Origin of the sequence: Lentzea terrae, from assembly GCF_003265345.1 — a bacterium.
Lineage (GTDB): Bacteria > Actinomycetota > Actinomycetes > Mycobacteriales > Pseudonocardiaceae > Lentzea > Lentzea terrae.
The window spans coordinates 584,427-640,240 of the sequence record NZ_QFWW01000001.1; the positions used below are offsets into that span (position 1 = coordinate 584,427).

At 69.2% G+C, this 55,814-nt stretch carries 59 protein-coding genes and 1 pseudogene; 32 read left to right on the forward strand and 28 right to left on the reverse strand.

The window, feature by feature from the left end; genetic code table 11:
• Positions 1-418 (forward strand): annotated as a pseudogene (locus tag DI276_RS51810) (cytochrome ubiquinol oxidase subunit I); the annotation flags it as partial.
• On the opposite strand, the gene DI276_RS02600 reads toward DI276_RS51810, so the two are convergent.
• Positions 415-1,227, reverse strand: a complete 813-nt coding sequence (locus DI276_RS02600) for an SCO6745 family protein (protein WP_112261595.1) — start codon at positions 1,225-1,227, stop codon at positions 415-417. The pseudogene DI276_RS51810 and the gene DI276_RS02600 overlap by 4 nt on opposite strands.
• 76 nt (positions 1,228-1,303) lie before the next feature.
• On the opposite strand from DI276_RS02600, the gene DI276_RS02605 reads away from it, so the two are divergent.
• The gene (locus DI276_RS02605; RefSeq protein ID WP_232836397.1) at positions 1,304-1,840 is read left to right on the forward strand and encodes a DUF4240 domain-containing protein; all 537 of its coding nucleotides are present in this window, start codon (positions 1,304-1,306) and stop codon (positions 1,838-1,840) included.
• A 5-nt stretch (positions 1,841-1,845) separates the two neighbouring features.
• Positions 1,846-2,400 carry a DUF4240 domain-containing protein gene (locus tag DI276_RS02610; RefSeq protein WP_232836398.1) on the forward strand — a complete coding sequence of 185 codons (555 nt, stop codon included), beginning with the start codon at positions 1,846-1,848 and terminating at the stop codon, positions 2,398-2,400.
• Between the two features lie 248 nt (positions 2,401-2,648).
• Here DI276_RS02610 and DI276_RS02615 read toward each other — a convergent pair whose 3' ends face one another.
• The 4 genes from DI276_RS02615 to DI276_RS02630 are packed head-to-tail and all read right to left on the reverse strand — an operon-like array spanning position 2,649 to position 8,580.
• Positions 2,649-3,053 (reverse strand): hypothetical protein, encoded by a 405-nt coding sequence (locus tag DI276_RS02615; RefSeq protein WP_232836399.1) that lies wholly within the window; start codon positions 3,051-3,053, stop codon positions 2,649-2,651.
• A 46-nt stretch (positions 3,054-3,099) separates the two neighbouring features.
• The gene (locus DI276_RS02620) at positions 3,100-5,025 is read right to left on the reverse strand and encodes a vWA domain-containing protein (protein ID WP_112261597.1); all 1,926 of its coding nucleotides are present in this window, start codon (positions 5,023-5,025) and stop codon (positions 3,100-3,102) included.
• Complete coding sequence (locus tag DI276_RS02625; protein ID WP_232836400.1) at positions 5,022-6,413, reverse strand: sigma 54-interacting transcriptional regulator; 1,392 nt, start codon at positions 6,411-6,413, stop codon at positions 5,022-5,024. Before DI276_RS02625 ends, DI276_RS02620 begins: the two co-directional genes overlap by 4 nt.
• 55 nt (positions 6,414-6,468) lie before the next feature.
• The gene (locus DI276_RS02630) at positions 6,469-8,580 is read right to left on the reverse strand and encodes a N,N-dimethylformamidase beta subunit family domain-containing protein (protein WP_269814217.1); all 2,112 of its coding nucleotides are present in this window, start codon (positions 8,578-8,580) and stop codon (positions 6,469-6,471) included.
• Between DI276_RS02630 and DI276_RS02635 the strand changes: the two genes are divergently transcribed.
• Together DI276_RS02635 and DI276_RS02640 are read left to right on the forward strand one after the other, a co-directional pair.
• The gene (locus DI276_RS02635) at positions 8,558-9,046 is read left to right on the forward strand and encodes a YcxB family protein (RefSeq protein WP_157984475.1); all 489 of its coding nucleotides are present in this window, start codon (positions 8,558-8,560) and stop codon (positions 9,044-9,046) included. The genes DI276_RS02630 and DI276_RS02635 overlap by 23 nt on opposite strands.
• A gap of 60 nt (positions 9,047-9,106) precedes the next feature.
• Entirely contained in the window at positions 9,107-9,904 is a 798-nt protein-coding gene (locus tag DI276_RS02640; protein WP_112261601.1) for a hypothetical protein, read from the forward strand.
• A gap of 1 nt (position 9,905) precedes the next feature.
• Here the strand turns inward: DI276_RS02640 and DI276_RS02645 are convergent, their stop codons facing one another.
• The 5 genes from DI276_RS02645 to fabG are packed head-to-tail and all read right to left on the reverse strand — an operon-like array spanning position 9,906 to position 13,946.
• Entirely contained in the window at positions 9,906-10,640 is a 735-nt protein-coding gene (locus DI276_RS02645; RefSeq protein ID WP_112261602.1) for an ABC transporter permease, read from the reverse strand.
• Entirely contained in the window at positions 10,637-11,359 is a 723-nt protein-coding gene (locus DI276_RS02650; protein WP_112261603.1) for an ABC transporter ATP-binding protein, read from the reverse strand. The genes DI276_RS02645 and DI276_RS02650 overlap by 4 nt, the downstream gene beginning before the upstream one ends.
• 35 nt (positions 11,360-11,394) lie before the next feature.
• Positions 11,395-12,420 carry a ferrochelatase gene (locus DI276_RS02655; RefSeq protein ID WP_112261604.1) on the reverse strand — a complete coding sequence of 342 codons (1,026 nt, stop codon included), beginning with the start codon at positions 12,418-12,420 and terminating at the stop codon, positions 11,395-11,397.
• A gap of 19 nt (positions 12,421-12,439) precedes the next feature.
• Entirely contained in the window at positions 12,440-13,207 is a 768-nt protein-coding gene (gene fabI / locus DI276_RS02660; RefSeq protein WP_030471460.1) for an enoyl-ACP reductase FabI, read from the reverse strand.
• 34 nt (positions 13,208-13,241) lie between these two features.
• Positions 13,242-13,946 (reverse strand): 3-oxoacyl-ACP reductase FabG, encoded by a 705-nt coding sequence (gene fabG / locus DI276_RS02665; protein WP_112261605.1) that lies wholly within the window; start codon positions 13,944-13,946, stop codon positions 13,242-13,244.
• Between the two features lie 108 nt (positions 13,947-14,054).
• On the opposite strand from fabG, the gene DI276_RS02670 reads away from it, so the two are divergent.
• From DI276_RS02670 to DI276_RS02680, 3 genes are all read left to right on the forward strand, one after another.
• Entirely contained in the window at positions 14,055-16,637 is a 2,583-nt protein-coding gene (locus DI276_RS02670; protein WP_112261606.1) for an FAD-binding and (Fe-S)-binding domain-containing protein, read from the forward strand.
• 133 nt (positions 16,638-16,770) lie between these two features.
• Positions 16,771-17,145: a hypothetical protein gene (locus tag DI276_RS02675; RefSeq protein ID WP_112261607.1), complete on the forward strand. Its 375-nt coding sequence runs from the start codon at positions 16,771-16,773 to the stop codon at positions 17,143-17,145.
• A 1-nt stretch (position 17,146) separates the two neighbouring features.
• Positions 17,147-17,548: a hypothetical protein gene (locus DI276_RS02680; protein WP_112261608.1), complete on the forward strand. Its 402-nt coding sequence runs from the start codon at positions 17,147-17,149 to the stop codon at positions 17,546-17,548.
• A 66-nt stretch (positions 17,549-17,614) separates the two neighbouring features.
• On the opposite strand, the gene DI276_RS02685 is transcribed toward DI276_RS02680, so the two are convergent.
• Positions 17,615-18,904: an MFS transporter gene (locus DI276_RS02685; protein ID WP_112261609.1), complete on the reverse strand. Its 1,290-nt coding sequence runs from the start codon at positions 18,902-18,904 to the stop codon at positions 17,615-17,617.
• Positions 18,905-19,020: 116 nt separating this feature from the next.
• On the opposite strand from DI276_RS02685, the gene DI276_RS02690 reads away from it, so the two are divergent.
• Genes DI276_RS02690 through DI276_RS02705 form a run of 4 tightly spaced genes read left to right on the forward strand, consistent with a single transcriptional unit; the run spans position 19,021 to position 22,375 of the window.
• Entirely contained in the window at positions 19,021-19,680 is a 660-nt protein-coding gene (locus DI276_RS02690; protein WP_112261610.1) for a response regulator transcription factor, read from the forward strand.
• Entirely contained in the window at positions 19,681-20,985 is a 1,305-nt protein-coding gene (locus DI276_RS02695) for a sensor histidine kinase (protein ID WP_112261611.1), read from the forward strand. It begins immediately after the preceding gene.
• Positions 20,982-21,845 carry a TAXI family TRAP transporter solute-binding subunit gene (locus tag DI276_RS02700; RefSeq protein ID WP_112261612.1) on the forward strand — a complete coding sequence of 288 codons (864 nt, stop codon included), beginning with the start codon at positions 20,982-20,984 and terminating at the stop codon, positions 21,843-21,845. The genes DI276_RS02695 and DI276_RS02700 overlap by 4 nt, the downstream gene beginning before the upstream one ends.
• The gene (locus tag DI276_RS02705) at positions 21,842-22,375 is read left to right on the forward strand and encodes a dihydrofolate reductase family protein (RefSeq protein WP_112261613.1); all 534 of its coding nucleotides are present in this window, start codon (positions 21,842-21,844) and stop codon (positions 22,373-22,375) included. The genes DI276_RS02700 and DI276_RS02705 overlap by 4 nt, the downstream gene beginning before the upstream one ends.
• Here the strand turns inward: DI276_RS02705 and DI276_RS02710 are convergent.
• From DI276_RS02710 to DI276_RS02730, 5 genes are all read right to left on the reverse strand, one after another.
• Positions 22,360-23,325, reverse strand: coding sequence for a VWA domain-containing protein (locus DI276_RS02710; RefSeq protein WP_112261614.1), 966 nt, complete (start codon positions 23,323-23,325; stop codon positions 22,360-22,362). The two genes, DI276_RS02705 and DI276_RS02710, sit on opposite strands and share 16 nt — an antisense overlap.
• Positions 23,322-24,203, reverse strand: a complete 882-nt coding sequence (locus tag DI276_RS02715; RefSeq protein ID WP_112261758.1) for a DUF58 domain-containing protein — start codon at positions 24,201-24,203, stop codon at positions 23,322-23,324. The genes DI276_RS02710 and DI276_RS02715 overlap by 4 nt, the downstream gene beginning before the upstream one ends.
• Positions 24,204-24,265: 62 nt before the next feature.
• Positions 24,266-25,315, reverse strand: coding sequence for an AAA family ATPase (locus tag DI276_RS02720; RefSeq protein ID WP_030471450.1), 1,050 nt, complete (start codon positions 25,313-25,315; stop codon positions 24,266-24,268).
• Between the two features lie 61 nt (positions 25,316-25,376).
• Positions 25,377-25,907 (reverse strand): molybdenum cofactor guanylyltransferase, encoded by a 531-nt coding sequence (mobA, locus tag DI276_RS02725; RefSeq protein WP_112261615.1) that lies wholly within the window; start codon positions 25,905-25,907, stop codon positions 25,377-25,379.
• Positions 25,904-26,587 (reverse strand): TetR/AcrR family transcriptional regulator, encoded by a 684-nt coding sequence (locus tag DI276_RS02730; protein ID WP_112261616.1) that lies wholly within the window; start codon positions 26,585-26,587, stop codon positions 25,904-25,906. The genes mobA and DI276_RS02730 overlap by 4 nt, the downstream gene beginning before the upstream one ends.
• Before the next feature lie 77 nt (positions 26,588-26,664).
• Here DI276_RS02730 and DI276_RS02735 point away from each other — a divergent pair, with 77 nt between their 5' ends.
• Positions 26,665-27,564 carry an ATP-binding cassette domain-containing protein gene (locus DI276_RS02735; protein WP_112261617.1) on the forward strand — a complete coding sequence of 300 codons (900 nt, stop codon included), beginning with the start codon at positions 26,665-26,667 and terminating at the stop codon, positions 27,562-27,564.
• Positions 27,561-28,304 carry an ABC transporter permease gene (locus DI276_RS02740; RefSeq protein WP_112261618.1) on the forward strand — a complete coding sequence of 248 codons (744 nt, stop codon included), beginning with the start codon at positions 27,561-27,563 and terminating at the stop codon, positions 28,302-28,304. The genes DI276_RS02735 and DI276_RS02740 overlap by 4 nt, the downstream gene beginning before the upstream one ends.
• On the opposite strand, the gene DI276_RS02745 is transcribed toward DI276_RS02740, so the two are convergent.
• Positions 28,291-29,163: an oxidoreductase gene (locus DI276_RS02745; RefSeq protein ID WP_112261619.1), complete on the reverse strand. Its 873-nt coding sequence runs from the start codon at positions 29,161-29,163 to the stop codon at positions 28,291-28,293. The two genes, DI276_RS02740 and DI276_RS02745, sit on opposite strands and share 14 nt — an antisense overlap.
• A 26-nt stretch (positions 29,164-29,189) precedes the next feature.
• Between DI276_RS02745 and DI276_RS02750 the strand changes: the two genes are divergently transcribed.
• Positions 29,190-29,525 carry a DUF2203 domain-containing protein gene (locus DI276_RS02750; RefSeq protein WP_232836402.1) on the forward strand — a complete coding sequence of 112 codons (336 nt, stop codon included), beginning with the start codon at positions 29,190-29,192 and terminating at the stop codon, positions 29,523-29,525.
• Here DI276_RS02750 and DI276_RS02755 read toward each other — a convergent pair.
• On the reverse strand, positions 29,522-30,196 hold the full coding sequence (locus DI276_RS02755) for a hypothetical protein (RefSeq protein ID WP_157984476.1): 675 nt from the start codon (positions 30,194-30,196) through the stop codon (positions 29,522-29,524). The genes DI276_RS02750 and DI276_RS02755 overlap by 4 nt on opposite strands.
• 8 nt (positions 30,197-30,204) lie before the next feature.
• On the opposite strand from DI276_RS02755, the gene DI276_RS02760 reads away from it, so the two are divergent.
• From DI276_RS02760 to DI276_RS02775, 4 genes are all read left to right on the forward strand, one after another.
• A complete protein-coding gene (locus DI276_RS02760) occupies positions 30,205-30,420 on the forward strand; it encodes a hypothetical protein (RefSeq protein WP_157984477.1) in 216 nt (71 codons plus the stop codon).
• Positions 30,421-30,516: 96 nt separating this feature from the next.
• A complete protein-coding gene (locus tag DI276_RS02765; RefSeq protein ID WP_112261759.1) occupies positions 30,517-31,065 on the forward strand; it encodes a cysteine hydrolase family protein in 549 nt (182 codons plus the stop codon).
• Positions 31,062-31,964, forward strand: a complete 903-nt coding sequence (locus DI276_RS02770) for a GlxA family transcriptional regulator (protein WP_112261623.1) — start codon at positions 31,062-31,064, stop codon at positions 31,962-31,964. The genes DI276_RS02765 and DI276_RS02770 overlap by 4 nt, the downstream gene beginning before the upstream one ends.
• A gap of 33 nt (positions 31,965-31,997) precedes the next feature.
• On the forward strand, positions 31,998-32,555 hold the full coding sequence (locus DI276_RS02775; RefSeq protein WP_112261624.1) for an isochorismatase family protein: 558 nt from the start codon (positions 31,998-32,000) through the stop codon (positions 32,553-32,555).
• Here DI276_RS02775 and DI276_RS02780 read toward each other — a convergent pair.
• Both DI276_RS02780 and DI276_RS02785 read right to left on the reverse strand, forming a co-directional pair.
• A complete protein-coding gene (locus tag DI276_RS02780) occupies positions 32,542-32,931 on the reverse strand; it encodes a hypothetical protein (RefSeq protein WP_112261625.1) in 390 nt (129 codons plus the stop codon). The genes DI276_RS02775 and DI276_RS02780 overlap by 14 nt on opposite strands.
• Entirely contained in the window at positions 32,928-33,569 is a 642-nt protein-coding gene (locus tag DI276_RS02785; protein ID WP_112261626.1) for a Rossmann-fold NAD(P)-binding domain-containing protein, read from the reverse strand. Before DI276_RS02785 ends, DI276_RS02780 begins: the two co-directional genes overlap by 4 nt.
• A gap of 33 nt (positions 33,570-33,602) precedes the next feature.
• Here DI276_RS02785 and DI276_RS02790 point away from each other — a divergent pair, with 33 nt between their 5' ends.
• Positions 33,603-34,046 (forward strand): GNAT family N-acetyltransferase, encoded by a 444-nt coding sequence (locus DI276_RS02790; RefSeq protein WP_112261627.1) that lies wholly within the window; start codon positions 33,603-33,605, stop codon positions 34,044-34,046.
• On the opposite strand, the gene DI276_RS02795 is transcribed toward DI276_RS02790, so the two are convergent.
• Complete coding sequence (locus DI276_RS02795; RefSeq protein WP_112261760.1) at positions 34,027-34,545, reverse strand: TetR/AcrR family transcriptional regulator; 519 nt, start codon at positions 34,543-34,545, stop codon at positions 34,027-34,029. The two genes, DI276_RS02790 and DI276_RS02795, sit on opposite strands and share 20 nt — an antisense overlap.
• 49 nt (positions 34,546-34,594) lie before the next feature.
• Between DI276_RS02795 and DI276_RS02800 the strand changes: the two genes are divergently transcribed.
• The 3 genes from DI276_RS02800 to DI276_RS02810 all read left to right on the forward strand — a co-directional run bounded on the left by DI276_RS02800 (position 34,595) and on the right by DI276_RS02810 (position 36,219).
• The gene (locus DI276_RS02800) at positions 34,595-35,068 is read left to right on the forward strand and encodes a GNAT family N-acetyltransferase (protein WP_198680415.1); all 474 of its coding nucleotides are present in this window, start codon (positions 34,595-34,597) and stop codon (positions 35,066-35,068) included.
• A gap of 197 nt (positions 35,069-35,265) precedes the next feature.
• Positions 35,266-35,703, forward strand: a complete 438-nt coding sequence (locus DI276_RS02805; RefSeq protein WP_112261629.1) for a PLAT/LH2 domain-containing protein — start codon at positions 35,266-35,268, stop codon at positions 35,701-35,703.
• A 90-nt stretch (positions 35,704-35,793) separates the two neighbouring features.
• The gene (locus DI276_RS02810; RefSeq protein WP_112261630.1) at positions 35,794-36,219 is read left to right on the forward strand and encodes a PLAT/LH2 domain-containing protein; all 426 of its coding nucleotides are present in this window, start codon (positions 35,794-35,796) and stop codon (positions 36,217-36,219) included.
• Between the two features lie 43 nt (positions 36,220-36,262).
• Here DI276_RS02810 and DI276_RS02815 read toward each other — a convergent pair whose 3' ends face one another.
• The 3 genes from DI276_RS02815 to DI276_RS02825 all read right to left on the reverse strand — a co-directional run bounded on the left by DI276_RS02815 (position 36,263) and on the right by DI276_RS02825 (position 40,324).
• Positions 36,263-37,561 (reverse strand): NlpC/P60 family protein, encoded by a 1,299-nt coding sequence (locus tag DI276_RS02815; RefSeq protein ID WP_232836403.1) that lies wholly within the window; start codon positions 37,559-37,561, stop codon positions 36,263-36,265.
• Between the two features lie 428 nt (positions 37,562-37,989).
• Positions 37,990-39,504 carry a class I adenylate-forming enzyme family protein gene (locus tag DI276_RS02820; RefSeq protein WP_112261631.1) on the reverse strand — a complete coding sequence of 505 codons (1,515 nt, stop codon included), beginning with the start codon at positions 39,502-39,504 and terminating at the stop codon, positions 37,990-37,992.
• A gap of 10 nt (positions 39,505-39,514) precedes the next feature.
• On the reverse strand, positions 39,515-40,324 hold the full coding sequence (locus tag DI276_RS02825; protein ID WP_112261632.1) for an SIR2 family NAD-dependent protein deacylase: 810 nt from the start codon (positions 40,322-40,324) through the stop codon (positions 39,515-39,517).
• Positions 40,325-40,341: 17 nt separating this feature from the next.
• Here DI276_RS02825 and DI276_RS02830 point away from each other — a divergent pair, with 17 nt between their 5' ends.
• The 3 genes from DI276_RS02830 (at position 40,342) to DI276_RS02840 (ending at position 43,667) form a co-directional block, all read left to right on the forward strand.
• Positions 40,342-40,794, forward strand: coding sequence for a hypothetical protein (locus tag DI276_RS02830; RefSeq protein WP_157984478.1), 453 nt, complete (start codon positions 40,342-40,344; stop codon positions 40,792-40,794).
• Entirely contained in the window at positions 40,791-42,281 is a 1,491-nt protein-coding gene (locus tag DI276_RS50735; RefSeq protein ID WP_198680416.1) for a flagellar basal body-associated FliL family protein, read from the forward strand. The genes DI276_RS02830 and DI276_RS50735 overlap by 4 nt, the downstream gene beginning before the upstream one ends.
• 84 nt (positions 42,282-42,365) lie before the next feature.
• The gene (locus DI276_RS02840) at positions 42,366-43,667 is read left to right on the forward strand and encodes an FAD-dependent monooxygenase (RefSeq protein ID WP_112261634.1); all 1,302 of its coding nucleotides are present in this window, start codon (positions 42,366-42,368) and stop codon (positions 43,665-43,667) included.
• Here the strand turns inward: DI276_RS02840 and DI276_RS02845 are convergent.
• The 3 genes from DI276_RS02845 to DI276_RS02855 are packed head-to-tail and all read right to left on the reverse strand — an operon-like array spanning position 43,587 to position 47,709.
• Complete coding sequence (locus tag DI276_RS02845; RefSeq protein WP_157984479.1) at positions 43,587-46,370, reverse strand: BTAD domain-containing putative transcriptional regulator; 2,784 nt, start codon at positions 46,368-46,370, stop codon at positions 43,587-43,589. The genes DI276_RS02840 and DI276_RS02845 overlap by 81 nt on opposite strands.
• Positions 46,370-47,002: a hypothetical protein gene (locus DI276_RS02850; protein ID WP_112261636.1), complete on the reverse strand. Its 633-nt coding sequence runs from the start codon at positions 47,000-47,002 to the stop codon at positions 46,370-46,372. The genes DI276_RS02845 and DI276_RS02850 overlap by 1 nt, the downstream gene beginning before the upstream one ends.
• Complete coding sequence (locus DI276_RS02855) at positions 46,999-47,709, reverse strand: ATP-binding cassette domain-containing protein (RefSeq protein WP_232836404.1); 711 nt, start codon at positions 47,707-47,709, stop codon at positions 46,999-47,001. Before DI276_RS02855 ends, DI276_RS02850 begins: the two co-directional genes overlap by 4 nt.
• A gap of 151 nt (positions 47,710-47,860) precedes the next feature.
• Between DI276_RS02855 and DI276_RS02860 the strand changes: the two genes are divergently transcribed.
• On the forward strand, positions 47,861-48,574 hold the full coding sequence (locus DI276_RS02860) for a hypothetical protein (RefSeq protein ID WP_157984480.1): 714 nt from the start codon (positions 47,861-47,863) through the stop codon (positions 48,572-48,574).
• A 29-nt stretch (positions 48,575-48,603) separates the two neighbouring features.
• Positions 48,604-49,038: a hypothetical protein gene (locus DI276_RS02865; protein WP_112261639.1), complete on the forward strand. Its 435-nt coding sequence runs from the start codon at positions 48,604-48,606 to the stop codon at positions 49,036-49,038.
• A gap of 52 nt (positions 49,039-49,090) precedes the next feature.
• Here the strand turns inward: DI276_RS02865 and DI276_RS02870 are convergent, their stop codons facing one another.
• On the reverse strand, positions 49,091-49,741 hold the full coding sequence (locus DI276_RS02870; RefSeq protein WP_112261640.1) for an alpha/beta fold hydrolase: 651 nt from the start codon (positions 49,739-49,741) through the stop codon (positions 49,091-49,093).
• A 99-nt stretch (positions 49,742-49,840) separates the two neighbouring features.
• On the opposite strand from DI276_RS02870, the gene DI276_RS02875 reads away from it, so the two are divergent.
• The 4 genes from DI276_RS02875 to DI276_RS02890 all read left to right on the forward strand — a co-directional run bounded on the left by DI276_RS02875 (position 49,841) and on the right by DI276_RS02890 (position 55,776).
• Complete coding sequence (locus DI276_RS02875) at positions 49,841-50,692, forward strand: AraC family transcriptional regulator (protein WP_112261641.1); 852 nt, start codon at positions 49,841-49,843, stop codon at positions 50,690-50,692.
• A gap of 131 nt (positions 50,693-50,823) precedes the next feature.
• On the forward strand, positions 50,824-53,640 hold the full coding sequence (locus tag DI276_RS02880) for an aconitate hydratase (RefSeq protein ID WP_112261762.1): 2,817 nt from the start codon (positions 50,824-50,826) through the stop codon (positions 53,638-53,640).
• Positions 53,641-53,811: 171 nt separating this feature from the next.
• Complete coding sequence (locus tag DI276_RS02885) at positions 53,812-55,266, forward strand: S8 family serine peptidase (protein WP_157984481.1); 1,455 nt, start codon at positions 53,812-53,814, stop codon at positions 55,264-55,266.
• Positions 55,267-55,350: 84 nt separating this feature from the next.
• On the forward strand, positions 55,351-55,776 hold the full coding sequence (locus tag DI276_RS02890; protein WP_112261643.1) for a DUF1761 domain-containing protein: 426 nt from the start codon (positions 55,351-55,353) through the stop codon (positions 55,774-55,776).
• Positions 55,777-55,814 lie beyond the last annotated feature (38 nt).

Below are 55,814 nucleotides of genomic sequence, written 5' to 3' on the forward strand. Positions count from 1 at the left end.
GGGCAACGAGGGCATGCCGCGCCGCTACGCCGACTATCTGGAGTCGGACGGCTTCACGACGCTGAACACGATCTCCACGATCGGCTCGTTCCTGCTCGGCGCCTCCGTGCTGCCGTTCGTGTGGAACGTGTTCCGCTCCTACCGGTACGGCGACCCGGCCCCGCAGGACGACCCGTGGGGCTACGGCAACTCGCTGGAGTGGGCCACGACCTCTCCCCCGCCGCGGCACAACTTCAAGGAACTGCCCCGGATCCGGTCCGAGCGTCCCGCGTTCGAGCTGCACTACCCGCACATGGTGGAGCGGATGCGGGCCGAGTCGCACTTCTCGATCCTGCACCCCGGAAAGCACCGGGTGGGGCAGGACGAGACGACCGAGAAGGCGCTGGCGTCCACCGAGCGTGAGATGGACACCGACTAGCGTCGTCCGGGGATGAGACCGGCCTCGACGACGGCCTGGCTGAGCGGCGCCGCCAGTTCGACGTAGCGCAGCTTCTCCTGCTCCGACAACACGTCGTAGGCCGGCGCGTTCATGTGGTCGGTCTCGTCCTCGATGCTCTGTCGCAGCTCGCGCCCCTGCTCCGTGAGCAGGTGCTCGTCGTTGACCAGACCGCGTTTCTTCAGGTCCTCCGTCGTCTCCGCCCACTTCTCCTCCGGCCACCCACGCGTCAAGCGGAGCGCCTCAGCCGGGAGGTCGCCCGTCGCGGCGTGCAACACCAACGCCTCGATGCCCGTGATGTTGTGCCGCAAGAGAGCCGCGAGGTGCCCGTCGCCGCGGAACTCACGCAACAACGTCTGCGCGTGCCACAACTGCAGCCGCGTCTCGTCCGGCCACGGCAAACTCGCGTGCGCGGCGAACAACGTCCGTCCGTGCAGCATCTCCGAAGCCCTCAGCGCAGCCTTCTTGGCGAGCTCGGTGATCTCCTTGAGGTCGTCCGGCAGCACGTTCTTGAGCGTCTCGTCCGCCGCCTCCAGCCTCATCGCGAGCATCTGCTGCGGCGTGACCTTCTCCCACGCCTGCGGAATGCGCGCGCGGACCAGCACGGGGTTGAAGTTGTAGAAGGTGGAGACCACGACCTCGGCGGTCGCTTCGCCCAATGCCGCCGCGCGCGAGGCGAAGTAGCCGCCGGCCCGGTCCAGCCCCGCGGCCGTGTACCTGCGGTCCGCCTCGGGGGCGAAGTAGATCATCGCGTGCACGGCTTCGAGCGAACGCCACAGAGTCCTGATCATGCTCTCCAACCTATGTGGTTCTTGGTCGTTCGTCAGGCCCCGAAAATTGTCAGACCCCTCTGTCAAGCTCACTGACGTGGACTCGAACACCTTCTGGACCCTGATAGCCGACGCCCGTGCGAGCGTCCCCGACCCGTCCGACAGCGAGGCGGTGGCCGCGGCCGCCTCGTCGTTGCTCGCCGCTTTCTCTCCTGCCGACATCGTCGCGGCGCAGCAGGTCCTGTGGGATTTGTTGGCGCACTCCTACCGAAACCCGTTGTGGGCCGCCGCCTACCTGATCAACGGCGGCTGCTCGGACGACGGCTTCGACTACTTCCGCGGCTGGCTGCTGACGCAGGGCCGGTCAGTCTTCGAGTCCGCCGTGGCCGACCCCGACTCGCTGGCGTCGTCACCGGCGGTGGTCGCCGCCGCCGAGTCCGGCCTGGACCTCGACTGCGAGGCCGCGCTGAGCATCGCCTGGACCGCCCACCAGAGGGCCACCGGCATGAAACTCCCGGAGGACGCCTTCACGATCCGCTACCCCGACCTCGACCCCGACTGGGACTTCGACTTCGACGACGGCGCCGAACTGGCCGCCCGCCTGCCCCGCCTGGCCGCCCTGTACGAGGTCTGACCACAGTGGACGACTTCTGGGCGCTGCTCGACTCCGCCCGTGCCGACGCCAGGAACTGCTGCGCCGTCGTCTCGAACGCCACCACGCTGCTGGCGCAACGCCCGGTCCCCGAGATCATCGCCGCCCACCAGGCCGTGCAGCGCCTGATGGACGCCTCCTACCTGCGCGACCTGTGGGCCGCCGCGTACCTGATCCTGCACGGCCGCTCCGACGACAGCTTCGACTACTTCCGCGCCTACCTCCTGACCCAGGGCAGGCACGTCTTCGAGTCGGCCGTGTCCGACCCGGACTCCCTGGCCCACCTTCGACCTGCTCCCCATGCCGTACGGGGGATCGGCTGTTGCGAGGACGCAGAACGACACCAGGCAAGTCGCCGCCGCCGCGCAACCGTGCTGATCCAAGCGATGATCGTGATCGGCGTGTTCACCTTCCTCGCAGCAGCGATCGGCAGCACGAGCGAAGGCATGGACGCCGCGTGGGGCGTGCTCCTCCTGCTCGGCCTCCTCGCGATCCGCCCCGGCACAACGGACTCCCCGGACGCGCCCGACCACCCGCGCTGAGCACACCAACCACCACTCGCTCTACGTGCTCAGCCTCCTCGCTGCGCGCACCAACCCACCAACCCCGCCGCAACATCGCCGGCCACCAGCCACGAGCACCAACTGACGCCCCTCGCAGCACACCCAACTCGCCGGCCACCCACAGCATCGCTGACAGCAGTCACGACCACACCGCCTCACGATCCTCGCCGTGCGCTCCAGCCCACCGGCTGCCACGGCAGGGCCGGCACCACAGCCAGCACACCGACTCACGACCCTCGCCGTGCGTCCCCACCCACCGGCCTCCCACGACGCGGCCGACCACCAGCCACGAGCACACCGAACGCCACGTGGTCCAGCCACTGCGGCACCCTCGGCAACGCCTGGATCTGGGCGTTGTGCCGCCCGATGACCTCCAGGTCGAGCGCCGCGATCAGCAGCCCGGCCACCGCCCCGCCGACCACGCCGCGCACCCCGAGCCGTGTGAGCACGAACGTCCACCACGCCGACACGGCCAGATGCACCACCACGCCCGCGCCGGCGCCGCCGCCCACCAACGAGCCGGCCGCCCTGGTGGCGCGCAACGGGTCGTCACGGGTCGCCAGCGCGTGCGCGGTTGACGGCACGCCGCTCAGCAGCGCGGCGACCAGGAACCGACGGAAGCTCGGCAGCACACCTCGATCGTCCTCACCGGCCGCGCCGCCAGCAAGGCGATCGCGGTCAGCGCCGGCGGCGAGACCTCAGGTAGTCGCTGACCACCGCGGCACCCAGCCCGTCCTCGTCCGGCGACACCACGCGCCCACCGCCCCGCCGAGCCACCAGGTCGACGAACGCGGCCAGCCGGGGATCATCACCGAGCTTGAACACCGAGATCGTCGCCCCGAGGCGCGCCAGCGAGTCGACCTCGTTCAGAGTCTTGGCCAACGTCCTGGGCAACGGCGGGTAGTTGAACTCGGCATCGCCCTCAGGCTCCAGGTGCGCGGTGGGCTCGCCGTCGGTCACCACCAACACCACGGGCTGCGCATCGGGATGACGACGCACGTGCCGCCCCGCCAACAACAGCGCGTGGTGCAGGTTCGTGCCCTGCTCCCACACCCCCTCAAGAGCCGTCAGCTCGCCGATGTCCACAGCTTCGGCGTAGCGTCCGAACGTCACAAGCTGTAGGGCGTCGGTGCGGAAACGAGTGCGCACGAGGTGATGCAGGGCCAAGGCCGTACGCTTCATCGGCACCCAACGGCCGTCCTGCACCATCGACCAGGACGTGTCCACGCACAGAGCGACGGCCGCGCGCGTGCGGTGTTCGGTTTCCGAGACCTCCAGGTCTACTACGTCCATCGACATCGAGCCCGAACGCAGCACGGCGTTGCGCAGCGTGCGAGGCACGTCCCACGGCTCGGTGTCGCCGAACTGCCACGGCCGCGTTGAGCCCATCAGCTCACCGGCGGCGCCTGCCGACATGGTGTCGCGGGAGCCCTGCGAGGAACGCAACTGGTCCACGACGCCGCGCAGAGCCGTCTCGCCCAGGCGACGCAACGCTTTCGGCGTCAGCCGCAGCGAACCGTCGGGTGCGCGCTCGAGAATTCGCTGATCGCGAAGAGCCTTCTCCAGCTCCGCCAGCCGGCGCGCGTCCACGGCAGCCGACCCGCCGAGCTGGCGTTCCAGCGCCTCCAGGTCGATGTCCTCCAGGCGCGCACCCGGATACGACTGGCCGAGCTGCTCGGCCAGGGCGTCGAGCTCGGCGAGATCGGCCATCGCCTGCGCACCCTCGCCCAGGCCCAGCGGGTCCTGGCCGCGGAAGCGCGCGGAGGAGGTCCAGTCCTCACCGGGACGCAGCCGTTGCAGCAGCGAGTCCAGAGTGGACAGTTGCGAGCCGATTCCGCCGAACGCCTGCTGCGACAAAGCGGAAAGCTCGGCGCGCTGGGCGTCGGTCATCGAGTTCATCATGCGTTGCGCGGCCGCCGAACGGGCCGCCAGAGCGTCGATGAGCTCGTCCACGTTGCGCGGCTTCTCCGGGAAGAACTCACCGTGCTTGCGCATGAAGTCGTCGAACAACCGCGGCGTGTCAGGAGAACCGGCCGCGTGCGCCTCCAACAAGGAGTTCAGGTCGCGCAGCATGCGCTGGATCCGGCGGACGTCGTCGGAGTCCACATTGGACAGCGCTTCCTTCATGCCCTGGAAGCGCTGGTCCAGCAGCTCGCGGCCGAGCAGGTCGCGGATCTGCGCGAAGGCCTCGCGCGCCTCGGAGGAACGCCAGTCGTAGGAAGACAGTTCCTGCACGGCCGCGGCGGTCCCGGGCGGCAGGGCGTCGAGCTGCGCCTCGCGGAACCGCGCGTCGTCGGACGGGTCCGGGAACAACGCCCGCCGTTCCGCCGCCAAAGCCTCCTCCAGCAACCGCTGGACCTCGGACAGCGTGCCGTCCAAGCGGTGCCGGCGCTGGATCGACGCACGGCGTTGCCACAGCCGCGAAGTCAGGTCGTCCAGGCCGCGCGTGCCGTCGACACCGCGGCGCAACAACTCCCGCAGCGCAGCGGAAGGCGACGCGCCCTCCATGATCTCGCGACCCAGCTCGTCGACGGCGGCGCGCAGATCCACCGGCGGCGCCAACGGGTCGGCGCCGCCGCTCCAGCGGCCGTAGCGGTACCTCATCCGTACACCGCTCGGTCGTCGTCGGAGGAGGTGTCCTTCGACAGATGGCGCGTCAGGTACAGCGATTCCAACGCCAGTTCGACGGCGGAGGCGATGCGGCCGACCGGGTCCTTCGGGCCGGCGCCCATCCGCGTCGCCACCTCGTGCAGGATCGGCAGCTCCGGCAAAGCGGCCAGAATGTCTCCAGCGTGCACCCGATCGCCGGTCGCGACCGGGTGGCCGTCGGAGACGACCTCGGCCAGCGCGCGCAGGTTCAGCCCCGCCAGGCGAGCACGCGCGGTGTCGGCGATCGAGCGGCGCAGCAGGTGCACGAGCACCTCGTCCTCGCGCCCCTCCTCGCCCGCCTCGAACTCCAGCTTGCCGCGCAGCACGTCCGGAACGGACTCCAGGTCGATCGGGCGCGCGATGGCCGGGGTCTCGCCGATCAGCGCGGACCGCCGAAGTGCCGACGCCGCAACGGTTTCCGCAGCCGCCACGGCGAACCGCGCGGACACACCGGAGCGCTGGTCGATCGACGACGACTCGCGCAGGTGGCGGACGAAGCGGGCGATGATCTCCAGCAGGTGGTCGCCCACCTCGGCGACGAGGTCGGCCTCCTGGCGCACCAGGTCCACCTCGGCGTCGACCTCCAGCGGGTAGTGCGTGCGCACCTCGGCGCCGAAGCGGTCCTTCAGCGGCGTGATGATGCGGCCGCGGTTCGTGTAGTCCTCGGGGTTCGCGGTGGCCACCAGCAGCACGTCCAGCGGCAGCCGCAGCGTGTAGCCGCGGACCTGGATGTCGCGCTCCTCCATCACGTTCAACAGCGCCACCTGGATGCGTTCGGCCAGGTCAGGCAGCTCGTTGATGGCGATGATGCCGCGGTGGGCCCGCGGGAGCAGGCCGTAGTGGATCGTCTCCGGGTCGCCGAGCGACAGGCCGGAGGCCACCTTCACCGGGTCGACGTCGCCGACCAGGTCGCCGACGGACGTGTCGGGCGTCGCGAGCTTCTCGGCGTAGCGCTCGTCGCGGTGCCGCCACACCACCGGCAGGTCGTCGCCCAGCTCGCGAGCGCGGCGGCGCGACTCGGGCGTGATCGGGTCGAGCGGGTGTTCGCCCAGCTCAGAGCCCTCGATGACGGGCGTCCACTCGTCGAGCAGGGTCACCAGGGTGCGCAACAGCCGGGTCTTGCCCTGCCCGCGCTCGCCGAGCAGGACGACGTCGTGGCCTGCCAGCAGCGCGCGTTCCAGCTGCGGGAGCACCGTGCGGTCGAAGCCGACGATGCCCGGCCACGGGTTGCGCCCCTCGCGCAGTGCCGCGAGGAGGTTCTCCCTGATCTCGATCTTGACGCCGCGCGGCAGGTGTCCGGCGGCGCGCAGTTCGCCCGCCGTGCGGGCCAGGTTCTGGGTCACGCAGACGACGCTACGCAACCGAACCTGACCCGTCGACGTGGAGCGACTCCAGCAGCTACGACACCGCCGCATTCACCACGTTCAGCAACATCCGCGACATCCGTGCGTCATGCGCGAGAGCACCGTTGAAACACAAGGAACTCGCGCTGAACACCCAGCCTCCGTTCGGCTTGGGCAGCACGCACATCTCCGCGCCGTACAGGTCCGGTTCGCCGTCCTTCCGTTCGCCATGAGCGAAGCGGACCACGCCCGGTGCCGAGGGCCCCGCGCCGGCGCGGCTGTCGACCTCCCAGCCACTGGCCGCGAAGTTGTACCCGGTCTCGCCGAACCTGTCGCCGACCTCGAGTCCCGTGCTCTCCAGGAACGGGTGGTCCGCGGCCACGACGTACGGACGGAACTCCATGTAGGAGCTGCCGTCGTACGCGACGCCGAGCACCTGCGACTCGGGCCGGCCCTGGTCGCGCCACAGCCATCGCTCACCGCGGTCGTTGCGGTGCAACACGAAACCACAGGTGACGTTGTAGTCGACGCGCTCGTACATGCCGTTGCCGCCCGTGTAGACCACACGGCCACCGTTGGCCAGATAGGTCTCCACGGCCGTGCGCATCTCGGGCGTCCAGTACTCGGGGTGCGTGGCCAGCACGAGCACCTTGTACTGCGCGAGCCACGACGGGTTGTGCAGATCGAGGTCCTGGTAGCAGTCGTACGCGACGTTGTTGTCCGAGAACCACTTCAACAGCAACAGATCGCCGTGGAACCGGACGTCGACGAACCCCGGTGCCTCGACGTAGGCGTTCGCGAACGGCCTGCGCGTGGTGATCTGACGACGCCCGGCGCGCTCGTCCCAGGTGTACTGGAAGTGGCCGCCCCAGTGGTTGTACGCGTTGTGCGTCAGATACGGCAGCAACAATGCGACCTTGTGCGTCGGCTGGTGCGGCTTCACCACGAACGGGACGTACTGGCGCATTCCGTACGCGCCTTCGAGCTTCACGACGTGGAAACCGGACTCCCAGTCCGCGCCTACGGGCACCGTGAAGTCCGTCTGCCAGTTGACGCCGTTGGCCCGGTAGCCCTGCTGCAGCAGCTGCCTGCGACCGGTGAACGTGCGGGGCGCCCACACCTCGCGCGCACCGCCCTGCTCGACCGGCCCGGTCAGCCGCAGCACGCTCGCCCGGTAGCTGTCGAACGTCGTCGACGCCTTGACCGGAAGCTGCTCACCGGCCGCGACCGACCAGTTCGCATACCCCTGCAGGTTCGCCGCCCTGGTGACGGTGAAGCCGGTGCCGACCAGCTTTACGGTGCCCTCGGACCACACGACGCCGCTCCGGTCGATCGTGGTGTGGTTGTTGAGCTTGTACCAGCGCAGCTCGTGGTCGGGCTGCGTGTGGTCCTTGTTGACCCACACGCAGTAGACAACGCCGTTCTCCGCGAACCGCTCGACGCACGACCCCCAGTCGAAGCCGGTGCCGATGTGGATCGCCTTGCCGTTGTTCGCCCACGCGCCGGGACCGTTCGAGCCGTCGCCCGCGAGGTAGCGGAACCAGTGCAACACCGCGCCGTGCCGCAGGCCGTAGATCACGCCCTGCTGGTCGGCGAAGTAGCCGTCGTAGTCGCGCTGCTCGCTCGCGATCTTCTGCCCGACGCCGCCGCCGTTCGCCCACGCGCCCGGCCCGTTGGTGCCGTCACCGGCGAGGTAGCGGAACCAGTACATGTCGCCGCGCGCGTCCACGGCGTAGAAGATGCCGTCCCAGCCGCCGAACACGTAGGAGTACTGCCCGAAACCGCGGTGGATGATGTTGTTCGTGCCGGGCGCCCAGTAGCCGGCACCCGTGGCGGCGTCGGTGAGGACCCACTTGTGCCACCAGATGGTGCCGTCACCGCAGAAGCCGAAGATCTGGCCGTCCTGGGACGCGAGCACGGTCGGGTGGATCTGCCAGCCGGAGCCGATCTCCCTGCGTTGCCGCCTGGCACGAGCTGCAGCAACCGCTGTTCCGGATCTTCCATGGCGGCCTGCGCGGTCCCCTGGTTCGCCGCGACCAGCGCCGGCGCCGCGGCCGTGCCTTTCAGCACCGTTCTGCGCGCGAACGTCCTGTTTTCCGAATCCCCCAGATTCATGCCGACATCGTGCAGGAGAATGCCTGTCGATGAGCAACAGTGTTGATTTCAAGTGGGCGCCGTCACCGGCGGACTGGCGCGCCAGCCTGCGGACGATGGTGCCGATGTTCAGGTGGGCGCCGTGGTTCGCAGTTGCACTCGGCGTGATCTCGCTGGTCCTGCTGTTCGGCTTCGACGACGAGATGTTCCCCGTCGCGCTGTTCGGCCTGGCGTGTGCCCTGGTCATCGGGTTCATGGAGCCGGTCGCCGTGTGGTGGCGCTTCTCGTCCGACGAGATGATCAGCCGGACCGTGGTGGGCAGCGCCGACGACCAGTCGTTCCGGATGGCCGTGGGCAACGCGGTGCGCGAGGAGATCGTCTGGGAGGAACTGCCCGGCTGGACCGAGACGCGGCAGGGCTTCGTGCTGGAGACGCTCGACGCGGCCTCGCTGTCGGTGCCGCACCGCGCCTTCGCGTCCGATGAGGACCGCACCTCGTTCCGCACGCTGCTGGAAAACCACATCGGTCCAGCGAACTAGCTGTCTCAGATCAGGCACACCGGGTGGGGCTCGCAGGGCCTGGCCACGTAATCTCGTCGCGTGTCCTGTGCGAGTGCCACGCTGGTCGTGTGGACGTCGGGATGGCTGCACGGTCTGGCCGCCTCCGACGACGTCCTCGACGCCCTGCAAACGTGGGCCGAGCAGCACGAGGTGGTGGCCGACGACGACGGCACCGCCACGGCGCTCGACCTCCCCGGTCCCGACGAGGCCCCGGTGGGCCCCGCCCTGCTGCTGGCCGCCCTGCGCCGCGCGGGCGCGACCTCGGCGCGACTGGCGTTGCCCATACCCGGCGACGTGCGCGGCCTGGGCGGCAAGGGCCCGCTCTCGACCTGCGCGCTGCGGTCCGGCGAGGCGCTGGTGATCCCGTCCGTGCACATCGGGCTCGTGCCGAAGATCGTGGCCGACGGCGTGATGCGCTGGACGGTGTTCGACCTGCCGTCGTCCAACGGCCTGGAGCACATCCCGATCGGCGAGGCCGAGCACGGCCTGGGTGCCGCCCTGCGCGAGGCGACGGCCGCCCTGGCGTCCCTCGACGTGGCCAAGCACCGCCCGAACGTGCGCAAGGAGATCGCCGACCTGGCCGCCGCGAACTCCGCCCTGCCCTGGCCGGACGCGATGCCCCCGCGCGCACTGCGCGTGCTGCAACGCGCGGCCGAGGTGGACGCGATCCTGTCGGTGGCCCGCTCGGACTCGCCAGGTGGCGCGATGTCGGCCTCAGCGATGTCCGCACGCACCGATGCGCTGCGTCCGGTGTCGGAGGCGGTGCGCCGGGCGCGTTGTGCGGCGGTCGACGAGGCCGTGCGCGTGCTCGCGGACACGGGCGCGGGCCGCCACTGAGTTACGGCGTGCGCCTCCTCAGCGTCACGGCACCCAGCACCAACGCGAGGAGTCCGCACGCCGCCACGATCGCGAGGTCGCGCACCAACTCGCCCGTGATGTCGCTCGACATCGTCACCGCAGTCAGCGCGTCGACCGCGTACGACAGCGGCATGACGTTCGACAGCCACTCCAACACGGACGTCATCTCGGAGCGCGGCGCGAAGAGACCGCACAACAACACCTGCGGCATGACGAACAACGGCATGAACTGCACGGCCTGGAACTCGGTGCGGGCGAAAGCGCTCGCGAACAGGCCGAGAGCCGTGCCGAGCAACGCGTCCAGGCCCGCGATGACCACGAGCAGCCACACCGAGCCGTCGATGGACAACCCGAGCCACGTCAGCGAGATGCCGACCGCGACGAGGACCTGGACGAGAGCCACCAGGCCGAACGCCAGCGCGTAGCCGAACAGCAGGTCCAGCTTGGCGATCGGCATCGTCATCAGCCGTTCGAGCGTCGCCGTCGTGCGCTCGCGCAGGGTCGTGATCGACGTGACGATGAACATGATCGCGAACGGGAAGACCGCCAGCAGGGCCGGTGCGGCGCGGCTGAAGGCGGCTTCGGTGTTGAAGACGAAGCGCAGCAGGATCAGCAGCAGCGACGGCATGAGGATCATCAGCGCCACGGTGCGGCGGTCGTGGCGGAACTGGTTCAGGATGCGCGCGGTCGTCGCGAGCAGGATCGAGGGGTTCACGCCGCCTCCTTCGCCCGGACCAGCGAGAGGAACGCCTGCTCCAGATCACGTGCGGAGGTGTCGGCCAGCAGCGCGTCGGGTGTGCCCTCAGCGAGTAGTTCGCCGTCGCGCATGAGCAGCAGCCGCTCGCAGCGTGCGGCCTCGTCCATGACGTGGCTGGACACCAGCAACGTGACGCCGCGCGATGCCAACGAGCGGAACAGCGTCCACAGCTCGTCACGCAGCAACGGGTCGAGCCCGACCGTCGGCTCGTCGAGCACCAACAGTTCAGGCTTGCCGAGCAACGCCACGGCCAGACTGGTCCGCGAGAGCTCGCCGCCGGACAACGACGACACGAGCTGCGACTCGTGCCCGCGCAGGCCGACCTCGTCGATCACGCGAGCGACGTCGGAGCGGGGCGCGCGCAGCACGGCGCAGAAGTAGCGGAGGTTCTCGGCGACGGTGAGGTCGGCGTAGACGGACGGGCTCTGGGTGGCGTACCCGATCCGGTTGCGCAGCTCGGGACTCCCGGCCGGCGAGCCGAGCACCGTGACCGCGCCGGACTCGACGATCTGCACGCCCACGACCGAGCGCATCAGGGTCGTCTTGCCGCAGCCGGACGGGCCGAGCAGCCCGGTGACACTGCCCTGCGGGATCGCGCAGCTCACGTCCCGCAGGACCAGACGCTTGCCCCGGCGGACCCGGAGCCCGGTGACCTCAACGGCCGCGGAACTGGTCATGAAGACCAATTCTTCGCCCGTTGAAAAGGGAAAATCTAGGCCCGGGCCGACCTCTTGACCGGTTCGCAACACAACGGCGCACACGGCGCGCCGTTCACCGTGCAGCCAGCGACGACGAAGTCCGAGAGCTTCCGCGCCGGGACGCCGTCAACATGCTCGGCGACCAGCTCGACGACGAGCTCGGCGAAGCGCGGGTCGGCGTTCGGGGTGGCGGCGCGGGCGAACTCCATGCCGAGCTCAGCGGCGCGGTCACGGGCCTCGGTGTCGAGGTCCCACACGACCTCGAGGTGGTCGGACACGAACCCGATCGGGCACACCACGACGCCGGTGACACCCTTGGCGTGCAGGGCGTCGATGTGGTCGACGATGTCCGGTTCGAGCCACGGGATCTGCGGCGGGCCGGACCGCGACTGCCACACCACGTCGTACTCGGTGATCCCCAGCTCCGCGGCGACCAGCCGGGACGCCTCGACGACCTGGCGCGAGTAGCGGTAGCCGCCCTCGGACGGCGGGCCGGCGGCCTTGTCGGCGGACACCGGCACCGAGTGCGCGGTGAAGACGAGCCGGTACGCGCCGGACAAAGCGGCAGCCGCGGCACGCACGCCGTCCGCGAAAGCCGCGATGAACAGCGGGTGGTCGAAGAACTGACGGAGCTTCACCAGTTCGGGGCCGCCGGGAACGGCCTGCAGCGCCCGCACGATGTCCTCGTCGTACTGCCGGCACGCGGAGTAGCCGCCGTACGCGCTCGTCGGGAACACCAGTGCGCGACGAACACCGTCCGCCTTCATCTGCGCGACGGTGTCCTCGACCATCGGGTGCCAGTTGCGGTTGCCGAAGTAGATCGGCAGCTCGAAGCCACGAGCGCGCACCGCGTCCATGGCTTCGAGGTTCAGGCGGTTGATCGGCGACACGCCGCCGAAGTGCTGGTAGTGGGCCTCGACCTCGTCCAGCCGCTCCGGCGGCACGCCACGTCCGCGAACCACGTTCTCCAGGAAGGGGCGGACGTCCTCAGGACCTTCTGGGCCGCCAAAAGACAGCCACAGCAGCGCGTCGAAACTCACCGCCCCATCAAATCACGACCTAGAGACCGAGGAAGTGCACGCCTCCGTCAACGAACACCATCGAGCCCGTGGTAGCCGGGAACCAGTCGGACAACAGGCCGCAAACCGACTTCGCGACCGGCGTCGGGTCGTCGACGTCCCACGACAGCGGAGCCTTCTCGCCCCACATCTTCTCGAGCTCCGAGAAGCCAGGAATCGACTTCGCGGCCATCGTGCGGACCGGGCCGGCCGAGATGAGGTTCACGCGGATGCCGTCCGGGCCGAGGTCGCGCGCCATGTAGCGGTTGATCGACTCGAACGCCGCCTTCGCCGCGCCCATCCAGTTGTAGGCGGGCCACGCCTGGCGGGCGTCGAAGTCGAGGCCGACGACCGACGAGCCGTGCGACAGCAACGGGCGCACAGCCTGAACCAAAGCCTTGTACGAGTACGCCGAGACGTGCATCGCGACCGAGACGTCCTCCCACGGCGCGTCCATGAACGGCGCGCCGAGGCAGCTCTGCGGGGCGAAGCCAATGGCGTGCACGACACCGTCGAGTCCGTCGACGTGCTCACGGACGCGGTCGGCCAGCGTGTCCAGGTGCTCCTGGTTCTGCACGTCGAGCTCGACCACGGGCGCGGGCTTGGGCAGGCGCTGGGCGATGCGCTGCACGAGGCTCATCCGGCCGAACCCGGTCAGCACGACCTCGGCGCCCTGCTCCTGGGCGACGCGTGCGACGTGGAAGGCGATCGACGCGTCGGTGATCACACCGGTGATCAGCAGTCGCTTGCCTTCGAGCAGTCCGGTCACTTGATCCAACCCTTTCGCAGTAGCAAGAGAAACTTCAGTGGCCCATGCCGAGGCCGCCGTCGACCGGCAGCACGGCACCGTTGATGTAGCCCGCCTCGTCGGCCGCGAGGAACGTGACGGCGCGCGCGATCTCGTCGGCCGCACCGTAACGACCGGCCGGGATCTGCTTCAGCGCGGCCTCGCGGACGGCCTCTGGCAGCTCAGCCGTCATGTCGGTGGTGATGAAGCCGGGCGCGACGACGTTCGCGGTGATGTTGCGCGAACCCAGCTCCAGCGCGATCGAGCGCGCCATGCCGACCATGCCCGCCTTGGAGGCGGCGTAGTTGACCTGGCCGGCGCCGCCGGTGAGGCCGACGACGGACGAGATGAAGACGATGCGGCCGAACTTCTTGCGCAGCATGCCGCGGGAGGCGCGCTGGGCGAACCGGAACGCGCCGGTCAGGTTCGCGTCGACGACCTGGGTGAACTGCTCCTCGCTCATGCGCAGCAGCAGCGTGTCCTGGGTGATGCCCGCGTTGCAGACCAGCACCTCGACGGGGCCGTGCGCGGCCTCGACCTCGGTGAAGGCGGCGTCGATCTCCTCCGAGTTCGTCACGTCGCACTTCACGCCCAGCAGGCCTTCGGGCACCCCGGACCCGCGGTGCGTCACCGCGACCTTGTCGCCCTGCGCTGCGAACGCCTGCGCGATGGCGAGGCCGATGCCGCGGTTGCCTCCGGTGACCAGAACGGACCGACTCACTAGTTCTCCTGAGAATCGCTGCTGGTTGACCGGGTGAGGCTATCGGCTACCGGCAGGTAGACCTGTATCGGCGGAGCCATGTCACATCCAGCCAGGCATGATCGGGTGATGCGGGCGTTTCTCGATCAACTCCGCCGCCACGTGGACGGCGACGTCCTCGGCGACGCGGCGAGCAGGGCGCTGTACTCGGCGGACGCGTCGAACTACCGGCACGTGCCACGAGTGATCATCCGCCCGAGGACCCCCGACGCGGTAGTGGCCGCTGTGGCACTGGCCGCCGAGCACCGCGTGCCGATCACCAGCCGCGGCGCGGGGACGTCCATCGCGGGCAACGCCTGCGGCACCGGTTTGGTGATCGACTTCAGCCGGTACCTCGACGCGATCGAGATCTCCGGAGACCGCGCGCTCGTCCAGCCGGGCGCGGTGCTCGACAAGATCAACACCCGAGCGGGTGACCACCTCTTCGGGCCGGACCCGTCCACGCACTCCCGTTGCACCATCGGCGGGATGATCGGCAACAACGCGTGCGGCGCGCACTCGGTGAAGTGGGGCAAGACCAGCGAGAACGTCACGAACCTGCGCGTGCTGACCGTCGACGGCCGCACGTTCGACACGACGAACCCGCCCACGTTCGACCTGCCGCAGTTCGACCCGGCGTGGTTTCCGCAGCTCAGCCGCCGGGTCAGCGGGTACGCGCTGGACGCCCCGACGCTGACCCAGCAGCTCGTCGGCACCGAGGGCACGTGCGTGGTCGTGCTCGGCGCCGAGCTGAAGCTGGTCAGGCGCCCGGAACGCCGGATCCTCGTCGTGCTCGGCTTCGCCGACACCTACGACGCCGCCGACCAGGTCACCCAGATCGAGGACGCGCTGGCCGTCGAGGGCATCGACGAGGCGCTGGTCCGCAGCGTCCACACCCGCCCTGACCTGCCGGAAGGCCGCAGCTGGCTGTTCGTGGAGGTCGAGGACCACCCCGAGCGCATCGCGAAGATCACCAAGAACTCGATGGTCATCCACGACCCGGCGCACCAGCGGGCGCTGTGGCGGATCCGCGAGGACGGCGCCGGGCTCGCCACGCGGATGCCCGACGGCGGCGAGGCGTGGTCGGGCTGGGAGGACGCGGCCGTGCCACCCGAACGCCTCGGCACCTACCTGCGCGAGTTCGACGCACTGCTCGCCAAGCACGGACGGCGTGGCATCACCTACGGCCACTACGGCGAGGGCTGCCTGCACGTCCGCATCGACTTCAACCTCGCCCAGGGCTACCGCGAGTTCCTGGAGGACGCCGCCGACCTGGTCGTGAGCCACGGCGGCAGCCTGTCCGGCGAGCACGGGGACGGCCAGGCGCGGTCCGAGCTGCTCCGCCGGATGTACCCGCCCGCGGCGATCAAGGCGTTCGAGGAGTTCAAACACGCCTTCGACCCCGGCAACCTGCTCAACCCCGGCCGGATCGTGCAGCCGCGCAAGCTCGACGACGACCTGCGGATTCTCGTTGCGCCACCGCGAATTCCAACGCGGGCGGAGTTCGCGAGCGACACCCGGCGGTGCGTCGGCGTCGGTAAATGCCTGAACACCAAGGGCGGCGTGATGTGCCCGAGCTACCGCGTGACCAAAGAAGAAAAGCACTCCACGCGCGGCCGCGCCCACCTGCTGTTCGAGATGCTCGCCGGTGACGTGATCAAGGACGGCTGGCGCTCTGCCGAAGTCGCCGAGGCGTTGGACCTCTGCCTGGGTTGCAAGGGGTGCAAGCGCGACTGCCCGGTCGACGTCGACATGGCGAGCTACAAGGCGGAGTTCCTGCACGAGCACTACAAAGGGCGCGTGCGGCCGCGTTCGCACTACGCGATGGGCTGGCTGCCGACGTGGCTCAAGTACGGGCTCGTCAACAGGTTCACGGCGAAGCTCGGCCGGTTCGCGGGAATCACGCCGGAACGTTCGTTGCCCGTCCCGACCACTCCTCTGGTCCGCCAGCTGCACCCGCTCGGCAAGGGCGACCCGGTGCTGCTGTTCCCCGACACGTTCACGAACTTCTTCGAGCCGGGCATCGGCATCGACGCGGCCAACGTGCTGGCGCACCTGGGAAACCGCGTCGAGATCCCGTCCGCGAACGTCTGCTGTGGACTGACGTGGCACTCGACCGGCCAGCTCACCAAGGCCCGCCGGGTCGTCGAACGGACCGCGCGGGCGCTGCTGCCGTGGACCGGCAAAGGTGTGCCGGTGATCGGGCTGGAACCGAGCTGCACGGCGTTCCTGAAGACCGAAGCGCCCAAGCTCTCGCCGGAACCCGCCGTGAGGGCGCTGGCCGACGCCACCCGGACGTTCGCCGAGCACGTCGCGCCGAAGCTGCCCGCGGTCGAGGGCGCGCGCGAAGCCGTCGTGCAGACCCATTGCCACCAGTACGCGGAGCTGGGCTTCGACCCCGACCGTGCGGCGATGGCCAAGGCGGGCATCACGCCGAAGGTCGTCGAGGGCTGCTGCGGGCTGGCCGGCAACTTCGGCTTCGAGCAGGGGCATTACGACGTGTCGATCGCGTGCGCCGAGCAGGACCTGCTGCCCGCCCTACGGGCCAACGAGAACGCGCTGGTCATCGCGGACGGCTTCAGCTGCCGCACGCAGATCCGCCACACCTCCGAGCGGCAGCCGGTCCACCTGGCCACCGCGCTCGCGGCCCGGCTCGGTGTGATTTACCGCTGACTAACCGGTCCCGTCCAGTCTCGTAGACATGCAGAAGATTGGTGCCGTCGTGTCGAGTCGACACGCTTCTCGTCGACTCGACACGACCCCTCAGGTATGGATCGCTACAGCACTGGCGGCAGCGGCGATCGCGGTGACATTCACGGGGACGGCGCAGGCGGAGTCGAACCCGCACTGCTCCAGCGTCACGCAGATCGGCGCCACGAAGCACATCAAGGCCGGCAGCGCCACCGTCGCCTCGGTCAAGCAGTTCAAGGGCTGCGGCAAGAACTGGGCCTACACCTACGTGTGGGACTCGTGGGTGGCGAGCCACGGCAAGAAGTTCCGCGCCGCCGCCGGCATCACGACGCGCAACAGCGAGCAGCCGCTGGGCTACAGCGGGCCCGGCGAGGGTGGTCAGGAAGCGTGGTCGAACGGCTCCAGCACCCTGAGCCTCTGCACCAGGGCGTACGGCTCCGTGATCTCGGCGTCCTACTCCTACTCCGGCCAGACCGAGGAGCGCTGCTGACATGAAGAAGCTGAGCGCCGTCGTACTCGCGGCCGCCGCGATCGGGATGACCTTCACCGGTGCGGCTCAGGCTGAGACGAACCCGAAGTGCCCGAGCGGTGTCACCCAGATCGGCTCCACCAAGGTCCTCAAGAGCGGCAGCGCGAACGTCGCCTCGATCAAGCAGTTCAAGGGCTGCGGCAAGAACTGGGGCTACATCTACGTCTGGGACTCGTGGAAGTCCGGTCACCCCGACTTCACCGCGTCCGTCGCGATCACCACGGGCGACGGCGACATCGACATCAACAACGGTCGGCGCGGTCAGCAGGAGGTGTGGTCGGACGGCGCGAACACGCTGCGGTTCTGCACCATGGCGCACGGCATCGTCGACCGGATGCAGGGCTTCACCAACGAGGTGTGCTGACGTGAGGGAGGCGGAGGGCGACCGCCGCATGGCCGCCCTCCGCATGGCCCCTTTTTGGGTGGCCTTCTAGTCCTTGTCCAGCACCGAGTCCTTCGAGGTCTCGCGCATGAACCCGTACACCAGCAACGAGATCAGCACGCACCCGGCGACGTAGTAGAAGAACACCGACTCCATCCCGGCCTGCTTGAACCACAGCGCCACGTACTCGGCCGTACCGCCGAAGATCGCGACGGTCAGCGCGTACGGCAGCCCCACGCCGAGCGCCCGGATGTTCGTCGGGAACAGCTCCGCCTTCACGATCGCGTTGATCGACGTGTAGCCGGTGACGATCACCAGGCCGCCCAGCATGAGCAGGAAAGCCGGGAACGCCTCGGACGTGCGAGCCAGCGTCGACAGCAGCGGCACCGTCGCGAGCGTGCCCAGCACACCGAACCCGAGCAGCAGCGGACGGCGGCCGATCCGGTCGGACAGCGCGCCGGCGATCGGCTGCAGCACCACGAACACCAGCAGCGCGGCGAAGTTGATCCAGCTGACGGTGGCGGCGTCGATCTTGCTGGTGTTCACCATGAACTTCTGCAGGTAGGTCGTGTACGTGTAGAACGCGACCGTGCCACCCAACGTCAGACCGACGACGAGCAGGCATTCCTTGGGGTGCTTCAACAACGCCTTGAAGGTGCCCTTTTCGGGGTTTTCCTTCTGCTTCTCGAAGTTCTCCGACTCGTCCATGCCGCGGCGCAGCCACATCACGACGATCGCACCGGTCGCGCCGATGACGAACGCGATCCGCCAGCCCCACTCCATCATCTCGGACTTGGCGAGGAACTGCTGCAGCACGATCTGCACGCCCAGCGCCACCAGCTGACCGGCGGTCAGCGTCACGTACTGGAAGCTGGAGTAGAACCCGCGGCGCGCGGGTGAGGCCACTTCGGACAGATAGGTCGCCGAGGTCGCGTACTCACCGCCGACCGACAGCCCCTGCAGCAACCGCGCCAGCACCAGCAGAACCGGCGCGGCCACCCCGATCGTCGCGTACGACGGGGTCAGCGCGATGATCAGCGAACCCAGCGCCATCAACGTGACGGAGAGCGTGAGTGCGGCGCGGCGTCCGTGCCGGTCGGCGTACCGGCCGAGCAGCCAGCCACCCAGCGGGCGCATGAGGAAGCCGACCGCGAACACCGCAGCGGTGTTGAGCAGCTGCGCGGTCTGGTCGCCCTTGGGGAAGAACGCGGCCGCGAAGTAGATGCTGAACGCGGTGTAGGCGTACCAGTCGTACCACTCGATCAGGTTGCCGACTGACCCGCGCAGCACGTTCGCCACCACTCGGCGTTCGGTGCTCTTGCCCTGAACCACTGTCATGGCCGACACGATCTCGATGCCGCCACACCCCTCACAACCTGGGCAGACTCTTCTTTACACTCGCTTAGGCGCGTCGACACGCACCGGAAACGACCATCTGGGGCGATACTTCTCCAATGCGGGTGCTGTTGGTCGAGGACGACGACGGTGTCGCCGACGCGCTGGTCGAGGCGCTGCGGGCGAACGGACACCGGCCTGCCCGCGTGCGCAGAGGCGCCGACGCGTTGATCGCGCACCGCGACGCCGACGTGGTCCTGCTCGACCTCGGCCTGCCCGACCAGGACGGCCTGGAGGTGCTGCGCAAGCTCCGCAAGATCGACCCGGTGCCGGTGCTCGTGCTGACCGCGCGCGGCGACGAACGGACGGTGGTGCGCGGGTTGCGCCTGGGCGCGGACGACTACCTGGTGAAGCCGGTGCGGCTGGCCGAGCTGCTGGCCCGCATCGACGCGGTGGCGCGGCGCAGCGCGGCCCGGTCGCGGGAGCCGGGCGACATCGTGCGGGTGTCCGATGTGGAGATCGACCTGCAGAGCCGTCAGGTGCTGGTCGGCGGGCGCGAGATCTCGTTGACCACCAAGGAGTTCGACGTGCTGGCGGTGCTGGCGCGCCGGCCGGGCACGGCGGTGAGCCGGCAGCAGCTGATGGACGAGGTGTGGGGCAACGCCTTCGTGGCGGTGTCGCGGACCCTGGACGTGCATCTGACCCAGCTGCGCGCCAAGCTCGACCGGCCGGGGCTGCTGCACACGATCCGCGGTTTCGGCTACCGGCTCGGTGAATAGATGCGGCAACGGCTTCTGTTGGTGCTGCTGCTCTTCTCGTTGTCGGCAGTCACCGCGTTCGCCGTGCCGTTGCTGATGAGCACCGCGTCCGAACGCACCCAGCAGTTCGTGATCAGCCGCACCGCCGACCTCGACCGCTTCGCCACCCTGCCCGCCGACGTCGTGGTGTCGGAGGCGTTGCGGTACCACGAGATCTACGGCGAGGAGGTCGTGGTCGTCAACGCGGCCGGCGAGCCCGTCGTCGAGGCCGGCATGTCCGTGGAGGACGTCTCCGCCCAGATCGACGCCGCGTTGCGCAACCAGCCCGCCGCGCCCGTGCCGACCGTCATGCCGTGGACCGGCGGCGACGTCCTGTTCGCCCGCCCCGTCGGCACCGGCACGAAGGTTGCGGGCGCGGTCGTGCTCCGGGCGTCCACGTCGGTGGCCGCGCTGGACGTGGCTCGGCGGTGGGCGATCGTGCTGGCAGGAGCGTTGCTGGCGGCCTGCGCGTGCGTGCTGCTGGCTCTCGTGGTCGCCCGCTGGCTGCTGCGGCCGTTGAAAGAACTCGATCGAGGCGTCCGCGCCGTCGCGGAGGGCCAGCGGCGCACGCACGTGGCCGACACCGCCGGGCCGGCCGAGCTGCGGGCGTTGTCCGAGTCGTTCAACCGCATGTCCGACGCCGTCGCCGAGGCCGCCGACCAGCAACGACGACTGATCGCCGACGCCTCGCACCAGCTGCGCAACCCGATGGCGGCGTTGCGGCTGCGCGTGGACATGCTGCCTTCCAACGGCTCGTTGCTCACCGAGGTCGAACGTCTGGAGTCGTTGCTGGACGGACTGCTCGCGCTGGCGTCGGCGGAGAGCACCGCCACCGAACGCGCGGCGGGCGGCGTCGAGCCCGAACTGGCCGATCTGCAGGTCGTGGCGCACGACCGCGTGGACGCGTGGCGGGCGGCGGCCCAGTCGGCGGGCGCGACGATCACCGTTGAGGATCGCGCGCCCGGTTTGGTGCGGTGCGCGGTGTCGGATCTGGCACAGGTGCTGGACGTGTTGCTGGACAACGCCATCAAGTACGGCGGCTCCGAGATCGCGGTCGTGTGCGACCGGGCGACGCTGGTCGTGCGGGACAACGGCCCTGGCTTGTCCAAAAAGGACATCAAGCACGCGACGGAACGGTTCTGGCGCGGCGACGACTCGCAGCGCGGCACCGGGCTGGGGCTGGCCATCGCGGAACGGATCGTGACGGCGCACAACGGAAAGCTGACGCTGCACACGAACGGCGGGCTGGTGGTCACGGTGGAACTGCCGAAGGAGCCGCTGCTGTGAAGCGTCGAACCTTCTTGCTGACCGTGCTCGCGCTGACCGCGTGCGGCACCAGCGAACCCAGCGGCACCATCACCATCGCGGGCGGCGAGCCAGGCGGCTTCTACAACGACTTCGCGGCCCTTCTCTCCCGCCTCTCCCCCAGCCCGCTGACCATCTCGCCCCTCCAGACCGGCGGCAGCGCGGACAACCTCAAACACCTCCGCGAACGCACCGCCGACCTCGGCCTCACGCTGAGCGACAGCGCCCACCTGGAACAGGGCATCGTCGCCCTGGGCCGCGTCTACGAGAACTACCTGCAACTGGTGGTCCTGGCCGACTCCCCGTACCGAACCCCGGCCGACCTGATCGGCAAGCCGGTGTCGCTCGGCGCCGCCGGCTCCGGCGCCGCACTGCAAGGCGAACGGCTCGCGTTGGGCGTGAAAGAAGAGCACTACCCGCTCCGCAACGCCATCGACGCCCTGAAAGCGGGCGAGATCGCCGCGCTGCTGTGGTCCGGCGGCGTCCCGACCCCGGAGCTCAACAAGGCGAGCGGCATCCGGTTGCTGCCGCTCGACAGCTTCCTGCCGAGGCTGCGGCAGGACTACGGCAAGGTCTACGAACGCGTGGACGTCCGCATGGGCGTGTACGGCTCGCAAGCCGACATCCCCACGATCGGCACGCCGAACCTGCTGGTGTGCCGGCCGGATCTCAGCGCCGAGTACGCGAGCGCCGTCGTGCGGCTGCTGGTCGCCAAGGCCGCGCAGCTCGTGCCGGACCAGGCGCTCGGCACCCAGTACCTCGACGTGCGCAGCCTCATCGACACGGGCAAAGTGCCATTGCATCCTGGCGCGGCGACGGAGTACCGGAGGTTGCACGGATGATCATCACGATGGCGTCGATCTCGCTGGACGGCTTCATGGAGGGGCCGGACCACGACATCAGCTGGCACCAGGTCGACGACGCGATGCTCGAGTACTTCAACGTCGAGCTCGCCAGGATGAGCCGGTTCATCGACGGCCGCCGCAACCACGAGACGATGCTCGAAGCGTGGCCGCACACCGACGAGCACCCCGAGTGGCCGCAGCCGATGCACGACTTCGGCCGGATCTGGCGGGAGATGCCCAAGATCGTCTACTCGCGGACGCTCCAGACCGCCGAGTGGAACACCGCGGTCAAGCGCGAGATCGACCCGGACGAGATCAGGGCCTTGCCAGGCGACAGCATGGTCGGCGGCTCGCAGCTGGTCGGGTCGTTCTTCGAGCACGACCTGATCGACGAGGTCCGCCTCTACGTCAACCCGGTCGCGCTCGGCAGCGGCACACCGTTCTTCAAGAAGCCGAACGCCCTGACGCTCAAGAGCACCAGGGCGTTCAAAACCGGCGTGGTGGAACTGATCTACGGAAGTCTCTGACCCAGCAGCAGAGCCGCCGCGGCCGCGAACATCGCCGTCATCGTGCCGAGCAACAGCCACGGCTTCGACGCGTCCGCCTGCTTCTTCTCGTAGCCGATCTGCTCGCCGAGCGTGTCGTACACCCGGCGCAGCTCCTCGGCGGAGGCAGCCTTGAAGAACTCGCCGCCGGAGATCTTCGCGATCTCCTTCATCGAGTCGTCGTCGACCGGCACGGACTGCTGCCTGCCCTCGATGTCCACCACGCCGTCCTCCGTGCCGAACGAGATCGTGGAGATCGGGATCCCGGCCTTCTTGGCGTCCTCGGCGGCGTCGAAGGCCTTGCGCGTACCCACGGTCTCCTTGCCGTCCGTCATCAGCACGATGCGGGCGGGCGGCGGGCCCTCGGCGCCACCGACGACCTTGCCGAACGAGTCGATCGACGCCATCGCGGCCACCAGCGCGTCACCGGTCGCGGTCGACTGCGCGAGCTTCAGCCCGTCGATCGACTGCGTGACGGCCGCACGGTCCGTCGTAGGCGCCACCAGCACGGTGGCCGAGCCGGCGAACGAGATCAGGCCGAGGTTGATGCCCGGCGTCAAACCCTCCGCGAACGACTTGGCGGCTACCTGAGCGGCCTCCAGACGCGACGGCTTGACGTCGGTGGCCTTCATCGACAGCGACACGTCGACCACGAGCATCACGGTCGCCCGGTTGCGCGGCACGCGTTGCTCGGACGTCGGGCCCGCCAGAGCCACGGTCAGCAACGCCAGAGCGGCCAGCAGGAACGCCGCCGGCACGTGCCGCGACCAACGCTCCCGTTTGGGCGCGACCTTCTCCAGCAGCTCCAGGTTGGTGAACCGCAGCACGCGCTTGCGGCGCATCCGCTGCACGAAGACATAGGCGGCCGTGAGCACAGCCACCGCGACCAGCAGCAGGAACCACCACGGGGCGACGAAGTTCGAGAAGCTCATGCGACACCCCCAGACCAGCGGCGCTTGCGCGCCACCACGAAACGAACGGTGTCCGCGATCCAGTCGGAATCGGTTCGCAGCACCAGATGCCCGGCCCCCGCCCGGCGCAGCCCCGCCGCCACGTCGGCCCGGTGTTCCGCGGCCGCCGCGTTGAACTCCTTGCGCAGCAACGCGGACGCGGTCACCTCGCGCTGCCGCCCGCTCTCCGGGTCGGACAGCACGACGGTGCCGACCTCCGGCAGGTCGACGTCACGCGGGTCGACGATCTCGATGGCGACGATGTCGTGCCGCGCGGACAACGCGCGCAGCGGACGTTGCCACTCCATGCCACCGAGGAAGTCCGAGATCACCACGATCAGGCCGCGCCGCCGCGGTGGCCTGCGCAGCTGTTCCAGCAACGCCGCCAGGTCGCCGCGGGTGCCCTCTTCCGCCCGCGGGATCTCGGCGATCTTGCGGATCATGCCGCGCGCGTACGCCAGCCCGCCGCGCGCCGGGATGCGGAGGTTCTCCGCGCCCGTCGAGACCGCGGCGCCGATGCGGTTGCCGCCGCCGCGCGTCAGGTGCGCGACCGCGGCCGTCGCGGCGATGACCAGGTCGCGCTTCTCGCAGGCCGCCGTGCCGAAGTCGAGCGACGGCGACAGGTCGATCGCCAGCCACGTCTCCAGCTCGCGGTCGGCGACCGTCTCGCGGATGTGCGGCACCGTCGTGCGCGCGGTGACCGCCCAGTCCATCCGGCGCACGTCGTCGCCGGGCTGGTACGTGCGCGCCTCACCCGGTTCGGTGCCCGGTCCCGGCACGAGGCCGAGGTGGTTGCCCTGCAGCAGGCCGTCGAGACGGCGCCGGACGTCGAGCTCCAGCATGCGCAGCGCGGCTTCCATCCGGACTCCGCGCAGGATCGGCGGCGCCCACGAGGGACGCTCCTTCTCCACCTTCTCGCGGCTCACTGCCTACCAGCCGGAACCGGCTGCTGCGGACGGGCCGACACCTGCGGCAACGGCACGATCTGCAGCACTCGCGTGATGATGTGGTCGATCGGCACGCCGTCGGCCAGGGCGTCGTAGGAGAGCACCAGGCGGTGGCGCAGCACGTCCGGCACCACGTCCACGACGTCCTGCGGCAGCACGTAGTCGCGGCCGCGGACCAGCGCCAGGCCACGGGCGGCGGCGATGATGCCGAGCGACGCACGCGGCGAGGCACCGTAGGCGACCCAGCCGGCGACGTCGGTGAGGCCGTGCTCGCCGGGCGCGCGGGTCGCGATCACCAGGCGCACCACGTAGTCGACGAGCGCGTGGTGCACGAAGACGCGCGACGCCACGCCCTGCAGGCGCACCAGCTCCTCGGGCGAGAGGACCTGGTTCGGCGTGGGCGCCTCGACGCCCATGCGGTAGACGATCTCGCGCTCTTCCTCGGCCGTGGGGTACTCGACCTGGATCTTGAACAGGAACCGGTCGCGCTGCGCCTCCGGCAGCGGGTACACGCCCTCGTTCTCGATCGGGTTCTGCGTCGCCAGCACCAGGAACGGGTTCGGCATCGGGAACGTCCGGCCGCCGATCGACACGTGCCGCTCGGCCATCACCTCGAGCATCGCCGACTGCACCTTGGCGGGCGCGCGGTTGATCTCGTCGGCGAGCACGAAGTTCGCGACGACGGGGCCGAGCTCGACGTCGAACGCCTCGCTGGACTGGCGGTAGATGCGGGTGCCGAGGATGTCGGCGGGCACCAGGTCAGGCGTGAACTGCACGCGGCTGAACGAGCCCCCGACGACGCGGGCGAACGTCTCGACGGCGAGCGTCTTCGCGACACCCGGCACACCTTCGAGCAGCAGATGGCCCTTGGCCAGCAGACCCACGAGCATCCGCTCGACGAGCCGGTCCTGGCCGACGATGACCCGCTTCACCTCGAACACGGTGCGTTCGAGCAGCTGGGCGTCACGAGCCGGGGTGACGGGCGCCGATGCGTTCGGCGTTGCCTCGGCGGCGGGCTCGGTCACGTGCGGGCCTCCATGCGGAACAGGGTTTACCGATAGTGGAACAGTCTTACTCTTCGCCTGTTCAACCGCTGTGAAGGGTGTCCAGGTCGGCAGGCGTGTCGACGTCCCGCGCCTCACCGGGCAAAGCGGACACCTCCACGGGGTTCAACGCCTGGAGAGTCTTGCGCAACGGCTGGTTCTGCGGATCTTCAGGTAGGGCCTGGCGCAGCTCAGCCGCGTTCCAGCAGCCGATCAGCCACTGCGTGCGATCGTCTTTGAGCACAGCGTTGCGGCCCGTCGCCCTCAGCCTCGTGATCGTGTCTTTGGTGATTCCCGGTTGATCCACGGCAAGAACCGCGACCCACTCGGCGGTGACGTGAGCGAGCCCTGCCGCCAGTCCGGCCAGCGGTCCACCACCAGGTGGATCTTCCCGCGCCCAGACGATGTTCGGGACGTCTTTCTCCGGCCCCACAACGACGATCTCGCCCGCATCATCCACAACGGACAGAACGTGGTCGAGCAGCGTTGCGTCCCGATAGGACAGTGCGGCCTTGTCGACGCCACCCAGCCGTTCACCCTTGCCACCGGTGAGGATGATCGCCGCGTACGTCATGCCCTGCTCCTGATGTGCGCGGCAACACCTTCCAGGAACAGGTGCAGACCGAAGTCGAAGTCGGCCCCGAGGTCCTCGGCCCGGACCACGTCGTCGAGGTCGAACACGCCGGACTCGATGATCTCGGCGAGCGCGGGCATCGCGCGGGGGTCGACGATCTCGCGCAGCCGCTGCCCGTACTGGTGGTTGAACTGGGCGGGGTCGTTCTCGAAGCCCTGGGCCAGCGTGCCGATCAGCCGCGCCTCACCCTGCGCGAACGTCGACAGGCCCATCACGACACCGATCTTCTCCGCCGGCTCCAGCGGGACGTCTTCGAGGGCGGTGAGCGCGCTGTCGAGCCAACGGAGGTTCTTCGGACCCACCGGCGGACCGCTGATCGGGATCTGCAGGAACCACGGGCGCCTGCGAATGGCCACGAGCACCGCTTTCGCCCAGAACCCGAGCTTGTCGCGCCAGTCGCCGTCCGGCAGCGGAGGCGGCTCCTCCATCGCCGAGTCCCACATCAACGCAAGCAGCTCGTCCTTGCTCTTCACGTGCCGGTACAGCGCCATCGTGGCGTTGCCCATCTCCGCCGCGACGCGGGCCATCGACACGGAAGCGAGCCCCTCGGCGTCCGCGATCGCGATGGCGGCCCGCGTGATGTCGGCGGCGTCGATGGTCGGCTTGCGCCCCCTTTTCATACCCCCTAGTCAAACAGATGCGTATGCCATACGCTAATTCAGGTTTTGCGTATGAGGTACGCATAAAAGGGGGTTCGATGATCGTCGAGACGGACGGCCTGACGAAGAGGTACGGCGCACAGACCGTGCTCAAGGGCCTGGACCTGAAAGTGGCGGAGGGGTCGGTGCTCGCGTTGCTGGGGCCGAACGGCGCGGGCAAGACGACCACGATCCGCATCCTGAGCACGCTGACCAGGCCGGATGGCGGCACGGCGCGCATCGACGGGTTCGACGTGGTGCGGGAGGCGGCGAAGGTGCGCGGCGTGATCAGCCTGACCGGCCAGTACGCGGCCGTGGACGAGGAGCAGACCGGCCGGGAGAACCTGGTGATGATCGCGCGGCTACGCCGTTTCTCCCGCTCAGCGGCACGAACGCGGTCGGCGGAGCTGCTGGAGCGGTTCGACCTGGTGGACGCGGCGGACCGGCGGGTGAAGACCTGCTCCGGTGGCATGCGACGCCGGCTGGACCTCGCGATGAGCCTGGTCGCGCGGCCGCGGCTGCTGTTCCTGGACGAACCGACGACCGGACTCGACCCGGTGAGCCGCACGACGATGTGGGACGCGATCGGCGACCTGGTGCGCGACGGCGTGACGATCTTCCTCACCACGCAGTACCTGGAGGAGGCCGACCGGCTCGCGGACCGGATCGTGGTGCTGCACAACGGTGGCGTGGTCGCGGACGGCACCGCCGACGCGCTCAAGAACCAGGTCGGCGGGACCCGGCTCGACCTCGACTTCGCCAGTGCGGCCGACGCCGGGCGCGCGGAGGCGTTGCTCGGCGGCGTGCGGACCGAGTCGCGGCTGAGCGTGCCGTCCGACGGCAGCGCGACGCACGTGCACCGCGTGCTGGACGACCTGTTGGCCGCCGGTGTGCGCACGGAACGGGTGTCCACCCACCGCCCGACGTTGGACGACGTGTTCGTGGCGGTGGCGGCATGACCGGAACGCTCACAATGGTCGGCCGCAGCGTGCGGTTGAGCCGGCGCGCCCTCGACACGCTGCTGATGTCGATCCTGCTGCCGGTGATGATGATGGCGCTGTTCGTCTACGTGTTCGGCGGCGCCATCGCCATCGGAACGTCCTATGTGAACTACGTGGTGCCCGGAATCATCGTGCTGTGCACCGGTTACGGCGCCACGTCGACCGGCATGTCGGTGGCCGACGACATGAAGAAGGGCGCCGTCGACCGGTTCCGCTCGATGCCCATCAGCAGCTTCGCCGTGTTGACCGGGCACGTCACCGCGTCCGTGGCCCGCAACGCCCTCGCCACGGTGATCGTCGTGCTCGCGGCCGTCGGGATGGGGTTCCGGCCGTCGGCAACCGTGCTCGACTGGGTGCTCGCGATGGGCTTGCTGCTGCTGTACGTGCTGGCGTTGTCGTGGCTCGCCGCGGGTGTGGGCGTCATCGCGCGGTCGGTGGAGTCGGCGAGCGTGTTCAGCTTCTTCATGCTGTTCCTGCCGTACCTGAGCAGCGCGTTCGTGCCGACCGCCACCATGCCGGCGGCGCTGCGGGTGATCAGCGAGCACCAGCCGATCACCCCGATCATCGAGACGGTGCGGGCGTTGCTGACCTCCGCCCCGGCCAGTTCCGGCTGGCTCGCGCTGGCGTGGGCGGGCGGGTTGCTGGTGGTGGCCTTCTCGTTGGCCACCTGGCTGTTCCGGCGGATCAGCTCCCGTTGAGGTGCAGGGCGTCGAGGCGGGTGAGCTCCTCCGGAGTGAGCTGGAGTTCGCCCGCTTCGATGTTCTGCCGCAGGTGTTCTGGATCGCCGGTGCCGGGGATGACGAGCACGTGCGGTCCCCTGGCGAGGGTCCACGCCAGGCGGACCTGGGCCGGACTCGCGTTGTGCGCGCGGGCGATCTCGGTGACCTCGTCGTCCTCGGTCGACGTGCCGGCCTCCTTGTTGGCTCCGGCGAGCGCGAAAAATGGCACGAACGCGACGCCGCGCTCGCCGCACACGCCGACGAAGTCGTCCTGCTCGGGGTGGTGGCCGAGGCCGTACGAGTTCTGCACGCACACCACCGGAGCGATCTGCTGCGCCTGGTCGAGGTGGTGCGGCTTGACGTTCGACAGTCCGAGGTGCCGGATCAGGCCCTGCTGTTGGAGTTTCGCGAGCTGCTCGAAGTGCGGGGTGATGTCGTCGAGCCCGCTGACCCGCAGGTTCACCACGTCGAGGTGGTCGCGGCCGAGCTGCCGCAGGTTCTCCTCGACCTGGCCCCTGAGCTGCTGCGGTGTGGCGAGCGGCAGCCACTCCCCCTGCGGCGTCCTGCTCGGCCCGACCTTGGTGACGATCACCAGGTCGTCCGGGTACGGCGCGAGCGCGCTGTTGATCAGCTCGTTCGCCGACCTCGTGGCGGAGAAGTAGAACGCGGCCGTGTCGATGTGGTCGACGCCCAGCTCGACCGCCAGCCGCAGCACCTCGATCGCCTGTTCCCGGCTGCGCGGCCGGGCGTTCGGGTCGAGCGCGGCCCCGGTCTGCGGCAGTCGCATCGCGCCGAAGCCGATCCGGTGCACGGTGAGGTCACCCAGTCGCCACGTCATTCCGTCCACTGTGCCAGCCTGGTGGGGTGTTCACTCTCGCCGAGGCCCAAGTCGAACTCGCCAAGCTCCTGCCGGTGCTGGACGAGATCGTGCGCCTGCGCGCCGACGCCGCCGAGCTCGCCGTCGGGTCGTCCGCACTGGGCGGGCTGCCGGAGTTCAAGGCCGCGCAGGCCCGGCTGGACGAGCTGATGGAAACCGTGCAGCAGACCGGGGCCGAGCTGAAGGGCTTCGCGCCGTTGCTGGTCGACTTCCCGTCGGAACGCGACGGTGTGCCGGTGCTGTTGTGCTGGCTGGAGGGTGACCGGACGCTCGGCTGGTACCACCGCGCCGACGTGGGGTTCGCCGGCCGACGTCCGCTCTAGGGCGCCAGGAAGCCCGCGATCAGCAGCACGCTGATCAGGCCGGTTATGAGTCCCAGCGCCGCCAGGTAGTGCTTCGCGGTGGTGCGGCCGGGCATGCGGTGCAGGATGATGCCCGCCGCCAGCGTCAGCACACCGGCGATCGGTGCCAGCGCGCGCCACGCCTTGTCCCACGTGAACGGCAGGTAGATGTCCGCGCCGTACAGCGACAGGATCAGCGCGGGCAGGCCGAGTCCGGCGGCGGCCGCGGCCGCGAGCATGTTGAACCGTTGCTGCGCCTCGCCTTCCTGTGCCACGGCGAAGGTGGAGACGCTGCCCAGCAACGACTGCAGGCGGGTGAGCTCGTCGCCGAGCTCGACGTCCATGGCCTCGCAGTGCCGCAGCACAGCTGGGAGCTTGCTCTCGCGCAGCGTGACTCGGGCGTGGTCACGGGCACGGCTGAACGCGATCGACAACTCCAGCAGCTGGGCCATCACCATGCGCAGCGCGGTGCTCTTGCGCTGTGCCAACAGGTCCGCCACCTGACGTTCCATCTCGTAGCGAAGACCCCGCAGGTCCGCGACGGCGTTGCGCGACCCCTCGGTGATGGCCTTCGCGATGACGCCTGCCCGGCCGCTCTCGGGGATCGGGTGGGCGGGTGCTTCAGCAGCTCGGCGACGTCGTCGCCGTTCCACGGATCCCGGTGCCAGCCGCCGTTCTCGCTCCAGGCCGCGCGCACGGACACGTCGATCCGCTCGCCGTCGGTGCACGCCTGCCCGACGAGCACTCGGCGCACCCCGCCGTTCGTGACCCGTACGAACGGCACGCAGTCCAGACTGTCCAGGCCGTCCTTCACCACCTGCACGGCCACCTGCACGCCCAGATCCGGGTCCGCGGGATCGCCCGCCAGCACGCGTAAGTCCACGTCGTGATCTTCGCACGGTGACCAGATCCGTCCGGTCCTCGGCCGGGTCGTGCCTGTTTCGCGGTGCTCGGGTTGGCGAGGCTTGTGTTCATGAAGCGAGCATTGATCGTCATCGACGTGCAGGAGTCGTTCCGCCAGCGGGCCAACTGGGCCGAGACGTCCAACCCGGACGTCGTGGGCAAGGTGAACCAGCTGGTCGACATGTCGCGTGACGCCGGCGATCTGGTGGTGTGGGTGCTGCACTCCGAGCCCGGCACCGGCGACGTGTTCGACCCCGCGCTCGGGCACGTGCGGCTGATCGACGGCCTCAAGCCCCTGGACGACGAGCCGCTGTTGACCAAGACGTCGCACAACGCGTTCACCACGACGAACCTGCAGCAGACGCTCACGCAGCACGGCGTGCGGGAACTGCTGGTCAGCGGCATCCGGACCGAGCAGTGCTGCGAGACGACCGCGCGGGTGGGGTCGGATCTCGGGTTCGACATGACGTTCGTGACGGACGCGACCGCCACCATGCCGATCGAGCACTGGCGGACCGGGAAGGTGCTCGGCGTCGAGGAGATCATCGAGCGGACCGAGTACGCGCTGGCCGGTCGATTCGCGCGGATCTCGGATGTCGCTACGCTGACCGGATCGTGACCAGAGTCGTCTTTCTGCTCGTACCGGGAGTGCACCTGCTCGACCTCGCGGGGCCGGCGCAGGTGTTCTCCAGCGCGGCCGACCTCGTGGGCGGCTACGCGCTGTCCTACGTCGGCGACTCGGAGTCCGTGCCCAGCCATCAGGGCGTGCCGCTGGGCGCGACCACCGAGTTGCCCTCTCTCGACGTGCACGACCTCGTCTTCGTACCGGGATGGCGCTCGCCGAAGATCGCCGGGACCGGACCGTTGAGTGCGCGCGCGTTGGCGTGGTTGTGCGCGCACCACGCCAACGGAGGCACGGTCGCGAGTGTGTGTGCCGGTGCAGACATCTTGGGCCGCGCCGGTCTGCTCGACGGCCGCCGTTGCACCACACACCACGAACTGCAGGACGAACTCGAACGGCGCTACCCGCGCGCACGGGTGGTCCGCGACGTTCTGTTCGTTGAGGACGATCGGGTCGTGACGTCCGCGGGCATCGCGAGCGGCATCGACCTGGCGTTGAACCTCGTCGCTGTCAGACACGGACCGGCTGTTGCCGCCGCGATCGCACGCACGATGGTCGTCTACGCGCGCAGGAACGGTGACGACCAGCAGGCGAGCGTGCTGCTGCGGTACCGGTCGCACGTCAACGAGACCGTGCACCGCATTCAGGACGTCATCGAGTCACGCCTCACCGACCGGCTGTCGTTGGCAGAACTGGCCGTTGCCGCGGGATGCAGCGAACGAACCGTGACGCGCCTGTTCGGCCGTGCGACGGGCATGACGCCGTTGAGGTACCAGCAGGCGTTGCGCGTCGAACGGGCCGAACATCTCATCGGACAAGGCGCCACAGTGGAGACCGCCGCCCGCAACGTCGGCTTCGAAGACGCCCGCATGCTGCGCCGGCTGCGTTCGCGCTGAAAACTGTCAGACCCGAGGCATAGTGTGACCCGCGTGACGACTCTGGCGAACCGCCCCAACACCGCATTGCTCGTGATCGACGTCCAGAACGGCGTGGTGAACCACGCCCACAACCGCGACGAAGTCGTCGCCAACGTCGCCACCCTCGTCGACAAGGCCCGCGCCGCCGGCGTCGACGTGGTGTGGGTGCAGCACAGCAACGCCGAGCACATGCCCGAGGAGTCCGACGGCTGGCAGTTCGTGCCGGAGCTGAAGCTCGCCGAGGGCGAACCGGTGGTGCACAAGACGTACGCCGACTCCTTCGAGGCCACCGACCTCGAGGAAGTCCTGGCGCGCAAGGGCATCGGCAGCCTCGTGGTGGCCGGCGCGCAGACCGACGAGTGCATCCGCTCGACCCTGCACGGCGCGATCGTCCGCGGCTACGACGCCCTGCTGGTGAGCGACGCGCACACCACGGAAGACCTGTCCGAGTACGGCGCCCCCACTCCGGACAAGGTCATCGCGCACACCAACCTCTACTGGGAGAACCACACGGCGCCCGGCCGCGCGGCGGGCGTGGTCAAGACGGAGGACGCCTTCAAGCCCGCGTGAGCAGGTGGCGAGTGGGGCTGTAGTCGATCTTCCAGTCCTCGTGGACGCCGCATGCGCCGCAACCGAGGCACCGCAGCCCGACGCTCACCCAGCGCACCTCGCCGTCCGGACGGCAGGACAGCCCGAGCACGGCGGCGAACTCCTCGCCGCCGCACGGGCAGGCGCACTCCTCCGCGCCGTCGTCCTCCCAGAACTCGGCGGAGTCGGCCAGGAACTCCGCCGTGCTACAACGGACGCACCTCCGGCGCACCGCACACTCCTCGGTCACCTGCACCTCGAACGTCCGGCCGCCACAACCACCGCACACCGACTCGACGACCTGCGTGACCTCGTAGCCGCCTGCTCGGAAGTCGCGGACGTACTCGTCGAGCGTCACCGCGCGAGCCGGTTGATCTCGTCGCTGCGCAGCACCTTCGCCGCCTCGGCACCCTTGGCCAGCGCCACCACGGCGCGGCCGAGTTCGTCGGTGCTCGTGACGAACTTCGGCGCCACCCTGCGCAGCAAGGGGAGCAGCCACGAGGTCCACGAGTAGACGTACCGGTAGATCCGGGTCCGCGACGTGATGCCGTGCCGGGGTTGGATGAAGCCGGGCCGGATGACGAAGACCCGCCGGTCCAACGCCAGCAGCTCGTTCTCCGTCCGGCCCTTCACCCGCGCCCACATCGTCTTGCTGTCGGCGTTCGCGCCCTCGCCGGACACGTACACGAACGTGCCGCCGACGACCCGCGCCGCCTCAAGCGCGTAGTCGTGCGTCACGGGCGTGTACTCGGCCTCGGTCAGACCGGCCGACGTCAGGCCCATGCAGTAGAAGCACGCGTCGGCGTCGGCCACCTGCGGCGCAATCGGTGTGAGGTCACCGAAGTCCGCGTGCACGACGTGCTGCAGCTTCGGATCGGTCACCGCCAGAGCAGACCGCCCCACCGTCACGACCGAGTCGACCTCGGGGTCGAGCAGACACTCGCGCAGCGCGCCCTGGCCCACCATGCCGCTGGCACCGAACACCACGATCTTCACACCACAAAGCTAGTCCGCCACCACACTGAGTGCATGAAGCGGACCTTGTACCGACGCGCGCCGGGCCCGGTGCCCGACCTGCCGCAGAACCTCCGCACCGTCAACGACGAGGACGACGCCGCACTCGCCGACCTGATGGAACGCGCCTATGCCGGCACCATCGACGAACAGCTCGGCGGCAACAGCGACGGTGCCGTGGAAATCGCGAGCTGGCGGCCGACCGCCGTGCCGGACGCGAGCTTCGTCGTCGACGAGGACCAGCTCGTGGCCGCCTCGCTGATCTCCAGGCACGGCAACGACTTCTGGCTCGGGTACGTGATCACGCACCCGGAGTGGAAGGGCCGCGGCCTCGGCACCGCGGTCGTCGCGGCCTCCCTGCGCGCCCTCGACGCCCCGGTCCTGGCGGCAGTCACCGACGGCAACACACCGTCAGAGCGACTCCTCACCACGCTCGGCTTCACGCCAGTGCCGCGCTGACCCGCTGCTCGTCCCCGGTCGCCAGCAGGTCCAGCAGCGCACCCCGCAGCAACGCCAGCTCCCGAGTGCGCGTAGCCAGTCCGTCAGCCGTGTCGCGCACGTCTGCCGGTTGAGAAGCGCGCAGCACCTCCAGCCAGTCCTCCACGGTCGCGCGCGCGAAGCCGGCCCACGGCCCGTCGGGCTCCACGAGTGAGCGTGCGTACGCCTCCAGCCACAACGTGAGCAACGGCCGATGAGCGGGCGCCGACAGCCACGCCCACAGCCGTGCGACGACCCCGGGCCCAACCCCGATGTCGGCGAGCAGCGCCAACTCGTCCGCGCGAGCGCGCGCCAGCAACGCCCTGACCAGGCCTTCCTTGCTGCCGAACAGGTAGAGCAGCACGCGCGTGCTCGACCCGATGGCCGCCGCCAACGGGCGCAGCGACACGTCCGCCAGGCCGTGGGTGAGCACGTACCGGTAGGCGGCTTCGAGCAGTTCGGTCTCCCGCGCGGACGGCATGGCCACTATTCTCGCATTACTGAAACAGTCGTGTCAGTGGAGGGAACCCATGCTGATCCGCCCGCTCGACCGGCCCGGCGACCTGGGCTGGGTGGTCCAGGCCCACGGCGAGCTCTACGCCTCCGAGTTCAACTGGGACACCTCGTTCGAGGCACTGGTCGCCAAGATCGTCGGCGACTACGCGGCGGACCACGACTCCAGGGAAGCCGCCTGGATCGCCGAGCTCGACGGCGAACGCGTCGGATGCATCTTCTGCGTGCGAGAAGACGACAAGACCGCAAAGCTGCGCGTGCTGCTCGTGCACCCCGACGCACGAGGCCACGGCGCGGGCACCAAGCTCGTCGACACGTGCATCCAGTTCGCCAAGAACGCCGGATACCAACGCATGGTGCTGTGGACGGTCGACGGCCTGACATCAGCCAGGAAGATCTACGAGGCGCACGGGTTCGAACTCAAGGAGAAGACCCCGCAGCACAGCTTCGGCCACGACGTGATCGGCCAGCTCTGGGCCAGAGACCTCTAGGCGAAAACCGGTCCAGCCGGTGGTCGACGAACGCTGCTTCAGCTACGTCGTCCTGGGAACCAAAGGTCGTGCCCGCCGACCTGCACCGCGGAATTCCACCCCTGACCTGCGGATTTCATGATCGTCGCATAGTCGTGCAACAGCGTGCTGACAACTTCCTCTCAGCAACATCGACACCACCCAGAGGGGAACCAAGCATGAAGCACACCGCTCGTGCGATCGTCGGCTTCACGGCCGCCGGGCTCGCAGCCATGTTGGGACTGGGCAGCGCCCAGGCCGCGGCCGGCAACTACCACATCGAGAGCCGGACCTGCAACGTCGAGGACGCCGGCACGGACTCCCGCGTCGAGGTTCGCCTGAACGGCACCGCCACCTCCTCGGGCTGGATCCTGCTGGACAACTCCGGCGACGACCGGGAGCGCGGCCGCACGGACGTCTACGACAAGACGCTGAGCAACCTCGGCACCGTCACCTCGGTCGACATCTACTTCGCCAACAACGACGACAGCCCGCACTGGTGCCTCGAGGAGTTCACCGTCCGCACGCCCACCGGCGTGACGACGATCCACCCGTTCCACAACTGGCTCACCAGGGTCTACTCGAAGACCAGCCCGCTGCGCCTCAACGCGGCCTGACCAGGCCACCCCGGTGGGCCGTCCGCGCGACGGCCGCCGGGGTTCCGGCACGTGCTCTGACCTGCTGATTTCATCGATGGGGAACCAACCATGAAGCTCGCAGCTCGTGCGTTCGTCGGCATCATGGCCTGGGCACTCGCCACCGTCATGGCGATGACGACTGCCCAGGCCGCACCGGCGGTGTACACCATCCAGCTCGTGACCTGCGACGTCGTGGACGCGCGCACCGACGCCCGAGTCGAGGCCCGGCTGAACGGCGACATCTCCAGCGGGTGGCTCGTCCTCGACCACGGGGACGACCCCCACGAGAGCGGCTGGACCGACTCGTACACCTTCACCATGCAGCGCTTGGGCCCGATCAGGTCAGTCGACATCGCGGTCAACCCCAACGGTGACCCCTGGTGCCTCGAAGAGGTCATCGTGCGCGGCCCGGACGGCGTGACCGTCCACCCGTACCACAACTGGCTGATCCGGCAGTACCCGAAGTGGTCCCCGCTCCGCCTGCAGGCGGTCTGATCCAGGCTCCCGGTGGCACGTCCGTCGGACGGGTCACCGGGTTTCACAGCATGCGCGTCACGTACGGCATGATCCCGCCGTACCGCACGGGCGAAATCCGCACCACAGCCCCGGAATGCGGCGCCTCGACCATCATGCCGCCGCCCAGGTACAACGCCACGTGCGTACCGCCGCCGGGACCCCAGAAGATCATGTCGCCCGGCGCCATCTGCGACAGCGGCACCTTGCGGCCCGAGTTGTACTGATAGCCGCTGTAGTGCGGCAGATAGACGCCGACTCCGGCGAACGCGTACATCATCAGCCCCGAGCAGTCGAAGCCGATCTTGCGGTAGTCGCCGTACGAGTCGGCCACGCCACCGTCACGAACGCCATAAGTGGGCCCGTTGTAGTTGCCACCGCCCCACGCGTAGATGACACCGCGCTGCGCCAACGCCCGGTTGATGACCGTCTGCACGCGACTCCCAGACGGCGCGGCGGCAGCCACGGGCCGTTGCGGAGCAGGCGCCTGGGCAGCAGCCGCAGCGGCCGCAGCCCGACGAGCGTTCTCTTCTTCTTCGCGCTTCTTCGCGTCGACCCACTGGTCGTACTGACGTCGTTGCGCCTCAAGGCCGTTGACCTCACCGCGCGCAGCGACGAGCTCACGTTCGACAGCGTCCTTGTTGGACTGCAGCTCGGAAGTCGCGGCCGCCTGGGCGTTGTGCGCGTCCGCGGCCACCTGCTGCGCCTGCTCGGCCACCTTCTTGGCCTCGTCGGCGGCAGCCTGCTTCGACTCGGCCTTCTGCAGCGCTGCCCGCGCGGCGGCGTCGAGGTTCGCGGCGGTGCCCTGGTCGCGGGTCACCTGGTCCAGCCGGTTCAGGCTGGACGACGACACGGCCTCCAGCAGCTGGGCACGCGCGAGCAGGTCCTCCGGCGACTTGGCGCCGAAGTACGCGGAGAACGAACCGACCGTGCTGCCCTGCGCGTAGGAAGCGGCCGCGAACTCGTCCAGCGCCCGACGGCTCTCCTCAACGGCCTTGGAGGCGGCATCGGCCTGCACCCGCGCGGCCGTGGCCTCCCGGCGAGCAGCCTCGGCCTCCGAGATCGCCGTCTCCAGGTCGACGCGGGCCTTGTTGGCGAGCTCGCGCTTGTAGGCGACGTCGTCCATCAGCTCTTGCAGGCGTGACTCGGCCTGGGTCAGCCGGCCGGTCAGCTCGCCCACGCGGGCGGCCTTCGCGTCGGCCTCCGCCCGTGACGCCGAGATCTCGGAGTCGCTCGGGTTCGGAGGGGGCGGCGGCACGGCATTGGCGGTCCCCGTGAGGACAGCCGTCAGGAACACCAACACGGCGGAGAGTCGTGTCAACACTGGACATCACCTCCGACCGCATTAGACCAATCAGACTCATTCGGCGCATCCGGAACTAACGCACCGTCAACCACACGTGTCCCAGTGGAACACGCGCGGTGGTCCTTTTGGGACGATCGGAGTCCGGCGTGTCGCACGACTGGGCTAGCGGATCAGATCCGTGACGCGGGCCAGGCGCGAGCACTGCTCACGTTCTTCGGGTCGATCCACGAGACGTGCCACCGCTTCGACCATTCCACCTGGCGGGAGTGTCACATCGGAGCCGTGGTCCGATCCCCTCGCGCAGTCCATGCACGCCGTGTCCACCTAGGACTCATCGGGACAAGTCGGACGTTCTCGCAGCGCGCCACCCAGCCAGGAGATCTCACAGGTGGCGGCCGGCTGGTGGCCCGCCAGCAGCCTGGCCAGGTCCGGGTGGCGCGCACCCACTAGTTCACGCCGCGGTCGCGCCCCGCCCAGTACGGCTCGCGCAGCTTGAACTTCTGGATCTTGCCGGTCGCCGTGCGCGGGATCGAGTCGCGGAACTCCACCGACGTCGGCGCCTTGTACCCGGCGAGCCGCTCCTTGCAGTGCTTGATCAGGTCCGCTTCCGTGACATCACCGGAGCGCACGACCAGCGCCTTGATCGTTTCACCCCACTTCTCGTCGGGCACGCCGATGACCGCGACCTCCGCGACGGCCGGGTGCGAGAACAGGCAGTCCTCCACCTCGATCGACGACACGTTCTCGCCGCCGGTGATGATCACGTCCTTCTTGCGGTCCGAGATCGTCAGGTAGCCCTCGTCGTCGAAGAAGCCGCCGTCGCCGGTGCGGAACCAGCCGTCCTCGATCGCGTCGGAGGTCGCCGAGGGGTTTTCCCAGTAGCCCTCCATCACCACGTTCGACCGCGCCAGCACCTCGCCGTCCGCGGAGATCCGCAGCTGTGCGCCCAACGCCGGCGCGCCCGCCCGCGACTGCTTGCGCGCCTTTTCCTCACCTGAAGGACCAGGCTGGGCCCGGTTGAAGGTGAGCAGCGGCGCCGTCTCGGTCAGGCCGTAGATCTGCAGGAACTCCCACCCAAGCTCCTCGGTCACGCGCTGGATCGTGCGCGAGGGCGGCGGCGCACCGGCGCACACGATCCGTACGCGGTCACGGCCGGGAATCTCGCCGTCCCACGACGCAGCAGCGTCCAGCACGGCGTTCCACACGGCCGGTGCGCCGCACATCAGCGTGACGCCGTGGTCGCGCACACGGCGCAAGATCTCGGCACCGTCCACCTTGCGCAGCACCACCTGCGGCACGCCGAGGCCCGCGAGACCGAACGGCATGCCCCAGCCGTTGCAGTGGAACATCGGCAGGACGTGCATGTACACGTCGCCCTCCCACGCACGTGTGTGCATGGCGAACGTGACCGCGTTCAGCCAGATGTTGCGGTGCGTGAGCTGCACGCCCTTGGGCCGTGCGGTGGTGCCGGACGTGTAGTTGATGGTCGCGGTCGCGTCCTCCGAGGGCGCGCTCCACGGCCGTGGCTCCACATCGAACCGGAGCAGCGACTCCGACTCCTCACCGAACGTGACCCGGTGCCGCGCCGTCACGTCGTCCAGCGACAGCTCCGGGTCGACGAACAACGCCGACGCGCCGCTGTGCTCGACGATGTACTTCACCTCGTCAGGGCGCAGGCGGAAGTTCACCGGCACGCAGATCCGCCCGCTGCCGGGCACGGCGTGCAGCAGCTCCAGCAGCCGCGCGGAGTTGTGGCTGACGACGGCGATCCGCTCGCCCTCGCCGATGCCCAGTGCGTCGAACCCGGCCTGCCACGCGCGCACACGGGTCGCCATCTCCGCATACGTCGTCGTCTCGACCGGCTTGGCCGGCTGGTCGGGTTCGTCGATGGTCGCGGTCGTCGCTCCGAACGCGAACGATGCCCGGTCCAGGAAGTCCGTGGTGATCAGCGGTACGCGCATGGGATCGACCCTACGACCACGTACTCGGATCTCCCCAGGACGAGAATCGGCCTCCCCCGGATGGAGGAACGGAGCTGAGGTCGGGCAGCACCTCGCCGACCGGTTCGTGCAGGACAACGGCCGCCAACGCGTCGTACGGCGTCGGTTCGGCGTTGCAGATGATCACCTGGGCACCGGCGCGCGCAGCCAGCGGAACGAGCCCGGCGGCGGGCTGCACGGACAGCGACGTTCCGGCCACGAGCAGCACGTCGCAGTCGAGCGCGGCGAGCCGGGCGCGGCGCAGCACCTCGCCGTCGAGCTCCTGCCCGAACGAGATCGTGGCGGACTTGAGGACGCCCCCGCACCGCAGGCAACCCGGCTCCGGCTCGCCCTCGGCGACGCGCTTCAACGCGTCGCGCATCGGGCCCGTGGCACCACATCCGAGGCAGACGGTCGCGTGCAGCGTGCCGTGCAGCTCCAGCACCCGGTGCGGGTCGGAGCCGGCTTTCTGGTGCAGGCCGTCGATGTTCTGCGTGACGACGGTGCGCAGCCGCCCGGATCGTTCCAGCTCCACCAACGCCTTGTGCGCCGGATTGGGCTTCGCCGTCCACACGGGACTGTCGAGCCGCGTCCGCCAGGCCAGCCGGCGCACTTCGGGATCGGAGAGGTAGGCGTCCAACGAAGCGGTGCGCCCGGCGTCGGCGTCTCGCGTCCACAACCCGTCCGGGCCGCGGAAGTCCGGGATGCCCGAATCGGTGGAGACGCCGGCGCCGGTCAGCACCGTGATCCGGTGTGCGGACGCGACCAGCGCCCGTGCCGCTGTGCACGCCTGCGAAGCCATCGGTTCACACTAGTCCGGTGCGCAGCGCAGTGGGAGCCGCCATCGCGGCAGTGGGCCTGATCACTTCCATCACCGGAACCTTCTTGCCGTGGCTCAAGTCCGGCATGACCACGAGGGACAGTTACGAGGTGCTTTCGCTGCGTGATCTGGCCGGGTTGGACGGGGTGGCGGGCAGCGTCGTCACGTCCATCTGGGTTGGTCTCACGCCGCTCGCCATGATCGCGGCAGCCCTGTACGTGGTCCGTTTTCGCCGAATTGCCGCGTGCACCGGACTTCTCTTTGGCACGATCAGTGGAACCGTGGCCCTACTAGCCGCGGTCCAAGGGGATAGCAAGGGTGCTTTGGTCGGAATCAGCATCGCCGGACCAGCCGTCACCCTTGCCGGTGCCGTACTGACGATCGTGGGGGCGATCACGGTGCTCACCTCCAACAGGCGCAGCGCAGTGAGAACTCCGGGAGGGAATCCGTGAGCTACCCAGGTGGTGGCGGCGGCCAGTGGCAGCCGCAGCAGAACCCGCAGCAGGGCGGCCATCCGCAGCAGGGTGGTTACCCGCAGCAGCAGCCGCAGCAGGGTGGTTACCCCCAGCAGGGCGGCTACCAGCAGGGTCCGCCGCAGACCGGGCCGCAGGGCTTCCCGCAGCAGGGCTACCCCCAGACGGGTCCGCAGGGGTTTCCGCAGCAGGGCTTCGACCAGCAGCCGTACGGCTACGCCCCGATGGGCGGCGAGCCGCCGAAGAAGAAGCGCACCGGCCTGGTCATCACGGCCGTCGTCGCCGTGCTGCTGCTCGTGGGCGGCGCTGTCACGTTCTTCGCGCTGAAGAAGTCCGACCCGGCGGCGAACGCGGGCCAGGACACCCCGGCCGTCGCGGCGAAGAACCTCATCGAGCAGCTCGGCAGCGGTGACGTCGTCGGCATCACGGCGTCGCTGGCGCCGGCCGAGGCCGCGTTGTCGAAGGACTACCTGGACTCGATGACGAAGGAGATGAAGCGGCTCGAGATCCTCAAGCCCGACGCCGATCCGAACAAGATGTCGGGCATCGAGTTCAAGAGCGAGAACATCAAGTTCGACGAGGCCAAGGCCGAGAAGATCAACGACCACCTCACCATCAACAAGCTGGTCGAGGGCAAGATCACGGTCACCTCGGACATCTCGAAGGTCCCGCTGACCGACAAGCTGATGGACGCGATCGGCGACAAGGTCAGCATGACCAAGTCCGAGACGAAGACCTGGGACATCACCGCCGAGGTCCAGAAGCGCGGCACGCCGATCGGCATCGCGACGATCAAGGTCGGCGACGAGTGGTACCCGAGCGCCTTCTACACCATCGCCAACGTGGCGCTGGAGGAGGAGAAGCTCAAGTGGCCGCAGAAGGGCTTCGACCCGCAGGGCGCCGCTTCGGCGCAGGAAGCGGCCAAGCAGCTCGTCACCGCCGCGATGGACGGCGACCTGAAGACGGTCATCTCGCTGCTGCCGCCGGACGAGGCCGGTGTGCTGCAGGACCTCGGCCCGCTGCTGCTGGACCAGGCGGGCAAGATGGGCCCGACCGGCGCCAAGCTGAACGAGCTGGAGACCGACGTCAAGGACGTCACCGGTGGCAAGCAGGTCACCATCAAGAAGCTGTCGGTGACCGTCGAGGGCGAGACCGTCACGGTCGTGCGCGAGGGTGACTGCTACGCGGCCGAGGTGCCCGGCCAGGGCTCGCAGAAGCTGTGCGCCGACGAGATCACGCAGCTCATGAACCAGCAGGGCCGCGGCAAGATCCCGGCCGCGGCGGTCGAGGTCATCGGCCGGGTGGCGGCGTCGGTCATGAAGAGCGGTGTCGGCGTGGTCGCGACCGAGGTCGGCGGCAAGTGGTACGTGAGCCCGGTCCGCTCGTACTACGAGCTGGCGCTGACGGTGTTCCGCGGCTTCGAGCCCAAGGACGTCGACGCGTTGATCGAGCTGCTCAAGAAGTAAGTTTTCGCAGTTCGGCCCAGGCCCTGTCACCCGCAACAGCGCGGTGACAGGGCTTTGGCAGGTCGTGGGCCGAACCTCGTGGCCATGGACACTCAGGTTCTGATCATCGGCGCCGGCCCGACCGGCCTCACGCTCGCACTCGACCTCTCCCGCCGCGGCGTCCCGTTCCGCATCGTCGACGCCTCGGCCGCACCGTTCGCCGGTTCGCGCGGCAAGGGCCTGCAGCCGCGGTCGATGGAGGTCTTCCACGACCTGGGCGTCATCGAGCCGATCCTCGCCTCCGGCCGGTTCCACATGAAGATGCGCGTCTACAACGGACGCGAGGTGCTGCGCGAGTGGGACGTGCACGAGGGGCGCCACCCCACCACCGACCGCCCGTACGCGAGCACCATGCTCATCCCGCAGTTCCGCGTCGAGCAGATCCTCCGCGACGCGCTGCCGCAGCCGGTCGAGTACGGCATGCCGCTCACGTCGTTCGTCCAGGACGACAACGGGGTCACCGCGGTGATCGGCTCAGAACCGGTGCGCGCCAAGTACCTCGTCGGCTGTGACGGCGGGAAGTCGTTCGTGCGCAAGCACCTCGGCGTGCAGTTCGTCGGCGAGACCCACGAGGACAAGCAGATGCTCGTCGGTGACGTGCGGGTCTCCGGACTCGACCGCGAGCACTGGCACAGCTGGGGCGGCGGCATCGACAAGTGGCTCGCCCTGTGCCCGCTGCCCGGCACCGATCTCTTCCAGTTCCAGTCGACCGGCGAGGGCGAGCCGTCCTTCGAGCTGTACCGGCGAATCGTCCGCGAGCGCACCGGCCTGGATGACGTCGTGCTGCACGACGCGACGTGGATGTCGTTGTACCGCACCAACATCCGCATGGTCGACCGGTTCCGCGTCGGCCGGGTGTTCCTCGCCGGCGACGCTGCGCACGTGCACTCCCCCGCCGGCGCGCAGGGCATGAACACCGGCATCCAGGACGCCTACAACCTGGGCTGGAAGCTCGGGATGGAGACGCTGCTCGACACCTACGAGGCCGAGCGGAAGCCCGTCGCGGAGTGGTTGCTGGGCATGACGACCAGGATCATGACGTCCGGCAAACCGTTCGAGCAGCGCGACGACGAAACGCTGCAGCTGTCGCTGTCGTACCGGACCTCGGACGGTCCCGGCCTGCAGCCCGGCGACCGCATGCCCGACGGCCACACCGACCAGGGCCGCGTCTTCGACCTGTTGCGCGGCCCCGACTTCGTGACGCTGGACTTCCCGGACGGCCCGGTGCTGGTGCGCCCGGACGGCTACGTCGCCGCGATCGGCAGGTCAGCGATCGACGCCTACTTCGGCGCGAACCCGGTCACGCAGCTGCACCACCGCAGGGTCGCTGCTCGGTCCGCCGCGTAGCCGCTCGGCCTCGTCCAGAGCGACAGCCGCGCCGCGGACGTCGCTCTGGACGAACAACCAGTCCGCGTACCACTCGAGCACCATCGCCCGCGCAGGCCCGTCCGCACTCGACGCCGCGATGCTCAGCGCCTTGCCGTGCTCGACCCCCGCCTCCTCCAGGCGCCCCAACCTGGTCAACGCCAGCCCGAGTCCGGCGTGGACGGTGGCACGGAACTGCACAGCGGCCGACTCCTCCGTGGCGTCCAACGCACTGCGGTACAGCGTGACGGCCTCCTCGAAGTCACCGCTGAAGTACGCCACCTCGCCGTACGCCTGTGCGAGCCGCCCCTGATCGAGCTCGAGCGACGACGCCGGCACCAGCGCCAGGTCTTCGCGCGCCCCTTGCAAATCCCCGATCCGGATCTTGAGGCGTGCCGTCTGCATCAGCACGGACATCGGCACCAGCACGCTGTCCGGCTCTCCCAGCTCTTCCGCGACCTTCCTCGCCTCCGACACCGCCTCGAACCCGGCGGCGTGCGCACCCCGGTTCATCAGCACCATGACCAGGCACGACAACCCGAACACGACGGCCCACCGGTCGCCCACCTCCCGGAATCCTCTCAGCGCTTCCCGGTACGCGGCCTCGGCTTTCGGTGCCGCACCGTCGCTGAACTCGCCCGCCACCACACCCCGGACGAGCACGGAGAACGCCCGCATCCACTCGTCCTCCGACCGCTCCAGCCGGTTAGCCAGCGCGCTCAGCCTGTTCCCCAGCTCGGCCTCGCCCCACACCTGCCCACTGGTCAACATCAACGCGCACAACGCCGTGGGCACGTCCGCCTGCCAAAGCCGCTCGGCCGCGGCGAGCGCCTTCGGCGTGCCCAGTGCCGCCAGCACCTCCGCCAGCGGGTCGTCCGGCGTCAGCGGCGCCCAGCGGCGGATCTCTTCGAACCGCTTGGTCATCACCAGCAGGTGCCAGGTGCGGGCAGCCATCATCCGGCGGGCGAGCGCTGCGTCGTGCTGCACCGCCCACGTCTGGGCGGCGTCGAGGTTGGCCCGCTCCACGTCGAAGACCTTGAGCGCCTCCAGTTGGCGCGGTCCCCTGAGCAACGGCTCGTTCTGCTCGGCCAGCGCCACGTAGTAGGCGGCGTGCGCGGCGGGGTCGGCTTGGTTTTGTTCGAGCGCGTACTCGCGGACCGTCTCGAGCAGCCGGTACCGCTCCCCTGCTCTGACGACCAGCGACTTCTCGACGAGCGCCGCCAGCTGGTCCTCGGTGTCCCAGAGATCCTGATCTTGTCGGGGGTCGTGAGTACGTTGAGATGTAGGGGTTCCCAGCGAGGGGGTACCCCTGCGCAAGCCTGCCCCGCACACCGCATGCACCGCCGCAGCAGTAGCCCCACCGACGAAAACTCCGAGCCGTGCCAACAACAACCGCTCGGCGTCGGACAACAGCTCCCAACTCCAGTCGATCACCGCCCGCAACGTCCGATGCCGCGCAGGCCCGGTCCGCGACCCACGATCCAGCAACCGCAACCGACTGTCCACCCGAGCCTCGAGCTGAGCGGAAGACAATGACCGAGCCCGAGCCGCAGCCAGCTCCAAAGCCAGCGGAATCCCGTCCAACGCAGCACAAAGCCGCCGCACGTCCAGTTCCAACGCGCCCCCGACCCGTGCCGAGAACAACCGCACGGCATGGTCAAGATCCAACGGCGCCACCGGATGCACGACCTCACCCGGAATCCCCAGCGGCTCCCGCGACGTCGCCAGCACCCGCACGTCCGGTGCCGAGGCCAGCAACTGCACACAAAGTCCAGCCGCCGCCGACACCACGTGCTCGCAGTTGTCCAGCACCACCAACGACGACCCGAGCCGCGAAAACACGGGCGTGGCCAACGGGTTCGGCCCCAACGCCGCGTCCAAAGCCGCCAACGGATCGGCAGCCGAGTCGAGCTCGACGAACCACGCCTCGGCCACCGATGCCGCGTACGTCAACGCCAGCCGGGTCTTCCCCACGCCACCGAACCCCGTCAACGTCACCAACCGGTTGTCCCGCAACAACGACGACAACCGCGCCAGGTCCGCCTCCCGCCCGACGAACGACCCGACCGCCGCCGGCAGGTTCCCCCGAGACGCACGCTCCTGCAGCACAGTCAGATGAGCAGCAGCCAAAACCTCTCCGGGATCCACCCCGAGCTCGTCAGCCAGCAAACCCCGAACCCGCGCGAAAACCTCCAACGCATCCGACCGACGCCCAGCCGCGTGCAAGGCGAGCATCAACCGCGCCTGCACGTCCTCCCGCAACGGATGCGCAAGAGCCAACGCCTCCAACCCGGCCAGGTCGTCCCGCAGCAACGCCAGCCGAGCAGCCTCGTCCACCGCGAACGGCGCCTCCTCGAACGCCGCCCCGCGCCACAACCGCGCGTCGCGGGTCCGCAAGAACTCCTCGACGTCGGTCGAAGCCTCCAGCCGATACCCCAAGGGATGCGAGGAGACCGAAGAAGCACCCAGCGTCCGCCGCAACCGCGACACCAAAGACTGCAACGCCGCCGGACCGTCGACTGGCGGCGAGTCCGGCCACAGGTCCGCGATCAGCCGTTCCGAGGCCACCACCTGGCCGGGCTCCTGAGCGAGCCGCAGCACCAGCCACCGCAACCGCTTCCCGCGCACCTCCACCGGAGCTCCGCCGACGAGGACCTGGAGCGGCCCGAGCACGTTGACCCGCATCACGCCCGCCGCGCGCCCAGCGCGACCGCGCCCGCCACGAGCCCGAAACCGATCAGGCCCGCCCACAGGATCGGCAGCGTGACCGTGTTGTCCCCCAAGGCGTCCAGCACCCAGCCGAGCGGCGTGTGCCGGCCGAGCGGGTAGGTCATCACCACGACGCCGAACACCACAAGCACGGTCCGGCCGATCGAGTCGAACACCGGCCGGGAGAACATCAGCCCCACGCCGACGCCGAGCAGCGCCGCCACCGAGTGCACCCCGAGTCCCGCCAGCACCTGGAGGAACGAGTACGGGCGCGGGCTCGCGACCACCGGCCACACCGTCGCGACGACCGCGAACGCCAGCCCGAACACCACTGCCGTCACGGCGACCGCTGCCAGCACCCGCGGCCACCCGCCCGCCGACACGACGGTGATCTCGCGCCGCACCACGTCCTCGGACGTCGCCACCACGACGGTCAGCCACGCGCCGATCGGGTAGATCAGCGCCGCCGACCCGGAGAACGCCGCCAGCTGCGGTCCGGGATCGTAGGCGAACAACATCCCCAGCGAGCCGAGGAAGACCAGTAGCGGCGCCAGAAACCGTTGTCCGCGAAGGACATCCGCCGCGAGGTAGCGCACCAGGGCGATCATCGCACGCTCCGCACCGAGCAGCCGAGCCGCAACGCTTCCGCCAGCACGTGGTCGCTGCGGTCCGGCGCCACCACCACGCGAGCCGACGAACCGCGCGGCACCACGGAACGCACGCCCTCCAAGGCTTCCAGCTCGTCCAGCCCGACCACCCGGCTGAGGTCGATCGTCACGTGCCCACCGGCGAGGTCCACCCGCGTCGCGTCGGCGAGGTGTCCCTCGTGGTCGGACACGAGGGCGGTTCGGCCCTGCAGCATCTCCACCAGCTCGCCGGCCGCCACCGGGTCGAGGCCCGTCCACGGCTCGTCGAGCACCAGCACGTCGGTGGCCAGGAACGCCTGCGCCAGCGCGACCTTCTGCGCGTTGCCCTTCGACAGCTGCGACATCGGCGCCGTCATCGAGCCGACAAACCCCAGCCGGTCCAACACATCAGTCGCCGCAGCACGGCGAATCCGCCCCATGTGCGCCAGGTACGACGAAGCGGACATCTTCACGTCCGACGGAAACCGTTCCGGCACATAGCCGACGGACGCGGGCCGCGCGACCCGGCCGGACGTCGGCTTCAGCACCCCGGCGGCGATCTTGAGCAACGTGGACTTGCCGGTGCCGTTCGCGCCGGTCAGCACCGTCAGGCCGGAGACCTCCAGGGTGAGGTCGCGCAGCACCCAAGGACCGCGCCCGTACCGCTTGGAAACCTGATCGAGGAGCACCACGCCAAGATAACCAAACTCTCCGTGACGGCGCATGCATGTCCAATAAATACAGTCGCCCCACATTTCACACGATCGAGTGAACGGTGGCGACAAACCGTCACCACACCAACAAAGATGAGTTCCCTCGAACTCGACCGAAGGAATGCGGGTGACATCCCTGAAAAGCGGTACGCAATTCTCCTTCGATCTGCTCGCGGGCGCATTGACCGGACGAGATGCGGCCCGCGCCACCGGCACTCTGCACATCACCGGAAATCCCGGCGGCAGGATTCATCTGCGCACCGGCGGGATCATCTGCGCGGAAAGTCCCGGCGCGCCCGGACTGGACACGTTGCTCACGACCGGCACCCGCGGCGCCATCGGCGAGACCGAGCTGCACGTCGTCGCCATGACAGCCACGCAGGACGCGGCCTTCACGATCGTGGCCGGCGACATCGAGGACTGCGTCTTCACGCCGGAGACGTTCGCCGTACCCGTGGCGCTGACCAGCACGATCGAGTCGGTCCGCCTGCTCCAGGAGACCTCCAGGCGGATGGCTTCACTGCTCGCGCTCAAGTGCCCGCTCTCGCCCCACCGCGACCGCGTCGGCCCCGCACCCGGCGCCGGCCTGCGCGACCACGGCCCGACGCGGGGAGAGATCCTCGCGCACGCCACCGGCCGGCGCACCACCCGCGACATCGCGTTCGCGTCGGGCCGCAGCGTTTTCCCGGTGACGGTCGAGGCCTGTCGAATGGTCGCCGACGGCCTGTTGACGGTCATTCCGCCGACTGAACCAGAAAATGACGAAGTACCACTACCCAGGTCATTGCGCCGCCAGCTGCTGCCGAAGCTGTTCAAACAACCCGAGAAGAAGAAGTCGTAAATCACCCCGCCGCCTGAGAGAAATGTGAAATGACGAAGCCCCAGACGAGCAACATGCCCATGTCCGACCAGATGGCCGCGATGATCAGACATCTGCGGCAGGAGGTGCCGAGCTGCCTGGCCGCCGGCGTGGTCGACATGGCCACCGGCATGCTGCTCTCGTTCGAGACGACCGAGAGCCACCCGTCGGAGGTGCTCGACCTGCTCGCCGGCGCGACGCTGGACCTCTTCCAGGGCCGCACCGTGACCATGATCGAGGACGTCTTCAAGGAGCGGCGCGGCATCGCGAGCGCCGAGCACTACTTCCAGGAGATCCTGGTCAACAGCACCAACCTCACGCACCTGTTCATCCGCAACAACCGGCACGAGGACGTGGTCGCCGTCGTCGTGTGCCCCAAGTCGGTCAACATCGGCATGCTCTTCGCCTCGGCCCGCCGGGTCGTCCGGGACCACGGCGGCGCGTAGCCGCGCCGCCCTTCCGCGGGTAGCCCGGCGACTTCCTCCGCCCCCGGCCGGGCTACCCCTCGGCGCTGATCAGCTCGGCCAGCTCGGCCGGCCGCGCCAGGAACGGCGAGTGCGACCCCGGCAGGTACCGCACGTCGCCCGCCTCGAGCCGCTCGGTGAACACCGGCGGGAAGATCACGTCGTCGTGGCACACGATCGACAACGTCGGCACGGTCTGCCAAGCGGCCCGGGTCACCACGTCCTCGAACACCCGCGCGCTCTGCGGCCGCAACCGCGAGGCCGCCCAGGCGCCGATCTCGTCCGGCGCGTCCGGGAACAGCAGCTCACGCGCGGGCTGCGGCGCGTCCAGCAGCTTCGTCCCCGGCTCGTACCAGGGCCCGCCCAGCGGCGTCACCACGCTCTCCCCCGGCTCCAGCAGGTGCGCGGCCAGGTAGATGAGCCGGTCCGCGGATGACGCAGCCTCCCCCACCGGCACGCCGGCGTACGAATGAGCCAGCACCGTCACCGGTCCGTCCAGCGCGGCCAACGCCTCCCGCACGGCTTCGGCGTCCTCGCGCACCCCGGCGGCCGGTGATCCGGACGTGCTCGGCAGGTCGACCACCGAAGGCGTCCAGCCGCGCGACCGCAGCTCGGGCACCAGGAACTCCCAGCACCACGACCCGTGCCAGGCGCCGTGCACGAGCAGCAGGTTCCCGCGGTCCATCAAGATCTCCTCATCAGCCGGTTTTCCGTACGCTAACCAGGCAAGATCGGCAGCAACATCGTCGAGAGTCCGCCGTTCTGTCGGGAGAGTCCGAACCTCGTGAACCCGCTCGAGCAGGTCCTGTCGACGCTGCGCGTGAACTGGGCGGTCACGACGCCGTTGCACGCGGGCGGGCGGTGGGCGTTGCACTTCGTCGGACGGCTGGACCTCCGGGTCGAGGTCGTCGTCCAAGGACGTGCGCACGTGATCGTCGGTGACGAGAGCTTCTGGGCCGAGGAGGGCGATTGCTACGTCATCGCCGGACGGCGCAAATACCGCATCGCCGGCGCCCCGGACACACCGTCGGTGTTCGCCGCGCCGATCTACGAGCACGAGGACGGCACACCGCGCGACGCCGGGCGGATCGGCGAAGGCCACGACACGACGTTGCTCGGCGCGGGTTTCACCTGCGACACCGAGACCGCGCGGCTGCTCGACGTGCTGCCGCCGGTCACCCACGTGCGAGCCGGGACCAGCGCGGCGCAGGCGACCATCGAGCTGATCTCCCGGGAGATCGACGGCAGCAAGATGATCCTCGACCGCCTCTGCCAGGTGCTGCTGCTCCAGGTCCTGCGCGACCACGCGCTCAGTCCGTCGGCGCACCCGCAGCTCGGTCCGGCACTGAAGGCGTTGCACGGCAACATCGAGCACGCCTGGACGGTCGGCGAGCTCGCGTCGTTGGCGGCGATGTCGCGGTCCACGTTCTTCCTGCGGTTCAAGGAGACCGTGGGCATGACGCCGCTCGACTACCTGCTCCGGCTGCGCATGCAGACCGCCTCGCGCCTGCTCCGCGACACCACCGACACGGTCGCGTCGATCTCCGCGGCCGTCGGGTACAGAACCGAGAGCTCGTTCAGCGCGGCGTTCAAGAGGTGCACGGGCCGCTCCCCCGGTGAGTACCGCGTGACTTAGGGCAACCTGCCTTGAACCGGCTAACAGGACACGCGTACTGTTTGGGGTCGAGGGGCAGCGGTCGACCCGGTGGGGAAGACTCTCCCCGTACCCCGAACTGACCACCGCGCTGTCACCAGATGGAGTTGCACGTGACTGCACCAGCTAGCAAGGACAGCTTCGGCGCCCGCGGCACGCTCAACGTCGGCGACGCCTCGTACGAGGTGTTCCGGCTGAGCGCCGTGGAGGGCGCCGAGCGTCTCCCGTTCAGCCTGAAGATCCTGCTGGAGAACCTGCTGCGGACCGAGGACGGCGCGAACATCACCGCCGACCACGTGCGCGCTCTCGCCAACTGGGACCCCGCCGCCGAGCCCAACACCGAGATCCAGTTCACGCCGGCCCGCGTCGTGATGCAGGACTTCACCGGTGTGCCGTGCGTCGTCGACCTCGCCACCATGCGTGAGGCTGTCACCCAGCTGGGTGGCGACGCCGAGAAGGTGAACCCGCTCGCGCCCGCCGAGCTCGTGATCGACCACTCGGTCATCGCCGACGTCTTCGGCCGCCCGGACGCGTTCGAGCTGAACGTCGACCTCGAGTACGAGCGCAACCGCGAGCGCTACCAGTTCCTGCGCTGGGGCCAGACTGCGTTCGACGAGTTCAAGGTCGTCCCGCCCGGCACCGGCATCGTGCACCAGGTCAACATCGAGCACCTGGCCCGCGTCGTCATGGTCCGCAACGGCCAGGCGTACCCGGACACCCTGGTCGGCACCGACTCGCACACCACGATGGTCAACGGCATCGGCGTGCTGGGCTGGGGCGTCGGCGGCATCGAGGCCGAGGCCGCGATGCTCGGCCAGCCGGTCTCCATGCTGATCCCGCGTGTCGTGGGCTTCAAGCTCTCCGGTGAGCTGCCCGCGGGCGCCACCGCCACCGACCTCGTGCTGACGATCACCGAGATGCTGCGCAAGCAGGGCGTCGTCGGCAAGTTCGTCGAGTTCTACGGCGAGGGCGTCAGCGCCGTGCCGCTCGCGAACCGCGCCACGATCGGCAACATGTCGCCGGAGTTCGGCTCCACGGTCGGCATCTTCCCGATCGACGGCGAGACCATCGACTACCTGCGCCTGACCGGCCGTTCCGAGGAGCAGATCGCGCTCGTCGAGGCCTACGCCAAGGAGCAGGGCCTCTGGCACGACGCGTCCCGCGAGCCCGTCTACTCCGAGACGCTGGAGCTGGACCTGGCGACGGTCGTCCCGTCCATCGCCGGCCCGAAGCGCCCGCAGGACCGCATCGAGCTGACCAACGCCAAGGAGGCGTTCCGCCAGGCTCTGGGCGCCTACGTCGCGCACACCGACTCCCCTGAGCTGTCCGGTGTGGACGAGGCCGTCGACGAGTCCTTCCCGGCGAGCGACCCGGCCGCCATCCACGAGGGCGGCAACGGCTCCGGCACGCCGAAGGTGTTCCAGTCCGCCGCCGAGGGTGCCACCGGCCGCGTCTCCAACCCGGTCAAGGTCACCGTCGACGGCAACGAGTTCGAGCTGGACCACGGCGCCGTCGCGATCGCCGCGATCACGTCGTGCACCAACACCTCGAACCCGTCGGTGATGCTGGGTGCCGCCCTGCTCGCCAAGAAGGCCGTCGAGCGCGGCCTCGAGCGCAAGCCGTGGGTCAAGACGACCCTGGCGCCGGGCTCGAAGGTCGTCATGGACTACTACGAGCGCGCGGGCCTCATGCCGTACCTGGAGAAGCTCGGCTTCCACCTGGTCGGTTACGGCTGCACCACCTGCATCGGCAACTCGGGCCCGCTGCAGGAGGAGATCTCGGCGGGCGTGCAGGAAGGCGACCTCGCGGTCGTCTCGGTGCTGTCCGGCAACCGCAACTTCGAGGGCCGGATCAACCCGGACATCAAGATGAACTACCTCGCGTCGCCGCCGCTCGTCGTGGCGTACGCGCTGGCCGGTTCGATGGACAAGGACATCACCACCGAGCCGCTCGCGTACGACCCCGAGGGCAAGCCGGTGTACCTGTCGGAGATCTGGCCGACCCCGGCCGAGATCGCCGAGGTCATCTCGACCTCGATCTCCGCGGAGGGCTTCACCAAGGGCTACACCAACGTGTTCTCCGGTGACGAGCGCTGGCAGTCGCTGCCCACGCCGACCGGCAACACGTTCGAGTGGGACACCGAGTCCACCTACGTCCGCAAGCCCCCGTACTTCGAGGGCATGGAGATGGAGCCGAAGCCGGTCACCGACATCGCCGGTGCCCGCGTCCTCGCGCTGCTGGGCGACTCGGTCACCACCGACCACATCTCCCCCGCCGGTTCGATCAAGGCCGACTCGCCCGCGGGCAAGTACCTGACCAAGCACGGCGTGGAGCGCAAGGACTTCAACTCCTACGGCTCCCGCCGCGGCAACCACGAGGTGATGATCCGCGGCACGTTCGCGAACATCCGCCTGCGCAACCTGCTCCTCGACGACGTCCAGGGCGGCTTCACCCGCAACTTCCTGGAAGCCGACGCCCCGCAGACCACCATCTACGACGCGTCGGTCGCCTACGCCGAGGCCGGCGTCCCGCTGGTCGTCCTCGCGGGCAAGGAGTACGGCTCCGGCTCGTCCCGCGACTGGGCGGCCAAGGGCACCTCGCTGCTCGGCGTCCGCGCCGTCATCGCCGAGTCCTACGAGCGCATCCACCGCTCGAACCTGATCGGCATGGGCGTGCTGCCGCTGCAGTTCCCGGCCGGCGAGAACGCGGCGTCCCTGGGCCTCGACGGCACCGAGACGTTCGACTTCTCCGGCGTCACCGAGCTCAACAACGGCACCACCCCGTCCACGGTCCACGTGGTCGCCACCAAGGCCGACGGCGGCAAGGTCGAGTTCGACGCGGTCGTCCGCATCGACACGCCCGGTGAGGCCGACTACTACCGCAACGGCGGCATCATGCAGTACGTGCTCCGCAAGATGGTCCGCAGCTAGTCAGCTGAATTGAGAAAGGGCCGCTCACCGCAGGTGGGCGGCCCTTTTCACGTTCACAGAATTGTTCTCACAGTAAACCCGCGAATACACGTTGCATGTGATGTAACAAATTTCTGATCCGCTCGATTTCCCCGTGAACCACCCTTACTACGGGAAGCGGTGAGACATTTGTTGAATCGTCCACGAGCACTGCTGGCCGCCGCCGGTCTCGGGGCGGCACTGTGCGTTGCACCGGCGATCCAGGCCGGTGCCGCGACGGAGTCCACCTACGTCGTCCTCTACCAGGAGGGCGCATCGTCGTCGAACGCCGCGAACACCATCGCGAGCGCCGGCGGCACCGTTGTCGCGAACTACAGCCAGATCGGTGTCGTGATCGCCAGGTCGTCCAGCACCGGGTTCGCCGCCGCGTTGAAGCGGAACGGCAACGTCGAAGGCGTCGCCGCGACAACCGGTCTCGGCGTCCAGGTAGCACCGGAGCAGGACAGTGCCACAGAGGAGGTGGCAGCCGCCGCCACGTGGGGTGACTCGCTGTCCGGCCTGCAGTGGGACATGCAGCAGATCAACGTGCCGCAGGCGCACCAGGTGACGCCCGGCAGCAAGCAGGTCGTCGTGGCCACGCTGGACACCGGTCTCGACTTCACGCATCCGGACCTCGCGCCGAACTACGACGCGTCACGCAGTGCGGACTGCTCCAGTGGCGTGCCGACGCCACTGCTGCCCGGCAACGACCAGAACGGCCACGGCACCCACACCGCCGGCACCATCGCCGCGGCCGCGAACGGCACCGGCATCGTCGGCGTCGCACCGAACGTGCGCCTCGCCGGTGTGAAGACGAGCAACGACGACGGTTTCTTCTTCCCGGAAATGGTCATCTGCTCGTACATGTGGTCTGCCGCGAAGGGCATCAACGTCACCAACAACAGCTACTTCGCCGACCCGTGGCTGTTCAACTGCCGCAACGACGCCGACCAGCGCGCAATTTGGAAGGCCGAGCGCAGGGCGATCCGGTACGCGCAGTCCCAGGGCGTGCTGGTCGTGGCCTCGCAGGGCAACGGCAGCACCGACCTCTCGCACCCGCGCGTCGACGTGATCAGCCCCGACTACCCGCCCGGCAACGAGGTGGAGCGGGAGATCACCAACGCATGTGCGGTCGTCCCCGTCGAGGTTCCCGGTGTCGTCGGCGTGACGGCGACGGGCAACAAGCGGATCAAGTCGTACTACTCCAGCTACGGCATCTCCACGGCCGACGTGGCCGCGCCCGGCGGCGACGCGATCCTGCAGCTGACCCCGGCCGCCCCGAACGGCCGCGTGCTGTCGACGTACCCGAGCTACCGGCCGTGCACGCGGCAGGTGGTCGAGAACGGTGCGAAGTACTGCTACCTGCAGGGCACTTCGATGGCCGGGCCGCACGTGGCCGGTGTCGCCGCACTGCTGCTGAGCCAGCAGGGCAGCGCGGGCGCGTCCGCCAAGCTCCAGCAGGCGACCAACCCGCTCCCGTGCCCGGACACGTCGATCTACGCGGCCTTCCCGCAGAACAGCGGCGAACCGCAGACGTGCCAGGGCGGAACGGCGCACAACAGCTTCTACGGCTCGGGTGAGATCGACGCCCTCAAGGCCGTGAGCTGACGGGTCGGGCCGCCCGCGTTCGGCGGGCGGCCCTACCTCGTTGGATCTACGATTCCCCGCACCTGTGACCAGGCTGGAGGAATCATGAGCTTCGGCGTCCTCGGTGACCTCAACTGGTTCGCCGTCATCGTCGCCACCATCGTCTACTTCGGACTCGGCGGGCTCTGGTACGCCGAGTTCCTCTTCGGCAAGGCATGGCAGAAAGCCATGGGCTGGGACGGCAACGCCCCCGAGGGCGCGGGCGCCGGCATCTACGTCGTCCCGCTCGCCACCTGCTTCGTCGCCACCCTCGCGACGGCGATGATCGCCGCGGCCACCGGCACGGACACGCTCGGCGAGGGCATCGTGCTCGCGATCGTCGTCGGCATCGGGCTGTCCGCGTCGATCCTGGCGGTCACCGGCATGTTCGACTCGACGAAACCCGCCGCGATGACCACCGTCGCGATCAGCGCCGGCTACCACTTCGCCGGCTTGCTGCTGGCCAGCGTCATCCTTGCCCTCTGGCAGTAACGGCGAGCGCGCACCCCGCGATGCCAAGTCACCCTGAT

Excerpts from the sequence above, each read along its gene's own strand:
- DI276_RS02705 (WP_112261613.1), top strand. The coding sequence starts at position 21,842 with ATGATCATCACGATGGCGTCGATCTCGCTGGACGGCTTCATGGAGGGG.
- DI276_RS02840 (WP_112261634.1), top strand. The coding sequence starts at position 42,366 with ATGGACACTCAGGTTCTGATCATCGGCGCCGGCCCGACCGGCCTCACG.
- DI276_RS02765 (WP_112261759.1), top strand. The coding sequence starts at position 30,517 with ATGAAGCGAGCATTGATCGTCATCGACGTGCAGGAGTCGTTCCGCCAG.
- DI276_RS02680 (WP_112261608.1), top strand. The coding sequence starts at position 17,147 with ATGAAGAAGCTGAGCGCCGTCGTACTCGCGGCCGCCGCGATCGGGATG.
- DI276_RS02730 (WP_112261616.1), bottom strand. The coding sequence starts at position 26,587 with ATGAAAAGGGGGCGCAAGCCGACCATCGACGCCGCCGACATCACGCGG.
- DI276_RS02620 (WP_112261597.1), bottom strand. The coding sequence starts at position 5,025 with ATGAGGTACCGCTACGGCCGCTGGAGCGGCGGCGCCGACCCGTTGGCG.
- DI276_RS02820 (WP_112261631.1), bottom strand. The coding sequence starts at position 39,504 with ATGCGCGTACCGCTGATCACCACGGACTTCCTGGACCGGGCATCGTTC.
- DI276_RS02715 (WP_112261758.1), bottom strand. The coding sequence starts at position 24,203 with ATGGAAGCCGCGCTGCGCATGCTGGAGCTCGACGTCCGGCGCCGTCTC.
- DI276_RS02670 (WP_112261606.1), top strand. The coding sequence starts at position 14,055 with ATGCGGGCGTTTCTCGATCAACTCCGCCGCCACGTGGACGGCGACGTC.
- DI276_RS02805 (WP_112261629.1), top strand. The coding sequence starts at position 35,266 with ATGAAGCACACCGCTCGTGCGATCGTCGGCTTCACGGCCGCCGGGCTC.
- DI276_RS02810 (WP_112261630.1), top strand. The coding sequence starts at position 35,794 with ATGAAGCTCGCAGCTCGTGCGTTCGTCGGCATCATGGCCTGGGCACTC.
- DI276_RS02695 (WP_112261611.1), top strand. The coding sequence starts at position 19,681 with ATGCGGCAACGGCTTCTGTTGGTGCTGCTGCTCTTCTCGTTGTCGGCA.
- DI276_RS02825 (WP_112261632.1), bottom strand. The coding sequence starts at position 40,324 with ATGGCTTCGCAGGCGTGCACAGCGGCACGGGCGCTGGTCGCGTCCGCA.
- DI276_RS02790 (WP_112261627.1), top strand. The coding sequence starts at position 33,603 with ATGAAGCGGACCTTGTACCGACGCGCGCCGGGCCCGGTGCCCGACCTG.
- DI276_RS02685 (WP_112261609.1), bottom strand. The coding sequence starts at position 18,904 with ATGACAGTGGTTCAGGGCAAGAGCACCGAACGCCGAGTGGTGGCGAAC.
- DI276_RS02800 (WP_198680415.1), top strand. The coding sequence starts at position 34,595 with ATGCTGATCCGCCCGCTCGACCGGCCCGGCGACCTGGGCTGGGTGGTC.
- DI276_RS02600 (WP_112261595.1), bottom strand. The coding sequence starts at position 1,227 with ATGATCAGGACTCTGTGGCGTTCGCTCGAAGCCGTGCACGCGATGATC.
- DI276_RS02710 (WP_112261614.1), bottom strand. The coding sequence starts at position 23,325 with ATGAGCTTCTCGAACTTCGTCGCCCCGTGGTGGTTCCTGCTGCTGGTC.
- DI276_RS02850 (WP_112261636.1), bottom strand. The coding sequence starts at position 47,002 with ATGATCGCCCTGGTGCGCTACCTCGCGGCGGATGTCCTTCGCGGACAA.
- DI276_RS02865 (WP_112261639.1), top strand. The coding sequence starts at position 48,604 with ATGACGAAGCCCCAGACGAGCAACATGCCCATGTCCGACCAGATGGCC.
- DI276_RS02795 (WP_112261760.1), bottom strand. The coding sequence starts at position 34,545 with ATGCCGTCCGCGCGGGAGACCGAACTGCTCGAAGCCGCCTACCGGTAC.
- DI276_RS02870 (WP_112261640.1), bottom strand. The coding sequence starts at position 49,741 with ATGGACCGCGGGAACCTGCTGCTCGTGCACGGCGCCTGGCACGGGTCG.
- DI276_RS02650 (WP_112261603.1), bottom strand. The coding sequence starts at position 11,359 with ATGACCAGTTCCGCGGCCGTTGAGGTCACCGGGCTCCGGGTCCGCCGG.
- DI276_RS02690 (WP_112261610.1), top strand. The coding sequence starts at position 19,021 with ATGCGGGTGCTGTTGGTCGAGGACGACGACGGTGTCGCCGACGCGCTG.
- DI276_RS02735 (WP_112261617.1), top strand. The coding sequence starts at position 26,665 with ATGATCGTCGAGACGGACGGCCTGACGAAGAGGTACGGCGCACAGACC.
- DI276_RS02845 (WP_157984479.1), bottom strand. The coding sequence starts at position 46,370 with ATGCGGGTCAACGTGCTCGGGCCGCTCCAGGTCCTCGTCGGCGGAGCT.
- DI276_RS02740 (WP_112261618.1), top strand. The coding sequence starts at position 27,561 with ATGACCGGAACGCTCACAATGGTCGGCCGCAGCGTGCGGTTGAGCCGG.
- mobA (WP_112261615.1), bottom strand. The coding sequence starts at position 25,907 with ATGACGTACGCGGCGATCATCCTCACCGGTGGCAAGGGTGAACGGCTG.
- DI276_RS02890 (WP_112261643.1), top strand. The coding sequence starts at position 55,351 with ATGAGCTTCGGCGTCCTCGGTGACCTCAACTGGTTCGCCGTCATCGTC.
- DI276_RS02745 (WP_112261619.1), bottom strand. The coding sequence starts at position 29,163 with ATGACGTGGCGACTGGGTGACCTCACCGTGCACCGGATCGGCTTCGGC.
- DI276_RS02635 (WP_157984475.1), top strand. The coding sequence starts at position 8,558 with ATGAGCAACAGTGTTGATTTCAAGTGGGCGCCGTCACCGGCGGACTGG.